Genomic DNA, 55,079 nt, shown 5'->3' with positions numbered 1-55,079 from the left:
GGAGTCCGGTGTCCCGGCGGAGACCCGGCCCGGGGACGTCGTCCTGCGAGCCGGCGGCCTGCCCGTCACCGATGCCGACGGAGCCGCCGAACTCGCGGCCCACGGGCTGCTGTTGGACGCGCGGGCGGCCGAGCGCTATCGGGGCGAAGTGGAGCCGGTGGACCCGCGGGCAGGACACATCCCGGGCGCGGTGTCCGCGCCCACCGGGGAGAACCTCGCACCCGACGGGACCTTCCTGCCCGCCGACGAACTCCGCAAGAGGTTCGAGGGCAAGGGCGCGACCGAGTCCACGCATATCGGCGTCTACTGCGGCTCGGGCGTCACCGCCGCCCACCAGATCGCGGCGCTGGAGATCGCCGGGTTCGAGGCGGTTCTCTTCCCCGGTTCCTGGTCCGCCTGGTCCGCCGACCCCGACCGGCCGGCCGGGACCGGTCCGTCGCCCTCCTGACTCCTGACTTCGTGAAGGAACCCGCCATGACGACGAAACCGCTCGCAGCGGGGGTGCTGTCGAAGCAGGACCTCCCCGAGGCGCCGGAGCAGTCCGCCCGTGTCACCATCCGCGGCACCGCGAGGACCGGCCGCCGCTTCACCGTGCCCCGTTCCGTCCGCCGGGCGGCAGGCCCGGTCGGCCTGGTCCTGCTGTGGTTCCTGACGTCGGCCACCGGGGTGCTCCCCGAGTCCGTGCTGGCCTCCCCGGTGGACGTCGTACGCCAGGCCGTCGACCTGACGAAGAACGGTGAACTGCCCAGCGCCATCGCCGCGTCAGGCCGCCGCGCCGCCATCGGCTTCGCGATCGGCGCGAGCATCGCCCTGAGCCTGTCCCTGCTGGCCGGTCTGTTCCGGCTCGGCGAGGACGTCATCGACTCCTCGATGGGCATGTTCCGGGCGATCCCCTGGGTGGGCCTCATCCCGCTGTTCATCGTCTGGTTCGGCATCGAGGAGACCCCGAAGATCGCGCTGGTCGCACTTGGTGTGACCTATCCGCTGTACTTCAACATCTACGGCGGCATCCGCTCCACCGACGCCCAACTCGTCGAGGCCGCACGGATGATGGGCCTCGGCCGGCTCGGGCTGATCAAGTACGTGATCCTGCCGAGCGCGCTGCCCGGTGCCCTCGTGGGGCTCCGGTACGCGCTGTCGACGGCCTGGCTCGCGCTGGTCTTCGCCGAGCAGATCAACGCCGACAAGGGCCTGGGCTATCTGATGAGCAACGCCCAGCAGTACTTCCGCACGGACGTCATCGTGCTCTGCCTCGTCGTGTACGCCCTGCTGGGCCTGGCCTGCGACTTCGCCGTACGGATCCTGTCGCGCCGCCTGCTGACCTGGCGGGCCAACTTCGAGGGCGAGGCCTAGAGATGCCCAACAGCGTGGAGATACGGGGGCTTTCGCGGGCCTTCGACGGCAACACGGTCCTGCACGACCTCGATCTCGACATCCGCGAGGGCGAGTTCGTGGCCCTCCTCGGACACAGCGGCTGCGGCAAGTCGACGCTGCTGCGGATCCTCGCCGGGCTCGACGACGAGATCGGCGGCGAGGTGACCGTACCCGCGCGGCGCAGTGCCGCCTTCCAGTCGCCGCGGCTGCTGCCCTGGCTGAAGGTGTGGCGCAATGTCGTCCTCGGTCTGCCCGGGCGGCCCGACAAGGCCCTCGCCGTCAGGGCGCTCGACGAGGTCGGCATCGCGGAGCGTGCCGGTGTCTGGCCCAAGACCCTCTCCGGCGGCCAGGCCCAGCGTGTCTCGCTCGCCCGCGCTCTCGTCCGCGAGCCCGAACTGCTGCTCCTGGACGAGCCGTTCGGGGCCCTGGACGCGCTGACCCGCGGCAAGGTGCAGCAACTCGTCGCCGAGCTCTGGCGGTTGCACGGCTGCGCGATCCTCCTGGTCACCCATGACGTGGAGGAGGCGCTGTTGCTCGCCGACCGCGTCCTGGTGATGGACGAGGGCCGTATCGCGCACGAGCTGACCGTCGAGCTGCCCCGCCCCCGTGATCTGACCGCCCCCGAGTTCGTGACCCTGCGCGCCCGCCTCCTGAACTGGCTCGGCGTGACCCACACCCTGGAAGGAACCCCCTCGTGATCCGCAGAATCGCCGTCGCCACGCTGAGCCTCTCCGCCCTGCTGGCGCTCACCGCCTGCGGCGCGGACTCCTCGGCGGACGCCTCCTCGTCGAAGCAGGTCACCCTGACGATCGGCGACCAGGCCAAGACCCTCCAGACGATCCTCGCCGCCTCCGACGCGCTCAAAGGTGCCAAGTACAAGGTGAAGTGGGCCGAGTTCGAGGGCGCGGCCCCGCTCTACCAGGCGGTGCAGGCGGGCGCCGCCGACACGGGCTTCTCGGCCGATCTGCCGGCGCTCCAGGCGCTCAGCGGCGGAGTGAAGATCAAGAACATCGCCGCGCTGAAGAACGACGGCACACATGTCGGCATCGTCGTCCGCAAGGACTCCGGAATCGACAGCGTCAAGGACCTCAAGGGCCAGAAGGTCGTCGTGTCCTCGGCCAAGGGCAGCGTCTCGGAGTATCTGCTGGCCAACGTGCTGAAGCAGAACGGGCTGAGTTACAAGGACGTCAAGGTCCAGTACCTGCTGCCGACGGACGCACAGGCCGCCTTCGCCTCCGGGAAGATCAAGATCTGGGCGACCTTCGGCGTCTACCAGGCCGTGGGCCTGGAGCAGGGTGGCAAGCTCCTCGTCGACGGCGCGGACGGCCGGGTCAGCGGCATCGGATACGTCAACGCCTCCGAGAAGGCCCTCGCCGACTCCTCGAAGAAGACGGCCCTCTCCGACTTCCTGCGGCGCCTCGGTACGGCCCTCAAGTGGACCAGCACCCACAAGGACGCCTACGCCAAGGCCATCGAGGAGCGCAACGGCGCCGACGCCACCGTCGCGCAGACCCTCGCCTCGGCCGCCTACGGCGAGGTCCTGCCGATCACCCCGGACGTGAACAGGACCGTGCAGGCCGTGGCCGACCTCATGAACGGCATCGGCGTGCTCGACCCGAACGTCGACGTGGCCAAGTCCTCCGACACGTCCCTTCTCAAGTAGTCACGTAGGAGCCCTCATGCCTGTCGAGTTCATCAGCGCCGTCCACACCGACGCCGGGGCCTCGGGCCCGGCCGCGTCCAGCCGGACCGGCCTCGACGTCCACCACCTGCGCAGGTACGCCCGCGCCCTGGACGACGGCGGCTTCGACCACACCCTGGTCGCCTATCACTCCGCCTCGCCGGACGCCTTCCAGATCGCCCAGTTCGTCGCCACCCACACCGAGCGGGTCCGCCCGATCCTCGCCCACCGTCCCGGCGTCATCTTCCCCACCCACGCGGCCCGCGCGCTGGCCACCCTCGACCAGATCAGCGACGGTCGGCTCACCCTGCACATCATCTCCGGCGGCAGCGACGAGGAGCAGCGTCGCGAGGGCGACTACCTCAACAAGGAGGAGCGGTACGAGCGTTCGGACGAATACATCCAGATCCTGAGGAAGGTGTGGCAGGCCGACGGACCCGTCTCGCACGAGGGCACGTACTTCAAGTTCGAGGGCTACTACTCCGATGTGAAGCCGGTGAACGGGCTGGTCCCGATCTCGGTGGGCGGCTCCTCCCAGGACGCCTACCGGGTCGGCGGGCAACAGGGCGACATCTTCGGGCTGTGGGGCGAGCCGCTGAAGGAGACGGCCGAGCAGATCGCCGCGGTGAACGCGGTCGCGGATGCCGCCGGACGCCCGCACCCCCGTATCTGGGTGTCGTTCCGCCCGATCATCGCGCCGACCGACGAACTGGCCTGGGAGAAGGCCCACCGCACGCTCGGCGTGCTCAAGGACCAGGCGAAGAACACCGAGTTGCTGCGCCACTACCGCACCACCGGCCGCCCGGCCAACGTCGGCTCCCAGCGCCTCCTCGACATCGCCGACCGCGGCGAGGTCCACGACCGCTGCCTGTGGACCGCGCCCGCGGTCGCCACCAACGCCGCCGGCGCCTCGACCGCCCTGGTCGGCTCCCCCGAGACGGTCGCCAAGGCACTGCTCGACTACGTCGGCATCGGCTGCGACCTGCTCTCCATCCGCGGCTACGACCCGCTCAACGACGCGATCGACTACGCCCGTCACGTCCTGCCGCTGGTCCGCCAGGAGCTGGCCCACCGCGCCGCGACCTCCCAGGCCGCCTGACCCTTCCCTTCCCCCGTCTGATTGCGAACACCCTTATGGAGACCCCGTGTTGTTCCGCCGTACCCTGCGCTCGTCCGCCGCCGCCCTGGCCCTGCTGCTGCCCTTCGCGGCCGCCTGCGGGGGCAACGCCAAGGCCGACGACTCGTCCGACTCCGTCACCCTCAGAGTCGGTGCGACCGGCTGGAAGGTCGAGGAGGCGGTGCTGAAGTTCGCCCACCTCGACGACACCCCGTACAAGGTGAAGTGGAGCCTGTTCCAGGGCGGTGACCAGCAGCTCCAGGCCATCCGCGCCGGAGCGCTCGACCTCGCCTCCTCCAGCGAGATCCCGCCGGTCTTCGCGGCGGCCGACGGCAGGCCGAACTTCAAGGTCGTCGCCGTCCAGCGCGGTTCGACGCTCAACCAGGAGGTCGTCGTCCCCAAGGGCTCCAAGGTGACGGACATCGCCGGCCTGAAGGGCAAGAAGGTCGGCTACGTCCAGAACACCACCGCCCATTACTTCCTCTACGAGCTGCTCAAGCAGGCGGGCCTGAAGTGGTCCGACGTGGACGTCAAGCCGCTCCTGCCCAACGACGGCCTCGCCGCCCTCAACGGCGGCAGCATCGACGCCTTCGCCTCCTACGGCACCTCGGTCATCACCGCCCACCAGCAGGGCGCCCGCACCGTCGGCTCGGGCGCGGACATCCTGTCGGGCAACTTCCTCTGGTCCGCGCGTGACAGCGTGCTGAAGAGCCCCGCGCAGAAGGCGGCGGTCGCCGACCTGGTCGCACGGATCACCAAGGCGTACGCGTACGTCCGTGACGGGCGTGCGGCCGCCTTCGCCAAGGTGATCTCGGCCAACACGCACCAGCCGGTCGCCCAGGCGCAGAGCGACCTGGTGACCCAGCAGAAGCAACGACCCACCCAGGCCCGCACGGTGGGCGACGACACGATCGCCTCGCAGCAGAAGGTCGCCGACGCCTTCACCGAACTCGGCGCGCTCAAGGAGCACTTGGACGTGAAGTCGTTCTGGACCACCGCCCTCAACGCCGACCTGAAGAAGGCCTTGTGACCGACCGGACCGTCATCGCCCGTATCGCCGAACTGGCCCCCGAACACGACCGATCCGGCACCTTCCCCGCCGAGTCCCTCCGGATCGCGCACGAGGCCGGACTCCTCACCGCCACCATCGGGAAGCAGTACGGCGGCTCGGGCGTCGGCGTCGAGGAGAGCGCCCGCATCCTGCACACGCTGGGGCAGGGCGATCCGTCGGTGGCGCTGATCGCGGCGATGACGCTCGCCACGCATGCCCGGCAGGCCGTGCAGCCGCACTGGCCCGATGAGCTGTACGCGCGGGTGGTGAAGGAGTCGCTGGAGCGGCCCGTTCTCGTCAACCATGCGCGCGTGGAGCCCGAGTTGGGCTCCCCCGCCCGGGGCGGGCTGCCCGCCACGCGCGCCCGGCGGACCGCCGACGGCTGGGCGATCAGCGGCACCAAGCGGTTCGTCACGGGGGCGGACGGGCTGGACTGGTTCCTGGTGTGGGCGACCACCGACGAGGCCGAGCCACGCGTGGGCACCTTCCTGGTGCCCGGCGGCTCGCCCGGCATCGAAGTCACCGGTCGCTGGGACCAGTTGGGACTGCGGGCGAGCGGCAGCCATGACGTGACGTTCCGTCACGTCGAGGTCCCGTACGAGCACGTCATCGGGATCGGGCCGTACGGACCGGCTGCCGAACAGGACAACCGGGCGGGCGCCGCTCTCCATCTCCCCCTGGCGGCACTCTACTTGGGCGTCGCCCGGGCCACGCAGGCCTTCTTCCACACCTTCGCCCATGAGCGGGTGCCCGCCAACCTCGGTCATCCGGTGGCCCGTACGGAACGCTTCCGGCGGGCCGCCGGGGAGATCGAGGTGCTGCTCGCCGCCGCCGAGCAGCTGGTGTTCGACGGGGCGGCCAAGCTGGACGCGGGCGACACCTCGTACACCCCCGAACAGGCCCTCGGCTCCCGTGTGTTGGCGGACCGGCACGGGGTGCGGGCGGTGGAACTGGCCGTGCGGCTGCTCGGCAATCCGGGGCTGGCCCGGGGCAACCCCCTGGAGCGGCACTTCCGGGACATCCAGTGCGCGCCCGTGCACGCGCCCCAGGAGGACATCTCCCTGCTCGCGATCGGAACGAGGGCCCTGAATCCGTGACGACAACCCCGGCAACGACCGTGTCCGCGCAGTTCCTGGGCCTGCTGGCCCGCGATCTGCCGCCCGACCGGCTGACCACCGCCCCGGCCGCGCTGGCCGCGCACGCCACCGACCGCTCGGGCACCCGGCCGGCCGGCGAGCCCCTCGCGCTCGTACGCGCCCGGCGCACCGAGGACGTGACCGTCACGCTCCGGCACGCGTACGCGTTGGGTGTGCCGGTGGTCCCGCGCGGCGCGGGCACCGGGCTGTCGGGCGGGGCGACGGCGGGCGAGGGCGCGCTCGTACTGGACCTTTCGAGGATGAACCGCGTCCTCGAACTCTCCGTGGAGGATCAGCTCGCCGTCGTCGAACCCGGCGTGATCACCGCCGAGTTGGACCGGGCGGCCGGTGCGCACGGCCTGCGATACGCCCCGGACCCGGCCAGTGCGGCCCTGTCGACGATCGGCGGGAACATCGCGACCAACGCGGGCGGGCTGCGGTGCGCGAAGTACGGGGTGACGCGGGACAGCGTGCTGGGTCTGGAGGCGGTCCTCGCCGACGGCACGGTGATCACCACCGGCCGTCGTACCGTCAAGGGTGTCACCGGTTACGACCTCACCGCGCTGCTCACCGGCTCGGAGGGCACCCTCGCCGTGATCACGTCGGCGACCCTGCGGCTGCGGCCGGTCCCGGTGGCGACAGCGACGCTCGCGGCCTGGTTCGACTCCTTCGAGACGGCGGCCGAGGCGTCGTACGCCATCGCGCGGGCCGGAGTCGTGCCCGCGCTGGCCGAGCTGGTCGACGGGCCCGTACTGCACGCGATCGATCCGGCGCTGCGGGAGCGGGGCGCCGCACTGCTGGTGGTGCAGTGCGACGGGGCGGGTGCGGCGGCCGAGGCGGCGACGGTCGCGCGGGTGCTGGCGCCGCTCGCCTCGGCGGTGGAGAGCACACAGGACCCCGTGGAGGCCGAGGCACTGCTGGCCGCGCGGCGGCTCGCGCTGCCCGCGCTGGAGCGGCTGGGCCGGCCGCTGATCGAGGACATCGCCGTGCCGCGCTCCCGGCTGGCGGAGGCGGTGCGGGAGATCCGGGCCATCTCCACCCGCCACGACGTTCCCGTCTTCACCATCGCGCACGCGGCGGACGGCAACCTGCACCCGATCATCGTGGTCGACCCGTCCCTGGACCGGCTGCCCGACGCGGCCTGGGAGGCGGCCGGCGAGATCTTCGCACTGGCACTGCGGCTCGGCGGGACGCTCACCGGCGAGCACGGGGTGGGGGTGCTGAAACGGCAGTGGGTGGCCGACGAACTCGGGCCCGCCGCACACACGTTGCAGCAACGACTCAAGGACGTCTTCGACCCCCGGGGCATCCTCAACCCCGGAAAGAGCCTCTGAGCGGGTGGCGAAGATCTCGCGAACTCGTAGGGAGACTGGGGGATGTTGGTTTCCGTACGGAGGATCGGGCCCTATCTGTCGTCAAACAGAAGCGGCCTGAGCGAAACACGTTCGGCGAGGGGCCGGCTCAGGGGCGGGATGCGCCCTGGTGGGCTTCGTCCGAGCTGGTTGCGGCCCAGGAGGCGAGCAGCATGAGGGCGTCGTGGCCCGGGGTGCCTGGTTCGGCGCTGTAGGCGGTCAGCGTGAGGCCGGGGTGGGCAGGCAGTTCCATGGCGTCGAAGTCGAACGCGATCTCGCCGATGGCCGGGTGGCGGAAGAGCTTGCGGCCGGTGCGGTGCAGGCGCACGTTGTGCTTGGCCCAGGCCGCACGGAACTCGTCGCTGCGGGTGACGAGCTCGCCGATCAGCCCGGTCAGTTCGGTATCGCCCGGGGCTCGGCCGGCTTCGGTGCGCAGCAGGGACACGGTGGTGTTGACCGAGGCGTTCCAGTCGGGGAAGAAGCCACGGCTGGTGGGGTCGAGGAACTGGAAGCGGGCGATGTTCACCGGGGTGGGGGCCGCGGCCGTGAACAGGGGTGCGTACAGGGCACGACCGAGGTCGTTGACGGCGAGGATGTCGAGGCGGCCGTTGCGGATGAAGGCCGGCGAGCCGGTCATGGACTCCAGGACCCGCTTGAGGCTGGCAGGAACGGCGTCCTTGGTCCGGCGAGCGGTGCGGCGGGCCGGGCGCCGGCGCTGAGCGGCGGCCAGGTCGTGCAGGTGGGAGCGTTCGGCGTCGTCGAGCTGGAGGGCGCGGCAGAGCGCGTCGAGGACTTCTTCCGAGGCGCCGGCGAGCTGTCCGCGCTCCAGGCGGACGTAGTAGTCGATGCTGACACCGGCGAGCAGGGCGACTTCCTCGCGGCGCAGTCCGGGGACCCTGCGCTTGCCGTTCCCGAAGGCGGGCAGGCCGGCCTGCTCGGGGGTGATCTTGGCGCGGCGGGTGGCGAGGAACTCTCGGATCTCGTGGGCGGTGTCCATGTTGTCCAGGTTAGGAGGAGCCGGGTGCGGCTGGGAGGTCCTGCCAGTACCTGGAACGGCAGAGCCTTCCGCACGTCTGTGAGCTGCGGTTTCCTCGATGGTGTCAGCGGATGCGGCCCCCGCTCGGAAGGCGGGCACCCCCTTGCGGGATGCCTGTCGGCCTGGGACGGCCGACAGTGGCAGTGCCTCATCCTCGTGTCCGCACCATCACAAGGAGTCACATCGTGGCGAAGCAGTCCGCACCCCAGGAGCTGGCCGGCATCGCGCCGAAGCTCGTCGAGGTCACCAACGAGGTCCTGTTCCAGGACGTGTGGGAGCGCCCCGGGCTCTCCCCTCGGGACCGGAGCCTGGTCACGGTCAGTGTGCTTGCCGCCCTCTACCGCAGCGAGCAGCTGCCGTACCACCTGGGTGTGGCGCTGGACAACGGGCTCACGGTCGAGGAGCTGTCCGAGGCGGTCACGCACCTGGCGTTCTACGCCGGATGGCCCAACGCCATGACCGCGATCACCCTGCTGAAGAAGATCGCGGACGAACGCTCCGCCTGATCCCCGGCGCGAGCAGCGAACCCGCCCCGCACGATCAGCGGGGCGCAGTGAACCAAAGCAAAGGAACAAGATGGCCGGCAACGGATTCGACCAGATCTTCCCACTCGGCGAGAAGAACGACGCCTACGCGCAGTACTTCATCGGCCAGAGCTACCTGGCTCCGCTCAGCTCGGGCAGCGTGCCCGTCAGCAACGTCTCCTTCGAGCCGAGCTGCCGCAACAACTGGCACATCCACCACGGCACGAACGGCGGCGGCGACCAGATCCTGCTGTGCACTGCCGGCAGCGGCTGGTACCAGGCCGAGGGCGAGGACCCCATCAGCATGGAGCCGGGCACGGTGATCCGCGTCCCCGCCGGCACGAAGCACTGGCACGGTGCGAAGGCCGACGCGTGGTTCTCCCACCTCGCCTTCATCACCCCGGGCGAAGGTGTCGGCAACGAATGGCTGGAGCCCGTCACCGACGAGGTGTACGGCAAGCTGCCGAAGAACGGAGCGAACGCATGACCGTCCTGAAGGAGACCTACACGCTGTCGAACGGCGTCGAGATCCCCAAGCTCGGGCTCGGCACCTGGTTCATCGACGACGACAAGGCGGCCGACGCGGTCCGCGCAGCCGTACAGATCGGCTACCGCAACATCGACACCGCCCAGGCATACGGCAACGAGCGCGGCGTCGGCGAGGGCGTGCGCACCTCCGGCGTGCCGCGCGAGGAGCTGTTCGTCTCGACCAAGCTCGCCGCGGAGATCAAGGACTACGACCAGGCGCTGGCCGCGATCGACGGCTCTCTGGAGCAACTGGGGCTGGACCACGTCGACCTGATGCTGATCCACAGCCCGCAGCCGTGGGACGACTTCCGCGGCGGCGACTACGCACAGGGCAACCGCGCCGCGTGGCGCGCGCTGGAGGAGGCCCACCAGGCCGGGAAGATCCGGGCCATCGGCGTCTCCAACTTCCAGCAGCACGACCTGGAGAACATCTTTGAGGGTGCGACCGTCGTCCCACACGTGAACCAGCTGCTCGTACACGCCGGCAACACCCCCGCCGAACTGCTGGCCTACTGCGCGAGCCGGCAGATCCTCGTCGAGGCGTACTCGCCGATCGCCCACGGCGCGATCCTGAAGAACGCCGAAGTCCAGGCGATGGCCGAGAAGTACGGCGTGTCCGTCCCCCAGCTCTGCATCCGCTACACCCTCCAGCTGGGCACGGTGTCACTGCCCAAGACGGCGAACCCCGACCACATGCGCTCCAACGCCGAGGTCGACTTCGAGATCTCCGACGCGGACATGGACGCTCTGCGGGCCCTGCGCGATGTGGACTACGGCGACCACAGCGCCTTCCCCGTCTACAGCGGCAAGTGACGCCAGACGAGGGCCACCCCGCGCTGGCACGGATCGGCCACGACGCACCGAGCCCGACGGCCCACCGGGCCAAGGCGAAACGGCCTAGTCCGGATCGCCCCCGGCGTCGTCCTCGTCCTCGTCCAGCTCCAGCGTGTCCGGGTCGCGCAGCGGGCGCAGGACGCCGACGGCCGGGACGCTGACGGTGAAGCTGTGGCGGCCGAGCAGGTTCAGGTTGCGGTGCTTGAGCGGGGACAGGCGTGCGATGTCCTCGTCGCGGATCTCATCGCCCTCTGCACGGAGCTGGGCGACGGCGATGTCGATGTACTTCGTGGTCCAGAGCACGATGGCGTTGAGGACCAGGCCGAGCGCGCCGAGCTGGTCTTCCATGCCGTCGCGGTACGCCTGATGGATGGTGCGGCGCTCGCCGTGGCACACGTCCCGGGCCGTCTTGCGGCGGGACTCCTGCACGGTGAGCTGCCGTTTCATCTGCCGACGGTGGGGGTCGTCCACCGGATCGACCACTCGTGACGGATGGCGGGCAGTCGGCGCGCCTAATCGCTCACTTGACGTCGACGAAGTCGCCGGGCGCTGTCGAGGCGGCGGTGGTGGCCGTGCCCGCGAAGGCGTAGCGGTAGTAACCGTCGACCGTGGCCTTGGTGGTGGTCTTCAGGGCGCCGGTGCCGTTGGTCTCGACCGTCTTGAGGGTGGTGTAGGTGCTGCTGCCCTTCTTGCGGAACTGGAGCTTCACGGGCTGGGACGCGTAGCCCGCGTACTTGCCCGTCGACCAGTTCGCGCGGGTGAGCTTGCCCGTGACGGTGATGGTCTTGCCCTTCTTCACCGGCTCGGGCGTGGCGTTGGCGGTCAACGTGGAGGCCTTCTTGATGGCGGTGGTGGCGACGTCGTCGTTGTAACTGGCGTTCGCGTACAGGTCCCACGCGCCGAGGAACAGCTTCCACTTCCCGGCGACGCCGTTGTCCTTCATGTCGGTGGCCGGGTGGATGTTGAAGACGGCCTTGCAGTTATAGACGCCCTGGGTGGCGGTCTCGGTGCAGGCGGGGTCGTCGTCCGTCCCGAGGCCGCCGGTGATGCCGTCCGTGGTCGAACTGTCGGTGCCCTGCCACAGGAAGGCCTCGGTGAGGGCCACGCCGTTCTGGTCGGTGGCGGTGTACGTGACGGTGACGGACTTCGTGCCGGTGACGCCGAGGACGATGTCCTTGCCGCCGTTGATGACCGCGTTCGAGAACTTGGTGTTGCCCAACGAGTCCTTCGGCCGTACGGCGTCGGAGGCGAAGGATCTGAGCTTCGTCGTCGCGTCCGTACGCTCCGACGCCTGAGCGGCGACCGGAAGAGCGAGCACGGACAGAACGGCCGCACCGGAGACGGCGACGGCCGCAACGCGTATACGCATGAATCCCCCCACGGGAACCTGAGAGGCCCGCCGAAGTCCCCCTCCGGACGGGCCTGTTGATCTCCGCATCCTATGAACTCAGTACGGAAACAGTGAAGATCCTTTGTGTAATAAGTGTGTAATGGACCAGGGGGCTTGCCCGTCGTGCGCCGCCAGCCAGCCGTGGCCGTGACGTCCGCGGCGTACACGAGGGCAACCCGGTGGTTGTACTGGATGGTGTACGTCGCCTTGGCGCCGGTGACGACCCTGCCGTTGGAGCGGAAGGAATTGACGATCACGCCAGCGCGAGACGTGCTGTTGGCCAGACCAGCGGTTCGCAGTGTCCGTAGGGGCAGTCGCACGAGCCGATCACAAGTAACTTCGCGGTGGAGTCGGCTCATTGGCGACTTGTCGTACGACGATTCCAGAGGCTCGGACAGGACCCACGACCGCCTCGGCTTCACGAGTTCTCCGGCGACGACGCCTGCCGGATCGTCGTGGACCAGGTCACCGGCCACCGCCATTGCCGCGGCCTGCGTGCGGTCGGCAGCAGCCAGCCGGCGTCGCCTGCGCTCCCCGCCCCGGAGTCAGCCGAACCCCTTCCGGCCATAGGCAACAAGTACAGGTCAGCCTTGCGCATCCTCGAAGTAGCCGGTGAACAGGGCCCGATGCAGGACGCTTCGTAGTCGCCGGCTGCGTTCCTTTCTCCGTGTGACGTCCTCGACGCTCGCGACGCTCTCCCCGAGGGATACGGCCAGCATCAGGTCCTGGAGGTCCGTCTCCGGTCGTACCGTGCCCTCGACCCACCCCTGGTCGAGCAAGGGTTCGAAGGCGGCCTCGACGCGCCTGCTGTGCGCGAGGAACCACCGCTCGTCCGCGCCGGACAGGAACCGGGCGAGACCCCGGTTCGCCAGCTGCAGGTCCAGGATGAACGCGAGCAGCCGGGCGGCGCCGTCCGGCTGCCCGACCAGTTCCGCGGCGCGGAGGTCGATCTGGGCGGCGTTGTCCTCAAAGACGGTGGTCGCCAGTTCCTCGCGGGTGGCCCAGTTGCGGTAGAGCGTGGTGCGGCTCACGCCGGCCGCGCGAGCCACCTCCTCCAGGGCCACGTCATGGCCGCGCTCCGCGAAGAGTCGCCGCGCCGCCTCGATCAGCCGCTCCCGGTTGCGGGCCGCGTCGCGCCGCAGAGGTGCCGGAGGTACGTCGCTCATGGTCGAGAACCTTAGCTGGCCCAGAAACGTACACTGATGTACGTTTCCTGCGCGGGGAAGGTCACACGGATCGGAGCATCACCATGCGTGGATTGGCAGGAAAGACGTTCATCATGGCCGGCGGCGCCACCGGCGTCGGCAAGGGCACCGCACTGCGCCTGGGTGAGGAGGGCGCCAACGTCGTCGTCGGCGACATCAACATCGACGGCGCGAAGCTGACCGTCGAGGAGATCACCAAGGCCGGCGGCTCCGCCCTCGCGGTCCACTTCGACCTCGCCGACGAGGCCTCCGTCAACGATCTCGTCAAGCAGACCATCGACGAGTTCGGGGGTGTGCACGGCCTGTTCAACGTCGGCGCCGACCTCTCGCCGAACAACCTCGGCCGCGACACGAACCTGCTGGAGACCGACCTCGACGTGTGGGTCAGGACCCTCGACGTCAACGTCATCGGCTACGTCCGCACCGCCCGCGCCGTCCTGCCGCACCTGCTGGAGAACGGCAGCGGCTCCATCGTGAACTGCTCATCCGGTACGGCGGTCAGCGGCGGCGACCGCAAGCGCCCCGCCTACTCCGCCTCCAAGTCCGCGATCAACGCGCTCACCCGCCACATCGCCGGCAACTGGGGCAACGCCGGTGTGCGCTGCAACGGCGTGATGCCGGGCCTCGTCATGGGCGAGACCCAGGAGAAGCAGAACGACACCGAACTGCAGCAGATGTTCCTGTCCCGGGTGCCCACCACCCGCCTCGGCCGCCCGGCGGACCTGGGCTCGGTCGTGGCCTACCTGCTGTCCGACGACTCCGAGTGGATCAACGGGCAGGTCTGGGCGATCGACGGCGGCGCCAACATGCGCGCCTGACCGCCCTCTCCTCCGCCCCGAGGTACGACCGAGCCTCGGCGACGCGGGGCGCGTCGGCTGGCTCTGACGTGTTCCCGCATGACGCGCCCGGCGCTGTCGCCGTCCTTCTCCAGGATCAGTTCCAGACCAGGTGGTGTTCGCGGTCGGACTGGATGGGGCGGTCCAGACGCGCGGCCGGATGCCCACCAGGCCGGCCTCCGCGGCCTCGCCCGGTGCAAGCGCAACCTCGTCACGGCGGGCGCGGAGCGCGACCCCGATCACGCTGCGGCTGATCCGGGACCGGAGCCTGATCTGCGAGGTGTCGGACGGCAGCAGCACCTCACCTCATGTGCGACGCGCCCAGGACACGGACGAGGGCGGCCGCGGCCTCTATCTGATCGCCCAGCTGGCCCAGAACCGGGGGACGCAGTACGGCGGGCGGGGCAAGACGATCTGGGCCGAGCAGGCTCTCCCCGGCTGACGGTCCGGCGCACACTTCTGATCCGGGCGCGCGTCTCGTCCCGACCGGATCCGCGGCATGATCGGTGGAGGACGGCGATGCCGTGGAGGACGGGACGGGTGGTGGGGCTGTGGGTGAGGGGCCGGAGATCTCGTCTCCGAAGGAGGCCGCGGACAATGAGCTCGTGCTCGCGTTCGGGCGGCTACAGGGGGCGGCGAGCCGGCTGGAGTACATCCTGGGCCGCTCGCTGGAGCGGGAGTGCGGCATCAGCCATCTCATGTACGAGGTGCTGCTCATCCTGGGCCGGGCGGGCGGGCCCGGACTGTCGATGCGGGCCATCGCCCAGGAGCAGGTGCTCACCACGGGCGGGGCGACGCGGCTGGTGGACCGGATGGAGGCGGCCGGGCTGGTCGAGCGGGTGGACGATCCCGGCGACCGGCGGGGCCGGCTGGTCCGGCTGACTCCCGGCGGCGAGGAGACCACCGTGCGCGCGACCCGCCTCCACGTGGAGAACATCCGCCGCTACTTCCTGGCGCCCCTGCCGCCGGAGGACCGCGAGCGCTTCGCCGAGGATCTGCGCATCCTCAGCCACTCTGCTCGGGACGTACTGCCCCGCCTTCCCTGACGTAGGCGCGGAGGTTGTGGTCGGCGTCACACGTGCAGCGAAATATCTGACGAGTCAGTTACTGTTCTCTCAGGTGAAGCGCTCGCAGTGGGTGGGCGCCGCAACCCTTGCCGAGGTACCGATGAAGCTGGTCTACGCCTTCGACGCCTACTGCGGCTGGTCGCACGGGTTCTCCCCGACCCTGCGCGAGGTCGTCTCCCGGCACCCTGATCTGCCGGTCGAGATGGTCTCCGGCGGGCTGTTCACCGGCTCCCGCCGGGTCCCGATCCGGGAGTTCGGCTACGTCCAGGGCGCGAACGCCGACATCGCCGAGCTGACCGGTGCCGAGTTCGGCGAGGGATACGAGCGGCTGATCGCCGACGGGTCGTTCGTGATGGACTCCGAGGCCGCCGCCCGTGGCGTGGCCGCCCTGCGCCAGGTCGCGCCCGACCGTGCGGCGGAGCTGGCCACGGCACTGCAGGACATCTTCTACGTCGACGGACTGAGCCTGTCCGACTCGGCCACCTACCGGAAGGTCGCCGAGGACGCCGGGCTGGACGCCGACGCCGTGGTCGCCGCCTTCGAGTCCCCGCAGGCGCAGCGGGCGGCCGAGGCCGACTTCCACCGCTCCGTCGTACTGGGCGTCCAGGGCTTCCCCACCCTGCTCGCCATCGACGGCGAGCACGTCACGCCCCTGGCCTACGGCCGCGCCACCGCCGACGAGGTCGACCGACAGCTCACCGCCCTCAGCACCCGCTGATCGTCACCCCCGTCCCCATGCCCAACTCCCCGTCAAGGAGCCATCGATGAGCACCCTCTCCTTCAAGGTCCTGGACCTGGACTTCCCGGCCGGCAGCAAGAACAAGACCGCCACTCTCGTCACGGGCGAGAACGAGGCGTTGCTGGTGGACGCGGCCTTCACGCGCGCCGACGGCCACCGGCTGGCTGCTGAGATCCTCGACTCCGGCAAGCAGCTCACCACCGTGTTCATCAGCCACGGCGACCCCGACTTCTACTTCGGCGCCGAGGTGATCGCCGACGCTTTCCCGGACGCCGACTTCGTCGCCACGCCGATCGTCATCGAGCACATCCAGCACTCGTACGAGGGGAAGCTCAAGGCCTGGGCCGCGCTCGGCGCCAATCTGCCCACCCGCCTCGTCGACATCGAGCCGCTGAGCGGTGACCTCACCCTGGAGGGCCACCGCTTCGAGCTCAAGGGCGGCCCGGCGGGCCTGCCCGACCGCCACTACCTCTGGCAGGCCGAGCACCGCGCTCTCCTCGGCGGCGTACTGCTCTTCCAGCAGGAGCACGTCTGGGTCGCCGACACCCCCACCCCGGGCGACCGTGCCGCCTGGATCGACCTCCTCGACGAAATGGCCGCGTTGCAGCCGGAGTTGGTCGTCCCGGGACACCGTCTGCCGTCCGCTCCTGCTGATACCTCCGCGATCGCGGCCACCCGCGAGTACCTCCTCGCCTTCGAGGAGGAGCTCACCAACGCAGCCGACGGCGCCGCTCTGACCAAGGCGCTGGTCAAGCGCTACCCGGGCAACGGCATGCAGATCGCCGCCCAGATCGGTGCGAAGGTCGCCAAGGGCGAGATGAAGTGGGGCTGACCGAAGTGCCGTACGAGAACAGCGACTTCGCGACCTCCGCCGCGCCCGCCGATGTGGTGCGCCGCCAGTACCTGGCCTCCGCGGCGGGCGACCTGGCGGCTCTGCGGGCGACGCTCGCTCCCGACGTGGAGTGGACGGAGATGGCCGGCTTTCCGCTGGCCGGCACCTACCGCACTCCCGAGGGCGTCACCTCCAACGTCATGGAAAGGCTCGGTCGGGACTGGGACGGCTGGACCGCGCACGACGACAGCTATGTCGTCGACGGCGAGAACGTCGTCGTGCTGGCCCGCTACACCGCGACCAACAGGGCGACCGGCAAGTCCATCGACGTACGCGTGGCCCACCACTTCGTCGTCCGCGGCGGTTTGATCGTCCGGTTCGAGCAGTTCGTCGACACCGCGCTCGTCCTTGAGGCCATGACGCACTGAGGCTGTCGGCTTCGACCGCCACAACTCGTCTAGCGGAAAAGGGAGTTGACGTAGTCAGCCCCTATGCCGTTCTTCTCGTAATGCGCACGGCACATCTCTATGTAGTCGTGTACGTCGAAGAAGCCGTCGGGCTCGCCGTTCTCGTCCAACCAGATCAGCGGGCCCTTCACGATGAAGAACGCCTTCATCGGCTCGTCGCTCTCGTAGGCCACGAGCGTGTGTCCCTCGCCCGGCGCCTCGTACACGAAGTCACCGGCGCGGGCGGTCCAAGGCCGCTCCAGGTAGCCCCACTTGCCGGAGATCGTGTACGCGAACACCTCGTGCGGGTGGTAGTGCCGGTTGACCAGGCCGGCTTCCTTGGCGCGCAGGATGTCGGCCCACGAGTTGTCCTTGACGTTGATCCACAGCGGGCGCGAGCCGACGGTGTCCGTGAACGGCACATAGAACTTGTCGTCGTCGGTGGCCACTTGGGAGAGGTAGACCTCGGGCAGGGCGTCGGGCTTGAAGGAGTTCGTGATCGGCTTGAGGTTCTTCCAGAACTCGTCGCCGGCGGCTTCGGGCATGATCGGCTCCCTGTCTGTCGCGCATGGGTGGCCGCAAGTGAACCCCGGTACTCGGCGGTAGGTCTTTTCCGTGGCGGACAACTGGCCTTGTCTATTCGGGACATGCGATGTGTTCCGTCAGGCGGTGAGGCGTGCGCCGCCGTCTGTTTCGATGATGGTGCCGGTGATGTTGAGGTTGGTGGCCAGCAGCACGATGGCCTCGGCGACATCCGGGGCGGTCGCTATGCGCTTGGTGGGCAGGGTGTCGGCGGCCTGCTTGAAGAACGCGGATCGGTCCTCCGCTGCGAGTCCGTCCCACCAGGGCGTGTCCACGTAACCCGGCGAGACCGCGTTCACCCGGATCGGCGCCAGCTCGGCGGCGAGCGGTTGAACGAGCCCTTCCACGGCGGCGTTGAGGGAGCCGATCCCGGCCGTGCCGGGCATGGCGGCCCTCGCCGTGATGGCTCCGACGAGAGTGATCGAGGCGTCCGTGTCGAGGTGGGCGAGCGAGGCCTGGACCGCGGTGACCGTGGGCCAGTACTTCTCCTCGAACGCCTGCCGCAGGCCGTCGAGCGGCAGGTCGCCGAGCGGGCCGACGCCGCCCTTCCCGGCGAGGGTGATGACGAGGTGGCGGATCGGGGCGATCCTCGCCGCGAGGGACGCGACCGCCTCCTTGTCGGCGGCATCGAGGACGTGCCCGTGGACGTCCCCGTCGATGGCCGCCGTTGCCCGACCGAGCCGCTCCGCGTTTCGTCCGGCGATGTGGACGGCGTGCCCTCGGCTGCCGAATTGCTGGGCGACCGCAAGGCCGATGCCCGACGTGCCACCGATCACGAGTGCAGTGGACATACCCACTCCTTATTTCGAGACGTTTCGTCTCGAATAAGAGTAGCACCATTTCTAGACGTGTCGTCTCGATAAAGCGTTAGACTTGTGCGCATGGACGGCGCTACAACACCTGCCCGCGGGCGCAAACGGAGCGAGCAGACGAGACTCGCGATCCTCACCGCGGCCTACGAGCTCACGACCGAAGTCGGCTTCCCGGAAGTCACCGTCGAGGGCATCGCCGCGCGCGCCGGGTCAGGCAAGCAGACCGTGTACCGCTGGTGGCCCACGAAGGCGGACGTCCTGCTCGAAGCCCTGGCGCTCAAGGCTGATCTGAAGATCTCCACCGCGGACCGGGGTTCGTTCGACGCGGAGCTGGACGCGTTCCTGCGGGACTCCGCCGCCCTGATGGCCTTCCCGGGGGTGGCCCCCGTCCTGCGCTCCCTGATGGCCGAGGCACAGCGCGACGCGGACTTCCGGCGCCGCTTCCAGGACGGCTTCCTGAGCAAGCGCAGGGCCGCGCTCGAGACCATCGTCGAGCGGGCCGCGGTCCGCGGCGACAAGCCCGCCGACCTGACGGCGGGCTTCACCGCCGACCTGGTGTTCGGCCTGATCTGGTACCGGGTCCTCGCCACGGATCGCCTGCTCGACCAGGCGGACATCACCGCGATGCGCCGGCTGTTGAACGAACACACCGGCGAGTAGCAGCGCCGCCCGACCGCACGGGCCGCGTCCGCCGTGATCCTCACTCGGCCAGCGTCGCGGCGAGTTCCTTGGTGGCGTGGACTACGTCGGCGTCGGGTTCGGTCAGGAGGCGTGGGATCGCGTCGCGCTCGGCGCGTACGGCGCGGCGGGCCGCGTGTTCCCACTCGACGTGGGCGCCGTGGTGGCGGTGGAGTTTGGGGTAGACGGCGGCGGTGGTCGCCCACTGCCGGGCCCCGGCGATGTCCCGCAGGAGCCGCAGTATCTGTGCCCGGCAGGTTGTCTGCGGGCGTTGTGCGAGGTCCCACAGGAAGGGGACGGTGACGGCTGTCGCCTGGCCGACGACGAAGCCGTACTGGCAGATCCGGTGCTGCAGGCGGTGCAGCGCGTCGCGGGCGGCGGGCTCGTCGCCGGAGGCGACGGCCGCGAGGAGGAACGGGATGGCCGCGGCGCATCCTGATACGTCCTCGATGTCGCGCCAGGAGACGAGGCCGACTTCATGGAGTGCTGCCGGGGGCTTTCTGGCCGTCGCGGGAGGATCAGCGCCGGCAGACCCCGGTCGTGGCGTCACGTCAGCCGCGCTCCGTGGGGAGCATGGCCCAGACGGTCTTGCCGGTGGCCGTGGTGCGCGTCCAGCCCCAGTGCTGGGCGAGGGCCTCGACCAGGAAGAGGCCCCGGCCGTGCTCCTGGAGCGGGTCGACGGTGTGCGGGCTCGTGGGGATGCTCTGGCTCTGGTCGGTGACGGCGCAGAGCAGGTGGGAGGGCCGCAGCGTGAGCCGCAGCCGGACCTCGGAGCCGGTTTCGCCGTCCGTGTCGGGTCGTACGGCATGCACCAGAGCGTTGGCGGTCAACTCGGAGACGATGGTGAGGGCGTCGTCCAGACAGTGGTCCAACTCCCAGTCGGTGAGGACGCGTTCGGTGAACGCACGGGCCTGGCCGCAACCGGAGCGCTCGCCGGGCACGCGCAGTTGGGCTGTCCTCGACGGGATTCGTCGCGCGGCACCAAGAGCTGCGGTCCGGCCCGGCTGTTGAACCGCGGGGTCGAACCAGGGTGCTGGGTGCGCGGGCAGCGACACGACTTCTCCTGAGGTGACGTCAGGGTGGGGCGTCGGCATGAGGTTGGCGTCTTGGTTATTATCCACGCCGAGAGCGAACTCGTGCAATTTCACGAGAAATTGCATGCGGTTCCGGCCAACCGGTGTCACGCGGGACGGGCCGTCCAGGAGCGGCGGGCTCACCGCGTGGCACGACATGCGCGAGGAGGCAGTGGTGTCCACGGTTCCGAACGGGGTGCGAGCGAGTTCACTGGACGTCCGCTGGGTCAAGAGCCGGCACAGCAACGCCGAGGGCAACTGTGTCGAGGTGGCCGCCCTGGCCGAGGGAGGTGTGGCGATACGCAACTCCCGTGATCCGCACGGGCCCGCACTGATCTACACGCCGGATGAGGTGGCGGCTTTTCTCGCCGGTGCCAGGGAGGGCGAGTTCGACCATCTGCTGTGAAAGGTCCGGCGACCTCTGTGGCTGAGGGGGCCAACTCCCGTACTCCGGAGGGGCCGACGCCTGCGACCGGAGACGTGTTGGTGCGATAATGCGGTCTGTCGTCCCCAGTCCACAGGGAGTCAGGATGCCCTCCGAGTCACCCCGAGTCTCCCGCCTCGAACCGTATCTGACCCGCACCGAGCCCGCGCCGACTTTGCTCAAGATGCTGGTCGGGGCGCAGCTGGTCGGCATCCGCGAAGACGCGGGCCTCGCCCAGGAACAGGCCGCCCGGGCCGTGGGGTTCAGCCCGGCCAAGCTGTCCCGCATCGAGGCCGGAAAGGGGCGCAGGCCGCCCACCGAGGGCGACATCCGGGCGCTGCTGGAGCTCTACCGGGCGGACGAGCACGAATCGTCGGTGCTGCTGCAACTGCTGCGGCGCGCCGGGGAGCCCGGCTGGTGGCAGCGCTTCGACAAGCGGCTGATGCCGGAGTGGTTCGACCGGCTGGTCGGGCTGCAGGAGGCGGCCGACGCCATCCGCACCTTCGAGATCCAGTACGTTCCCGGGCTGCTGCAGACTCCGGCGTACACCCGCGCGGTGGTGGAGCGCGGACTGCCCTCGGCCCCGGACCGCGAGGTGCAGCGGCGCGTCGAACTGCGCATGAAGCGGGCGGAGTTGCTGCTGCGGGCGGACGCGCCGCAGTTGTGGGCCATCGTCGACGAGTCCGTGCTGTTGCGTGTCATGGGCAGCCGTGAGGTCATGCGGGAGCAGCTCCAGCACCTGGCCGCGATGGCCCAACTGCCGCATGTGACCGTCCAGATCGTCCCACTGGACGTGACCGACGCCTCCGCGCCGGCGATCCCCGTCACCTACCTGCGCTTCGGTGGCCTCGACCTGCCCGACATCGTCTATCTGGAGCACATCAGGAGCGCGACGTTCCTGGAGGACCGCGACGAGACGGAGCAGTACCGGGTGTCCCTGGACCAACTGGCCGACGACGCCCTCGATCCCCGCGAGTCGTTGGCGCTGCTCCGCACCATCACAGAGCAGCGCTACGGCACCGTATGAGCCGTCGTCCGTGTCCGATCAGCGGATGCGGGCGACACCGCCGAACTCGATCCACTCCTGGGTGGCCTGACGGGGCGCCACCTCGTTGTCGGGACGCCAGGTGGACACCTCCACCAGGCCCGGTTCGAGGATCTCCATTCCCTCGAACCACTCCGCGACGTCCTTCTCCTGCCGCACCCGGCCCCAGTGTCCCTGCGTGGCCTGGTCCATGAAGCCGGTCACGAACTCCCGGACCTCGGGGTCCTCGCTCACCAGCTGACACATCACCAGGTAGCTGCCGGGTACGAGCCGTTCGGTGACCCGCCGCACCACCGCGAGGGGCCCGTCGGTCTCGCTGTCCGGAATGCAGTGGAACACCGAGTTGAACAGCACCGCCACCGGCTGCGAGAAGTCGATCAGCCGCTTGGTGTCCGGGTGGGAGAAGATCTCCTCCGTCTCGCGGAAGTCTGCCTGGATGACGGCCGTGCGCTCGTTCTGGTCGAGCAGCGCCCTGCCGTGCACCAGGACCATCGGGTCGTTGTCGACGTAGACCACGCGTGACGCGGGATCGATCCGCTGCGCCACCTGGTGCACGTTGTCCTGGGTCGGCAGCCCGGACCCGTGATCGAGGAACTGCCGGATGCCGTAGTCCTCGGCCAGCCTTCCGACCACCCGCTGCAGGAAGCGCCGGTTGTTCAGGGCCAGCGCGCGGGTGCTGGGCACGACCTTGTCCAGTTCCTCGCACGCGGCGCGGTCCACGGCGTAGTTGTCCTTGCCGCCCAGATAGTGGTCGTACATGCGCGCGGCCGTCGGCACGGTGGCATCGATCTTGGTGGACAACCGCTTCCCGGACTCCATCGTCTCCCCCTGTTCCACGTCGCGCCGAGTTGTCACGCGCGCCAGGCAACACATCCTAGAGACAAGACACTTGCCCCAGCCACCTCCTTGCCCTTGCGGGCGCCCGCTTCGAGGTGCGCTGATGGAACGAGAGGGGGCTGTCGCCTTGAGATCTCGGAGTGATGCCATGTGGTGGGGAACGGCGATCGAGGCACCGGACCCCAGCGGGTTGGCCAGGTTCTACGCCGAACTCCTCGGCTGGCACCTCGGGCACGAAGAGCCGGACACGGCCGTCGTCGCCGCTTCTCCGCAAGGACCGTTCTTCGTGTTCCAGCGGGCGGAGGGCTATCGGCCGCCGGTGTGGCCGCCGCCGCAGGAGAACGTCCGCGTGCTGTTCGACCCGGCCGGCCACCCCTTCTGCCTGTGCTTCGACGAGGGGTGAGCCAGGGTGGCCGGTGCTGACGAGAGCGGCGATGCTCGCGGCGGCGAGGGTGGCACGTAGTAATCTCCTTCGGCCGCACACCCCAACGCCCTTGGAAGAAAGGGCAGTTGGCTCAGAGAGTCAGCTCTGACGGAGGAGCCTTTCATGAACCGCGCTCGACTCATCGCCGCCTCGTGCACGGCGTTCGCACTGGCCGCCGCTTCAGTGATCGTCGCAGCTCCGGCCGAGGCCTCTTCCACGGTCTGCCGGCTCAAGTCCTACGACAATCCGCTCATTCCGGGGACTGAGAAGTTCCTGGTGCCTGACTACGACCTGTCGTACGGCAGCACGGACGCCTGTGTCCCGTCATGGCAGCGTCAGATCAACCACCGCTACGGCGCCGTACTCACCGTCGACGGCATCTTCGGCCAGAACACCAGAGCCTGGACCAGGCTCATCCAGGGCACCAGCGAGTACTCCTGGTGCGCGGGAGGTACCGACGGGATCGCAGGGCCCAAGACGATCAGCTGCTTCGAGTGCGAGAACGGGTACACCAGCTGGGGGTGACTGGAGGCGGCGCGTCCGCCGCAGTCGGTCTGTCCCGAACCTTGTCACTCGCGCATCTCGAATCTAGACTCAATCAAAATGAAGCTAGTTCAGTTCAGGAAGCGTTGGGGCGAGTACTCGGGAGCGGATTCGTGGTGGGTTCCTTGGACGGCAAGACCGGGCTCGTCACCGGTGCGGGGCAGGGCATCGGACAGTCGATCGCCGTGGAGATGGCCCGGCAGGGCGCGTCCGCGGTGGCCGTCGCCGACCGGAACGAGAAGACCGCCCACGAGACCGCGGAACTCATACGAGCCGCCGGGGCACAGGCCGAGGCCATCGTCTGCGATCTGCGCGACGGCGACAGCATCGTCGACATGGTCACCCGTACCGCGCGACGCTTCGACGGGCTCGACGTCCTCGTCAACAACGCCGGCGTGATCGAGACCGCGTTCACCGCCGAAGCCGACCGCGGAGTGGACTCCCTGTCCGAGGAGATCTGGGACGCGGTCTACGAGGTCAACCTCAAGGCCGTGTGGCTGACCACCAAGGCCGCCGCACCGTATCTGCGCCGCTCCACGCGCGGGCCCGCCATCGTCAACGCGGCCTCCGTCTCGGGCCTCACCGGCTTTCCCAACGCACCCGCGTACGGCGTGACCAAGGCCGGCGTCATCCACCTGACCAAGGTCACCGCCGTCGACCTGGCGCCCGTGCGCTGCAACTGCTTCTGCCCGGGCGTCATCGAGACACCGCTCGCCCGCGACTACATGGCCGCCGCCGAGGATCCCGCCGCCATGGAACACGAGCTGACCGCACCTCAGTTGATACCGCGGCTCGGCCGGCCGGAAGAGGTCGCCAAGCTGGCCTGCTTCCTGGCCTCCGACGACGCCGCGTTCATCACGGGAGCGTCGTACGTGATCGACGGGGGCGCCCTTACCTGGCTCGGCATGCGGGACTGAGGGCGGACCACGACGTACCGAGAGGTGAGGGAAGCGATGCATTCGAGGCTGACCGGGAAGACCGCGCTGGTGACCGGTGCCACGGGCGGCATCGGTGACGCCGTCGTACGGCGGCTCGCGGCCGAGGGTGCGACGGTCGTGGTGACCGATCTCGACGCCGATCGCTGCGAGAAGCTCGCCGAGGAGGTGGGGGGCCGTGCCCTGGGGCTGGCCCTTGATGTGTCCGACGAGTCGGCCTGGCAGGACGTCGTCGCCACGGCGACCGACGCGTTGGGCGAGCTGTCGGTGCTGGTCAACAACGCGGGGATCGCCTCGATGCGCAACGTGGAGACCGAGACCATGGAGTCCTGGGATCAGGTCCTCGCCGTGACGCAGACCGGGGTCTGGCTGGGCATGAAGCATGCCGGCCCGTCCATCGAGCGCGCCGGCGGTGGTTCGATCGTCAACGTCGCGTCCATCTTCGGTACGGTCGGCGGCTTCGGCGCCCAGTTCTCGTATCACGCGGCGAAGGGCGCCGTGCGCCTGATGACGAAGAACGCCGCGCTGCACTGGGCCGAGCGCGGCGTCCGGGTGAACTCGCTTCACCCCGGTTTCATCGAGACGCCCCGCTCCCGCGAACTGTGGCGCGACACGCCCCGGTTGACCGCGATGGTCGAGGGGACGCCGCTCGGCCGGCTCGGTACGCCGGAGGAGGTGGCGGCCGCCGTGGCCTTCCTCGCCTCCGACGACGCGAGCTTCATGACCGGATCCGAGCTCTATGTCGACGGAGGCTGGACGGCGCGTTGAGCCGTCCCCGGCCCCTCACCTCAAGCTGCCGTCGTCGCGTACAGCCCGCCGACCGCCTCAAACACCCGTAGCCGCATACGAGTTGACTCCGTCGGCCTCACTGCGCCGGACCCGGCCGCGGGCCGCCAGCACGTCCAGGTGGGCCGCCGTCTCGTTCACGGCGAGCATCTGGTCGAAGGCGCCCAGCTCCGCGAAGGACACCCGGCGCCGGGTCCAGCCCAGCTCCCCCGCCACCTCGTACGCGGTGCGGGTACGCTCGCCGAGCGCTGCCAACGTCTCGGCCAGGCGGTCGTCGTGGTGGGCCAACAGCTCTCCGACCCGGGCGTGCACGCTGTCGCCGACCGGGCCGTGGGCGGGCAGCAGCCGGGCGTCGGCGAGTGTGGTCATCAGGTTCAGGGAGTCGAGGTAGTCGCCCAACGGCAGTGCGGGGCCGCCCAGTTCGAAGCCGATGGACGGGGTGATGTGCGGCAGGACGTGGTCGCCGGAGAACAGCAGGCCACGCGCCTGGTCGAGGTAGACGACGTGGCCCCGGGTGTGGCCGGGGGTGGGGATGACCGTCAGTCGCGTGTCCCCGAAGTGGAGTTCCTCCGCGCCCAGCCAGCGGTCCGGCGCTTCCCACACGGTGGCGTCGAAGCCGTCGTCGTACATCGACGCGACCCGATCGGCGAGGTCTTGCGCACCGGCCCGGCGCAACGTGGAGAGCGAGCTGACCGGTTCGTCCGTGCGCAGCTCCCCCAGCAGCTCCAGGCCCCGCCGCTCGCCGGCGCCGAGGTAGACCTGTGAGCCGAGCAGTCTGCGCAGTTCGACGGCCTGGGTGTAGTGGTCGCGGTGGATGTGCGTCACGAGGACGTGGCTGATCTCGCCGATGTCATGGCCGAGTTCGGCCAGCGCGTCCTCAAGTGCCTTGCGCGACTCGGGGATCGACCAGCCGCCGTCGATCAGGACCAGTCCCTCGGTGAGCCCTTCGAGGGCGTAGACATTGACGGCCCGTAGCCCGTCGTCCGGCAGCGGGAGCGGAATGCGGTGGACACCGGGGCGTACGGTCTCGGGTCCGGCCTGCACCCAACGGCCGCGGTCGAAGCGGGGGGTTCGGGTCGTGGGGGTGGTCATGCATCTCCTTGGCGGTGCTGTTCGGGGTGTGCGGCAAGTCGCGCGTGCAGGTCGTGGGCGAGCCTGCGGGCTCCCGACCGGTCGAGCTTGCCGACGGTCGTCTGCGGCAACTCGCCGACGGTGAAGGCGAATTCGGGCCACTTGGCCTTGGACAGGCCGGTCCGGGCGAGGTGGGCGGTGATCTCTTCGAGGCTGAGCTCCGGGCTGCCGTCCTCGACCACGACGAGCACGGCGGCGCGCTCGCCGAGGAGCGGGTCGGGTACGGGGGTCACGCAGACGCGAGCCACGGTGGGGTGGGACGCGACGGCTCGCTCGATCTCGGTGATGTCGAGGTTGCGGCCGCCGCGGATGATGACGTCCTTCTCCCGGCCCATGATGGTGACCGTGCCGTCCTCGCCGGTCACCAGCAGGTCGCCGGTCGGGAAGAAGCCGTCCGGGGTGAGCGCCGGCGGCTCGACCTTGCCGTCACGGGCGTAACCGAGGAAGAGGGACGGGCCGCGGACCTGGGCCTGCCCGGTCGCCCCGGGGCCAAGGACGCCGCCGTCGGCGGCGACGGCCCTCAGGTCGGTGCCGGGGAAGGGCCTCCCGTCCCGGCCGAGGCGGATCTCCTCGGGGTCGTCAGGACTGGGCGAGGTGTGGCCGAGGCACTCGGACATGCCGAAGACGCGGAGGATTCTCGTGCCCAGGGAGCGTTCGGCGCGCGCGAGGGCACCGCGGTCCATCGGGCCGCCGCCGACGGTGATCGAGCGGACCCCGTCGAGGATCTTCGAGCCGGCCGCCGCCGACCCCATCTGGAGGGCCATGGTCGGCACGCACATCGTCCACCGCACGTTGTTCGCGGCCATGCGGGCCAGCGCCTCCTCGCGGTCCCAACGGCCGGACAGGACCAGCGGCCCGCCCAGCATGAGCGCGAGGCAGACGCCGAAGCAGTAGGCGGCGGTCGAGGAGAGCGGGACGACGGCGGCCACCGCGTCCCCCGCGTGCAGGCCGTTGACGTCGATCGTGCAGGAGCACGCGTATCGCAGGGCGCTCTCGGACTGTACGACGCCCTTGGGCCGGCCGGTGGAGCCGGACGTGAGGCCGATGACGCTGCCGCCGGACCAGCGGGAGGCATCGCGGGGACCGCGTCCGGCGAGGACCGTCCAGCCGTCGAGGGCCTCGGCCGACCGCGTGTCCGGGAGGGCCTGGTCGGCCCCCCACTCCTCGATCGCGGACGGCTCGGCGATCAGGACGTCCGGCCGGATGTCCTCGACGGCGGCGGCGAACTCGGCCCGGGTGGTGTGCCGGTTGACCAGCGCCAGGACACCGCCCGTCCGGCCGACGGCGAGAGTCGCCGCGACCGTGCGCCACGAGTTGTCGGCCTGGAGGAGGACGGTGCCGACCTGCGTGCCCTCAAGGGAGTCACGAGGCGTGCCGTCCGGGCTCATCGCGTCCGCCAACTCGGTTGCGCGCCGCAGCAGTTCGCGCGCGCCATGGCGCCCGTGATCGTCGACGACGGCCGTGAAGTCGCCGCGTTCTGAACGCTCGTAGAACTCCCGCACTGTCTGTCGCATCCACTTCCTCGCCTCGTTGCGAAGGGCCCATGTCGGGAAGGGGCGGACTCAGCCGCCGTACATCTCCATCTCGCCGCCCATGACGGCGATCCGGCGTCCGCGCATGTCGCCGACCTGGGCGACGGCCGCCGCCCACTCGGGGCTCTGCAGGGCCTTGCGCAGGTCCTCGGCGGTGTCGAAGCTCAGGACCGACACGCCGTCCCAGCCCTCGGAGCGCGGTTCGAGGGCCGCGTCGATGTCGGTGTGGCGCCAGGACCTCAGTCCGGGCAGGTGCCGGGTGAGCTCGGCGTGCTCGCCGCGCCACCAGGCGATGAACCGTTCGTGCGTCCACTCGGGCGGCCGGGCGGCCAGCAGGACGAGGTTGTACATCGTGCCCTCCTCAGGCATCGCGCCTTCCCTCGGCATCGCACCTTCCTCAGGCATTACGCCGCCTCCTCACGTGAACAGGACCGCGGGCGAGCGCCCGATCAGCAGCCGCCGTACCCGGCCCTCGTCGTCCAGCCGGGCCGAGGCCACGAAGGTCGCCTCGGGTGTGCCGGACCGGCGTACCTCGCCGAGGTACAGCTCGTCGCGGCCGACGGCGGACGCGGTGAGCAGGTGGTGGGTGCGGGTGCCGACCTCGCGCTGGGCGAGGTAGCCCTCCATCTCGGCCCGCCCGCCGTGGAAGTCGGTGCCGGCGTCGCCGCCGGTGGAGAACAGGATCGAGAAGGAGAAGTCGTCGCTGATCAGGTCGAGGATGCGGTCGGCGTCGTCGCTGTCCAGGATCCCGAACCAGGTCGTCAGGAACGGCGCGGCCGACGTGGCCGGGGCGCTCACGGCCGGTCCACGAGGTCGAAGTCGGGCGTGAAGAAGGACTGGTAGCTCGCCATCAGCCCGCCGGGCGACACCTGTACGGCGGACAGGAACGCGCCGGTCGTCACTCCCCCGTCGACGACGAAGCCGTACGCCGTCTCGACGTCCCCGTCGACCGCGTACCGCACGATCTCGTGCCTGCGGTCCACCGCGTTGCGCCCGGCGATGTAGCCGGCGAAGTCCTCGCGGGACGCTCCCGCGCGCTGTCCGCTCGGGAGGGAGATGAGGAACCGGAAGCCGGGTTCCAGGAGTTCGAGGGCCTTTTCCGGGTCCTGGCCGTCCATCCTGGCCATGTATTCGCGAAGCACCATTGCCTATCGCTCTCCCTCAGCGCCATGAGCCGACAAACGTCGAAGCCTTTAAACAACCTGAGTTCAGTTCAGTTTGACTGTAAGGCCGCTGCCCCGCCGCCGACAAGGGGCAGGACGTGACCTTGCGGAGTGGGGCTATTCCGCGACCATCCGCACCACGCATCCCTCGATCATCTCGCTGATCTCGGACAGCGGGATCGCGCCGGTGGGGCGGTACCACCGCCAGACGCTGACGATCATGCCGAGGACGGCGAGACCGAGGGTGTGCGCGTCACGGACCGGGAAGGCGCCCTTCGACATGCCGCGCATCAGCAGGCTCGTCCAGTCCCGTTCGACCATCTGGACCAGCTGGCGGGCCGCGACCCGCTCGGTCTCCTCGCGCTTGGACTTGCGCGGGGTGGCGAGCAGGGACATGTTGGCCTGCAGGATGCGCATCTGGCGGATCTCCTGCTCGGTCACCGCGAACGCGGTGCGGACGGCGGCGCGCAGTTCCTCGACCGGGTCCGCCTCCTCCCCCGTGGCCTCGACGAACTGGTCGTGGGAGCGCTGCAGTTCCAGGCGCATGATGGTGAGCAGGCAGTGGGCCTTGGACTCGAAGTAGTGGTACAGGGCCGTCTGCCCGATGCCGACCCGGTCCGCGACCTCCGACCACTTGGTGTTCTCGTAGCCGTCCTCCCCGAACCGCTCCACGGCGGCCACGAGGATCGCGCCGCGCTTCGACCTGGGCCCCTCCTCCGGATCCACGATCCGCGCCCTCGCCATCGTCTCTCCCTCTCCTCCGTGGACGGTACCGATCACCGTTCGGTCGTCCGAGAGTAGACCCAAGTTCAAGTCGGGTACGAATCGAGGATCGGGCGGGCCCATCAGGCACCGTCCCGAGGGGCGGGGCCGGGCCGCACCGGGCGCGGCGGCACGGAGCCCGGTGGTTCGGGGCGTGGCGGTTCGAGGTGCGGCGACTCGGGCGATGCCGACCCAGGCGGTCCGGTCTTGAGCGGTACGCTCGCGCGCCGCGTGAAATCGGCCCGGCGCCCGGCGAGAAACGCCGCCACGCCTTCCCGGCCCTCCCCCGACACCGCCGCGGCGCCCAGTTCGCGCGCCTCCGCGTCGAGGTGTTCGTCGAGCCCGGTCGCGAGTGCCTGCCGAACCAGCCGCCGTGTCGCCCCGTACGCCGCCGTGGCACCGCGCGCCAGCGCGCCCGCCGTCCGCACGGCTTCCGCCATCAGCCGCTCCGGCTCGACGACCCGGCTCACCAGACCCATCTGCAGCGCCTCGGCGGCCGTAACGCGACGATTGGTCAGCAGCAGGTCCGCGGCCCGTTGCGGGCCGACAAGCCGGGGCAGCGACCAGCTGAGCCCGGCGTCCGGCGTGTACCCGATCGCGGTGTACGCGGCCGTGAAGCCGGCGTCGGCCGCCGCGACACCGACGTCCGCCGCCGCCACGAGCCCCACTCCGGCCCCGGCGACGGCCCCCTGGACGGCGACCACCAGCGGAGCGTCCAGCCCGGCGAGGATCCGCAGCGCGCCGTGGAGCGCGTCGGTCACGTCCGTGAGGTGTCCCGTCAGGCGCTCCTCGGGCAGCACCGCGAACTCCTTCAGGTCACCGCCGACGCAGAAGGACCGCCCCCGCCCGGTGAGCAGCACCGCCCGCGCCCCCGCCTTCTCGCACTCCCGCGCGGCCTCCAGCAGTGCCCGGGCCATCGCCAGGTCGATCGCGTTGCCCGACCCCCGGCACATCTCGACCCGCGCCAGCCCGTCGCCGTCGACCTCGACGGAGACCCTCGTCGCAACGTCGTCGACCTTCATCGCGCCGTCCACCCGCCGTCCACGGTCAGGACATGCCCGGTGCAGTACGAGGACGCGTCCGACGCCAGATAGAGCAGGGCACCGTCCAGTTCGCCCGGCTCACCGCCGCGCCCCAGCATGGCTCCGCGCTCGACCCACCGCCGGGACCGCTCGTCGGCGAACAGTTCCTCCGTCATCTCCGAGCGGAACCAGCCGGGCGCCAGCGCATTGACCCGTACTCCCGACCCGCCCCACTGCCCCGCCAGCTCGCGGGTCAGCCCGACGAGTCCGGCCTTGGACGCGGCGTAGGCCGCCCCGCCCATCGGGGCACCGGAGACCAGACCCAGGACGGACGAGACGTTCACGACCGATCGCGTACGACCCCCACCGTGCCCCGGTGCCTCGGCGAGCAGCCGTGCCAGGTGGAAGGGCCCCACGAGGTTCACGGCCAGGACCTCCGCGAAGTCCTCGGCGCTCTCCTGCTCGGCGCGTACGGCGCCGGGCGCACCCGCGTTGTTGACGAGGACGTCGATGCGGCCGCTCTCGTCGAGCGCCGTCTCCATCAGCCGCACGCGGTCGGCCTCCCGCGAGACGTCGCAGACCACCGGGTGGATGCGCGGATCCTCATCGGCGAGTTCCTTCAGCCTCTCCAGCCGGCGGGCGGCGGCGAAGACGGTGGCGCCGGCCGACGCGAGCACGGTGGCGAACCGGGCCCCGAGCCCGGACGAGGCCCCGGTGACCACCGCGGTCCGTCCACGCAGCGAGAACAGCTCCGCCACGGGAGCCGGAGCGGGGGTCACGCGTCCACCCCGATCGGCAGCACGGTCGCCCCGCCGTCCAGGACCAGCGTCTGCCCCGTCATCCAGGACGACGCCTCGGACGCCAGGAAGAGTGCCGCATGGGCCACGTCCTCCACCGTCCCGAGTCGGCGCAACGGCAGCTTCTCCGTCAGGATCGGCTCCCTCGGCTCCCAGACCGCCCGCGCCAACTCCGTCTTGATCAGCCCCGGCGCGATCGCGTTCACCCGCGCCTTCGGCCCGAGTTCGTACGCCAGTTGCCGGGTCATGTGCAGCATGGCCGCCTTGGTGGCGTTGTACCAGCCGATGTGCGGGTCGACGATCAGCCCGCCGACGGAAGCGATGTTGACGACCGCTCCCCCGTGCTCGCGCATCCACGCCCGCCACGCGCACCGGGTCCAGGCGACCATGCCGTACTGGTTGACCCGTACGGTCTTCTCCGCGCGCGGCAGGTCGAGGTCGAGGAGATCGCCCATGTAGGGGTTGGTGGCCGCGTTGTTGACCAGCACGTCGAGTCGGCCGAAGCGGGCCACGGTCTCCTCGACACAGCGCTCGGCGTCCTCCGGTTCGCCGGCGTTGGCGACGACCTCGTGGACCTCGCCGTCCCCCTTGACCCGCAGCAGCTCCTCGCGTGCCGCGGCCAGGCCGTCCGGCTTCCGGGCGGCGATCACCACATGGGCGCCCGCCTCCCGGTAGGCCCGGGCGATGCCGAGGCCGATGCCCCGCGAGCCGCCGGTGATCAGGGCGACCCGTCCCTCCAGTTCCTGCCCGTTCACGCCGACTCCTCCGGATACTTGGCCAGTTCACGCCGGGCGACCGTCCGCAGATGCACCTCGTCCGGTCCGTCCGCGATCCGCAGGGCCCGCGTGATGGCGTACAGCCGGGCCAGTACGGTGTCGTCGCTGACCCCGGCAGCGCCGTGCGCCTGGACGGCCCGGTCGACCACCCGGTGCGCGACCTCCAGCGCGGCCACCTTGATCGCGGCGACCTCGGTACGGGCGGCCGCGTTGCCCGAGGTGTCCATCAGCCAGGCCGACTTGAGGACCAGTAGCCGCAGCTGCTCGATCTCGATGCGGCTGCGGGCGATCCACTCGCGTACGACACCTCGTTCGGCGAGGGGGCCGCCGAAGGCGGTGCGGGTCAGGGTGCGGCGGCACATCAACTCCAGTGCACGCTCGGCGAATCCGACGGCGCGCATGGCGTAGTGCATACGGCCCGGTCCCAACCGCCCCTGCGCCAGGGCGAATCCCTCGCCCTCTCCGCCCAGCAGGGCGGACGCCGGTACCCGTACGTCCTCGAAGAGCACGTCGCCGTGGCCGCAGCGGTCGGTGTAGCCGAACATCGGCAGGTCGCGCAGCACGGTGATGCCGGGGGTGTCGCGCGGGACGAGCAGCATGCTCTGTTGCCGGTACGTCGGTGCGTCCGGGTCGGTGACGCCCATGAGGATGATCAGCCGGCAGTCCGGGTCGAGGATCCCGGACGTGTACCACTTGTGCCCGTTGACCACGTACCCGTCGCCGTCACGGGTGATCCGGGTACGGATGTTGCGCGCGTCGGAGCTCGCCACCTCGGGTTCGGTCATGGCGAAGCAGGACCGGATCTCGGCGTCCAGCAGCGGCCGCAGCCAGCGGTCCTGCTGCTCGGGTGTGCCGAAGAGGGCGAGCAGCTCCATGTTGCCGGTGTCGGGGGCGGAGCAGTTGAACACCTCGGGGCCGATGATCGACCGGCCTGCCAGCTCGGCGAGCGGCGCGTATTCGAGGTTGGTGAGGCCGGCGCCCCAGTCGCCGTGCGCGAGGAAGAGGTTCCACAGGCCCTCGGCGCGTGCCTTCTCCTTCAACTCGTACATCACCGGCGGCAGTTGATGAGGGTCGTCCGCCTCGGCGAGCTGCCGGTCGTAGACGGGCTCGGCGGGCAGGACGTACTCCTCCATGAACGCGGCCATGCGCGAACGGAGTTCGTCGGCCCTCGGGGAGAGTCCGAAATCCATGATGGCGCTCCTTCAGGACCATCGGGCGAGGATGTCGCCGGCCGCGCGGATCATCGCCGCGATGGTCGGGGGCAGCCGCTCCTGGTCGGGGTCGTGGTGCTTGCCCTCGCGGTGCCGGCGCAGGTTGTGGCCCATGATCGCGGCCATCTTGGTGCGGGCCAGGGCACGGAACCAGTCGAAGGCGGGGGGTTCGGGCCGGCCGTCGAGATAGGCCTTGAGCAGTTCTTCCTCACCGGGCAGGCCGGGGACGGCACGGCCCACCCGGGGGAAGTTCCGGTGGTCGGCGAAGAGCAGGAACCAGGCGAGGTCGATGCGTGGGTCGCCGTATCCCCAGATCTCCCAGTCGACGACGGCGGTCGGCCGCTCGCCCCGGCACAGGACGTTGCCGAGGCGGAAGTCGCCGTGGATGAGAGTCGGCGGGATGCTGTCGGGGATGCGGGCGGCCAGGGCTTCCAGGACGTCCTCGGCTCCGGGGCGGAGTTCGGACGGCACCGCGCGCATGGTGCGGCTCCATCGCTCCAACTCCCCTGCGGGGTCGAGCGGTTCGGCGGTCTCGGTCTTAGTCCAGCCGTGCAGGTCCCGTAGTACGGCGGGCAGGGCCAGCATCCGGCTGCGGCACAGCTCGGGATCCAGTTGGTGCTCGTCGAGGACCGGCTCGATCGCCTCGCCGTCCACGAACTCCATGGCGAACCAGGCCGGTTCGGTCTCGTCGACCGCGATGACGCCCGGCACGGGCACCGGTGAGTCGGCGAGTGCGTGCAGGATGCGGGCCTGGCGCAGGACGTCGTTGCGGCCGACGGGGCGTTGGCCGGGTGGTACCGCTTTGACGACGTACGAGACCGGTCCCGCCGTGATGGAGTAGGTGAGCCCGGAGTGCCCGCCGGGCAGGGTGCGCAGCTCGCCGAGCGGTTGGTGCCGGTCGGACAGCCGCTCACGGACCCGTCGCGTGAGTTCGTTCGTCTCGGTCGTGGTGCTCAACGCCCCTCTCCCTTCGGCTCCTTGGGCAGTCCCAGTACGCGCTCGGCCAGGATGTTGCGCTGGATCTCGTCGCTGCCGCCCGCGATGCGGTAGCCGGGGGCGCCGAGGAGGTGCTCGGTCCAGGCGTAGGTGCCCCACTCCCCGGTGTCGGCGGCCAGCCGTGGTCCGAGGAGCTGCTGGACGAGGTCGGTGGTGGCGCGCATGGTGGCGGTCGCGTGGAGCTTTCCGACGGAGGCCTCGGCGCCCGGTTCGCGGCCGGCCGCGAGTGCCGATGTCACGCGCAGTCCGATGAGCCGCTGGACGAGGGTGCGGACGAACAGGTCGGCGGCCTGCTGCTGTTCGCCGCCGGTGAGCCGGCGGGGCAGGTGCCGGGCGAGTTCGAGGGCGCGGTCGGCGTTGTCCAGGCCGAGTCCGCCGGAGTCGAGGCGTTCGGCGGCCAGCACGGTGAGTGTGACCCGCCAGCCTTCACCGACGGGGCCGAGCCGGTCGGTGTCGGGGACGAACACGTCGTCCAGGTAGACCTCGTTGAAGCTGGAGCCGCCGGTCATCTGCCGGATGGGCCGTACGGTGACGCCCGGCGCGTCCATGCGGACCAGGAAGACCGTGATGCCCGCGTGTTTGGGCACGTCCGGGTCGGTGCGGCAGACGGCGACGCCCCAGGTGGCGACCCGGGCGCCGGACGTCCAGACCTTGTGGCCGCTCAGGACCCAGCCGTCGCCGTCCCGTACGGCCCGGGTGCGGACGGCGGCGAGGTCCGAGCCCGCTTCCGTCTCCGAGAACAGCTGGCAGGCGAGTTCGTCGGTGCGCAGCATGGGGCGCAGCCAGCGCCGCCGCTGCTCCTCGGTGCCCCAGATGCGGACGGCGGGGGCGACGAGCTGCTGGGTGACCGGGAAGACCTCGGTGCGCCGCGGCACGTCGAAGGCGGATTCCTCGGAGCGGTACAACTGCTCGTAGTGGGCGGGCAGTTCGCGACCGCCGTACTGCGGCGGCCAGGCGAGCGCGCCCCAGCCCTGGTCGTACCGGGTGCGCTCCCAGTCCCGTGTCCGGTCCGTGTGCTCGCGCTCCTCGGCCTCCGTCCAGTTCTCGAAGACGGCCACCGAGTCGTCGCCGCTGCCCCACTCCTGGCGGGCGGGGCGCGGTGGTGCCGCGCCCTTCAGCCAGCGGCGGGCCTCGGCGCGGAACTCGTCCGGGCCGGGTATGCCGTCCATGGTCCTCCTCTCAGCGGGTCAGCACGGTGCAGGCGCTGACGCCCGGGGCCCCGTACACGTGGGTGAAGCCGGTCGAGGGCTCGTCCGGGACCTGGCGTTCACCGGCCCGGCCGCGCAACTGCTGTACGACTTCGTGGACTTGGCGCAGGCCGGAGGCGCCGATGGGTTCGCCGTTGGCGATGCAGCCGCCGTCGGTGTTGACCGGCAGCGAGCCGTCGATGCGGGTCGCGCCGTACGGGATGAGCGACTCCTGTTCGCCGTGCTCGCAGAATCCGCACTCGGCCAGGTGCATCACCTCGGCGCCGCTCTCGGTGTCCTGCAGTTGGCACACGTCGATGTCGCCCGGCCCCAACCCGGCCTCCTCGAAGGCGGCTTGGGCGGCGTCCGCGCTCACGCTCGTCGGTGTCCCGGGCGGCGCCCAGGGGCTGAACACCTCGAAGGAGCCGAAGCGGCGGGTGCGTACGGTCGCCGCCCGCAGCGTGACCGGGGTTCCGGCCAGTTCGCGGGCCACGGCGCGGTTGCAGAGGATGAGGGCGACGGCGCCTTGGCCGGGCGAGCAGAACATGTAGCGGGTCAGGGGGTCGTTGACCATGCCGGACGCCAGGATCTCGTCCGCGTCGAGCGGCTTGCGGCGCCAGGCGTGCGGGTTGAGCACGCCGTTGGCGTACGCCTTCTCGGCGACCAGTGCGAGGGTGCGGGCGCTGATGCCGTGGTCGTGCATGTACCGCTGGATCTTCATGGCGAAGAACTGGGTGGTGACCATGAGTCCGTCGCGGCCGTAGGCCTCGTCGAGCCCCCAGTCGGCGGGCCGCGGGTCGAAGGCGCCGCGCGGGTGTTTGTCGAAGCCGACGGCGAGGGCCACGTCCGCCGCCCCGGAGCGGATCGCGTTCGTGGCCGCGACCAGCGCGCTGCCGCCGGTGGCGCAGCCGTTGCGCACATTGGTGAACGGCACTCCCGTCAGGCCGAGTTCGGCGACCAGGGTGTCCGCGTTGCCGGCGGCGTCGCTGCCGCCGTAGGCGGCCCGCACCCGGGACCACGGGAGACCGGCGTCGGCGAGAGCGGCCCGCACGGCCTGCACGGCCAGCTGCCGGCCGCTCGCCTCGGTGCGGGCGAAGGAGGTGATCCCGGCGCCGCAGACGAGCACGTCGTCGCCGCTCATACGACACTCCGGTGGCCCCGGGGCACGCCGGTGCCCGCGGTAAGCGTCATCGGCATGCCGATCTCGGCGTCCTCGGGCGGAATGTCGAGGGTGGCCAAGACGCGTACTCCTTCGGGCAGTTCGACGTATCCGACGGTGAACGGGGTGAAGCCGGCGGCGGGTGGGACGTACGGCGGTGACTTGGGTGCGTACCGCTGTACGGTCCAGGTCCACAGCGTGCCCGTGCCGGAGAGCACGACCGGCTCGGCCGGCCCCCCGCAGCGCGGACACGCCGCGCCTGCGGGGTAGGTGGCCACCGCGCAGTCGGCACACCGGGAGCCGTGCAGCCGGCCCCCGGTCTCCGGCTCCGCGGTCAGCGGCCCTTCCACTGCGGCTCCCGCTTCTCCAGGAAGGCCGACACACCCTCCGCCGCGTCCTCGGAGTTGAGCATCACGCCGACCGCGAGGTGCTCCATGACCATCAGCGACTGGATGTCGGCGTCGAGGCTGCGGTCGATGGTCATCTTCGTAATCCACATGGTGAACGGGCTCTTGTCGATGAGCTGGTCGGCGAACTCCTCGACCGTGGCGTCGAGTTTGTCCGCGGGTGCCGAGGCGTTGATGAGGTCGAACTCGGCGGCCTCGACGCCGGTGAGCAGCTTGCCGGTGAGCATCAGCTCCTTCGTCTTGCGTACGCCGATCATGCGCGGCACCCGGTAGATCGGTCCGGCGCCGCCGAACAGCGCACGGCGGATGTGGAAGTCACCGATCTGGGCGTCATCCGCGGCGATCGCGAAGTCGCAGGAGATCATCAACTCGAAACCGCCCGCGGTGACATGGCCTTCGAGTACGGCGATCGACGGGGTCTTCATCGAGTAGAGCCGGTCGCAGACCTTGGCCGACAGCACGGCGACGTCGATCGCGTTGGACCTGCCGACGAAGTCGGCCTTGAGGCTGTCCAGGTCGAACCCGGAGCAGAAGGTGTTGCCGCGGCCGCGCAGGATCAGCACGCGCAGCTCGGGGTCGGCATCGACCTCGCTGATGATCTCGTCCAGCCGATTGAGGATCGGCACGGTCACGCAGTTCTTCTTGTGCGGGCGGTTCAGCCAGACCCGCGCCACGTGACCGTCGCGCTCGAACTGGATCTCGTCCTCGACTGCCATGAGCTCCTCCAAACTGAACTGAATTGAGTTCGATTCTGTGGGCGATAGGTGCCCCTGTCAATGGATCGGGAGCAGCAACCGCTTCGGGGGGTGCGAATCGGGAGCGGCACCGCTCCGGGCGACGGCGAGCGGTCAGCCGGTTCGGCCGGTCAGGCCGAGCAGCCCGGCCAGGCGCCGCCGGTGGTCGTCAGCCGTGCCGAACAGCGCCTCGTCGGCGCGTGCCCGGCGGACGTAGAGGTGAGCCGGGTGCTCCCAGGTGAAGCCGATTCCGCCGTGCAGCTGGACGTATTCGGTCGTCGCCAGCCGGTAGGCGCCGGTGCAGGCCACCGCCGCCGCGCTCGCCGCCACGGGTAGCTCCGGCGCCGCTCCGGCGAGACAGGCGGTCGCGTACGCCGACGCCGACCGCGCTCCCTCGACCTCGACGAGCAGGTCGGCCAATCGGTGTTTGACCGCCTGGAAGGAGCCGATGACACGTCCGAACTGCGTGCGTTGCGAGAGGTAGGCGAGCAGCTCGTCCAGCGCGTGCGCGCTGCCACCCACGTGCTCGGCCGCCAGTGCCACCCGCCCGGCGTCGAGGACGGCGTCGACGACGTCCGCCGCCTGTCCGGGCTCGCCGACCGGTTGGGCGGGCTGCCCCCGGAGTCGTACAAGTGCTTGGCGTCGGGTGGGGTCGAGGACCCGGCGGGCGGTCCGTTCGCAGGTCGTGCCGTCCGGCTCGCAGGCGAACAGCCGCTCCCCGTCCGGTGCCCGCGCCGCGACCAGGAGCAGGCCGGCGTCCTCTCCGTCGGGCACGAAGTCGGCCTCACCGCGAAGTACCCAGCCGTCCGGGCCGCGCTCGGCCGTGACGTGCGCGGGTTGCAGGAACCCGGCGACCGTCGCCGTGAGCGCTCCGCCGGCGATGCCCGGCAGCCAGCGCGCGCAGGCCTGACTGTCGCCGCTGGTCAGCAGTGCGTGTCCGGCGAGTACGACCGTGCTCAGCAGCGGCGCGGGGCACAGTACGCGCCCGGTCTCCTCCAGCGCCACGGCGAGCTCGGCGAAGGTGTACCCGGCACCGCCGTACTCCTCGGGCACGGCGAGCCCGTGGACGCCTATCTCGACGGCGAGTCGATCCCACAGCGCCCGGTCATGTCCGCGGGGGCTCTCGATCTGCCGGCGGACCTCCTCATGCCCGCAGGCCTCGGCGAGGAAGTCCCGCAGAACAGCCCGTAGTTGGCGCTGCTCCTCGGTCTCCCCCAGCGTCGCGGGATCCGCAACGAGCTGGAACATCCATGCCTCCTTCGATTGCACCGCCCATGACCGGACGGGCCCTCACACCGTGAACCGCCCACCGTTCGCCAGCAGTACGGCCCCCACGAGGTTCGCCGCCTCGTCGCTCGCCAGAAACAGGGCGATGTCGGCGATCTCCTCGGGCGTCGCGTACGGACGGACCCGTGGATCGGCGAAGCCCTGCCTCAGCGCCGCGGGCGTCCGTGCGGCCATGCCCGTCTCGGTCGGCCCCGGCGCCACGGTGTTGACGCGGACGCCGAACGCGATGGCCTCCTTGGCGACGGACTGGCTCAGCGCGTGCGCGCCCGCCTTCGAGGCCGCGTAGTGCGGATAGCCGGCCTGGGCGTCGAAGGCCGAGGAGGAGCCGACCGTGACGACGGCTCCCGACCGGCGCGGCGCCATGACCCGCACGGCCGCGCGCAGGACATGGAACGTGCCGTCCAGGTTGACGCGCATGACACGCCGCCAGGCCTCGTCGCCGAGCCGGGCCGTCACGTCCGGCGGCCGGTCCGCGACCAGGGCCTCGGCGATCCACTCCTTGGCCGTGGGGTCGTCGACTCCGGCCGCGTGCACCAGGACATCGAGCCGCCCGCGCTGCCGTACGACTTCGTCGAAGACGTGGTCGACCTGCGCGGCTTCGGCCACATCCAGCGCCAGCGGGTGGGCTCTGCGCAGTTCCTTCGCGACGGTCTCCGCCGCCGGGCCGTCGATGTCCGCGGCGAAGACCTCCGCTCCCTGCGCGGCGAGCCGCCGGGCGACCGCCGCGCCGATGCCGGATCCCGCGCCCGTGACGAGCGCGATCCGCCCGTCGAAGCGTCCCGTGTGCTCGCCGCCCATGCACGGTCACCACCCTACATCCGCTTACTGAACTGACTTCATTTTTGTTACTGTTCCTCGTATGTCAACAGGCAGGACGAGAGCACTCCGACTCACCCGCTGGGGCGGCCCGCCGGCCCTCACCGAGGCGGCACGCCCCGTGCCCGCGGGCGAAGAGGTCCTGATCGAGGTGGAGGCGGCCGGCCTCTGCCGTTCGGACCTCCACGTGATCGACGCACGCGAAGGCGATCTGCCCTACCGGCTTCCCTTCACCCTGGGACACGAGGTCGCGGGCCGGGTGGTGGAGCGTGGCCCGACGGCCACCGGCCCGGCGGTCGGCGAGCGTGTGGTCGTCTACGGCCCCTGGGGCTGCGGCAGGTGTGCGCGCTGCGCGGCCGGGGCGGAGAACTACTGCGACCGGCGTACGGCCCTGGACGCGGACGGCGTCGGTACGGGGGCGGGCCTCGGGCGTGACGGCGGGATGGCCGATCTGATGCTCGTACCGTCCGGGCGGCTGCTCGTCCCGGTGGGCGACCTGGCCGCCGCCCAGGCGGCACCGCTGTCGGACGCCGGGCTCACCGCCTATCACGCCGTCTCGTCGGTCCGGCCGGCTCTGGGTGACGACCCGAGTGCGAGCGTGGTGGTCCTCGGCGTCGGCGGGCTGGGGCACCTGGCCGTCCAGATCCTGCGCGCCACGACGAGCGCGCAGGTGCTGGCCGTGGACGTGCGCGAGGAAGCCCTCGTACTCGCCGACGAGTGCGGTGCACACTTCGCGACGCTCCTGCGGCCCGACACCGCGGCGGTCCTGCGGGGCCGGACGGGCGGGGTCGGGGCGGCGGCCGTGCTCGACTTCGTCGGGAGCGACTCCAGCCTGGAACTGGCGGTGGGGGTGCTGCGGGCGAACGGTGAGCTGGCCGTGGTGGGCAGCGGCGGCGGTGAGCTGAGGGTGCGCAAGCCCGGTGTGCTGCCGCCGGGGACTCGGGTCTCACTGCCCTTCTGGGGGACCCTGCCCGAGCTGGAGGCGGTCGTCACCCTGGCCCGCAAGGGCTCCCTGCGGGTGCGCGTCGCGGAGTTCCCGCTGTCCGGCGCGGCTGAGGCGATCGCGAGGCTCCGCTCCGACGCCGTACGGGGGCGGGCGGTTCTGGTTCCCGACTGAGGCCTTGCCGGTCGGCATCTCAACGAAGCGGCCGAAACTCGTACCGCCCAACCCCGCGTCCACCGACCCCTCGACTCCAGAAGTGAGTTCAATTAGCGTCTTGTTCCATTCGACGACACACGAAGGCGGTGGGACCCGCTATGGGTGCGGAGACAGTGGATCTGCTGGTGATCGGCGGCGGCATGGCCGGTCTCTCGGCCGCCGCCCGGGTGGCGGCCGAGGGCGGCACGGTGGTTCTGGTGGAGAAGGCGGAGCGCACCGGCGGCTCCGCGCGCTTCGCCGGTTTCGTATGGACGACGCCGAGCGTCGAGGAGATGCGCCGGGTCAACCCGGACGGCGACCCGGAGCTGGCCACCGCCCTGGTGGACGGGTTCACCGACGGTGTGGACTGGATCCGGTCGCTCGGCGTGGAGTGCCGGCCGCCGGTGCCGGTGCTGGGCTTCGGCCGGGGCCACCAGGTCGACACGAACCACTACCTCGACACCTGCGAGCGGCTGGTCCGCGACCGGGGCCAGGAAGTGCTGACCGGCACCTGGACCAGCTCCCTCCTGATGGAGAACGGCGTGGTCAGGGGGGCTGAGCTCCTTCTGCCGGACGGGTCCGCGCGCCGGATCGAGGCCAAGTGGACCCTGCTGGCGAGCGGCGGTTTCCAGGGCGATCCGGGTCTGCGCGCCGAGCACGTGCACCCGCAGGCCGCGGACATCGGGCTGCGCGCCAACCCCCACAGCCGGGGCGACGGTCTCCGGCTCGCCAGTACGGCGGGGGCGGCGTTCGGCAAGAAGGACGCGGGCTTCTACGGCCATCTGATGCCGGCCGGGGTCTCCCTCGCCGATCCGGCGCGCTTCGTCGACCTGGCGCTCTACTACAGCGAGCACGCCCTGCTGTTCGACACGACGGGCGAGCGGTTCGTGGACGAGACGGTCGGCGACCATCTGACCACCATGGCGCTGCTCGAACGGCCCCAGGCCCGCGGCCTGTTGGTCGCCGACGCGCGCGTGCACCGCGACTGGATCAGCGCCTCGTACGTGGAGGGCATCCCCGGCGTGGACAAGTTCCAGCTGTGCCATCGCGCCGGTGCGCGTGCCGCGGTCGCGGAGAGCCTGGAGGACTTCGCGTCGATGCCGGAGGAGTGGGGCTATCCCGGCGCCACGATCCGGGACCGCATCGAGGAGTTCAACGCCGCCGTGAGCGGCGACGGGAGCATCGCACCGGCTCGCCTTCTCGACCGACTGCCCCTGGACGAGCCGCCGTTCTATGTCATCGAGGCGGCTCCGGCGATCACGTTCACCTTCGGCGGCCTGCTCATCGACGCGGGGGCGCATGTCCTGTCGGCGGAGTCGTCCGGTCAGGCTCCTGTTCCGGGCCTGCTCGCGGCGGGCGCCGACGCGGGCGGGCTGTACCGGCGCGCCTACGCGGGCGGCCTCGCCCCCGCCCTGGTCTTCGGCCTGGCGGCGGCCCGGACCGCGCTCGGCGAGACGCCGGCGCCCGCCGGGCGCTGACCTCTCCGGCCGCCCGTCGCGGCTCCCGGTGGCGGGCCGTCCGCACAAATCCCGTGCACGAGTCTTGCCCACTCGGCACCCGCGTGCCTAGCTTACTGAATTGAGTTCACTTTAACTCTGTGGTCCGTGAGGTGATCATGCTTCCCGCACGCATGGCGCGAACGCGCCCTTCTCGGAGGGAGCGACTGTGAGTCAGTTCCTGCTTGTCCTGGTCAGTGGAGTGGCCAGCGGAGCCGTGTACGGCCTCATGGGCCTCGGGCTGGTGATCATCTACCGGGCCACGGACGTCGTGAACTTCGCGATGGCCTCGCTGGCGACCCTGGGCCTGTACGTGGCGCTCTCGCTGCACGACCGAGGTGTGGCGACGCTGCTCGGCGTGCTCGCCGCCGTCGTCATCACCGTCACGGCGGGCCTGGTGGTACGGGAGGCGGTGATCCGGCCGCTGGGGCAGGGCCAGTTGTTCTCCGCCCTCGTGGTGACGATGGGCGTGTCCCTGATCGCCGAGAGCGTGGCCGGATCGATCTGGGGCAACCAGCCGAAGTCGTTCCCGAACCTGGTCGACGGGTCGGTGCGCTGGTCCGGTGCCGCGCTGCCGGTCCAGAGCCTGCTGACGATCGCCGTCGCCGCCGTGGCGATGGCCCTGGTCGGCTATCTCTTCACCCGCACCACGCTCGGCTCCGCCATGCGCGCCGCGGCCGAGTCCGCCGACACCGCCCGCGTGGTCGGGCTGAGTTCGCAGCGCCTGGCGAGGATCTCCTGGGCGCTGGGCCTCGGCCTCGCCGCACTCGCCGCCTGTCTGTACGCACCGCGCTCAGGCCTGGTGCCCACCGCGCTGGTCGCACCCCTCTTCCGGGCCTTCGCCGGCATCTTCCTCGGCGGTCTGACCAGCATGTACGGCGCCGTCGTGGGCGGTCTGACGATCGGGGTGCTGGACAACATGGCGGCGAACTACGTCTCCGCCAGCTTCCGGGACACGTTCGTGTTCTCGTTCACCGTGCTGGTCCTGCTGATCCGCCCGCAGGGCATGTTCGGCACCCGCACCTTCCAACGGGTCTGAGGGGTCGCATCCATGGTCTTCAACCGTTCCCTGCTGGCGAGGGCCGCCCTGGGCCCGGCGGCCGGCGCGGTGCTCATGGTGTTCATGGCCTCGGGCGCCATCCCCGCGTACCAGATGTACTCGGTGGGGCTCGCGGCCGTGTACGCGATCGTCGTGCTGTCGGTCGGCCTGCTCGCCGGCTGGTCCGGCATCTGGTCGGTGGGCCACCCCGCGTTCTTCGCCATCGGCGCCTACTTCGCGGCGTACGGCAGCGGCCACGACTGGCCCCTGGAAGTGGTGATCCTCGGCGCCGTCGCCACCGGCGCGGCGCTGGGTGCCTTCCTCGGATACGCGGGCGCCCGGTTCTCGGTGCTCTACATCGCCCTGCTGACCCTCGCCTTCACGATGGTGACCCTGGAACTGATCAACCGCTGGAGCAGCGTCACCGGTGGCGACCAGGGCGTGCCGGTCCTCCAGCTGCGCAGTGGACTGGGTCTGGGCACGGTCCTGGGTGGCAGTACCGAGGCGCAGTACCTCGCGGTCGGCGCCGCGGCCGTCGTCCTCGCGCTCGCCGTGCCCGCCGCGGCTTCGGGGCTGCGGATGCGGCTGGTGGCCGCCAAGTCGCATCCGCTGGCCGCTCGTACGATCGGGATCGCGCCGGAGGCCCAGTCCTCGCTGTCGTTCGCGGTGAGCGGGGCGTGCACGTGCTTCGCGGGTGTACTGCTCGGGCTGCTCACCGGGTTCGTCAGCCCGGACCCCTTCTCGCTGAACTTCGGCATCTCGCTGATCGCGGCCTGCGTGCTCGGCGGGGTCGGCACGATCGTCGGCGCGGTGGCCGGCGGGATCTACCTCACCTGGAACCCGTCGCTCTCTTCCGCGGTCGGACTGCCGCAGCCGGTCGTGCAGGGCATCGTCCTCATCGCCGTACTGCTGTTCCTGCCCGGTGGGGTCGTACCGTTCCTCGCCAAACCGGCGCGCGCACTCTTGCGGCGCGTGTTGCGACGGCCACCCGCCGACGTCCCGCCGCATGCCGAAGCGCCGGCGGATTTCCAGCCGAGCAGGTCCCTGGCACCGGTCGGCGGGCCTGTGCTGCTGAACCTGGAGCATGTGTCCGTCTCGTACGGCGGCCTCAAAGCCCTGGAGGACGCCTCCCTGACGCTTCGTCAGAACGAGATCCTTGCCGTCATCGGGCCCAACGGGGCTGGGAAGACAACCCTGTTGAACGCCCTGTCGGGGCTGACCGGCAACGGGCGGGTGAGCGGGACCGCCGACTTCGCCGGCCGGCCTCTGCTCAGGGCCAGGGCGACCGGGCGGCGGCGGATGGGCATCGGCCGCACGTTCCAGCACGCGGAGGTCTTCTCCGAACTCACCGTCGCGGAGAACGTGTTGTGCACCCGCCGCCGGATCACGCCCCGGCACCGGGCCGAGGTCGCGCGGCTGCTGCACTCGGTCGGCCTGGCGGACGTCGCCGATCGCCGCCCCGCGGAGCTTCCGTTCGGTCTGCAGAAGCGCCTCGACCTGGCCCGTGCGATGGCCGAGGAGCCCCAACTCCTGGTTCTGGACGAGCCGTTCGGCGGCCTCGACGCGGGCGAACGGGCCCTGCTGGCCGGGCACATCCGGCGGCTGCACGCCGACGGCACCGCCGTCGTCGTCATCGACCACGTCCTCGACGATCTGTTCTCCGTCGCCCACCGGGTGCTCGCGTTCGACTTCGGCCGCACGATCGGCGAGGGCACCCCGGATACCGTTCTGCAGGACCCCAAGGTGCGGTCGTCCTACCTGGGCAGCGTCGAGGGCCGGACCCGGCCGCCCGAGCACAAGGGCGAGCGGAGCATGGTCCGGCTGCACGGTGTCGGTCACACGTACGGCGGTGTGGTCGCCCTGCGCGACGTCGACCTCGACGTCCGCCAGGGGGTCGTGCTGGGCATCGCCGGCGCCAACGGAGCGGGCAAGAGCACCCTGGCCGGCATCCTGCACGGCTCCCTCGACCCGACCCACGGCAACCGCGAGACCGCCGGGGCCCTGCGCACCAGCCTCGCGCCGGAGGGGCGGGCCCTGTTCAAGACGCTGTCGCTGCGCGAGAACCTCGAAGTCGCCGCCTACGCGGCCGGCATCACCGGCGCCCCGCTGCGCGCGCGGATGGACGAGACCGTTCAGTGGCTGCCGTCCCGGCTGCGCGACCGCATGTCCGCACCGGCCGGCGGCCTGTCCGGCGGGGAACAGCAGATGCTCGCCATCGCCCGGGCCCTGATCGTGAGCCCGGACGTCCTGATCGTCGACGAACCGGCGCTGGGCCTGGCCCCCGCCCTGGTCGACGAGGTGTACGACCGGCTGTCCGGGCTGGCCCGCGACGGCCTCACGGTCGTCCTGCTCGAACAGCTCCTCAGCCGGGCCCTGTCCGTGTGCCACGAGGTGGCCGTGCTGCACGAGGGCGTCGTCGCGGTCCACGGGCGTCCGGGCGACCCGGCGTTCGAGGCGCTGGCGGAAGCGGCCTACTTCAACGGCGGCCCGGCCGTCGCCCCCGACACCGCGGCCACCGCCCAGACCTCCCAGGTGAACTGAAATCCCGTTGCGAACGAGGTAAACCATGTTCCGAACCATGAGAAGGTACCGCCGCGCCGCGGGATCGATGGCCGTCCTGGCCGCGGTGGCGCTCACCGCCAACGCGTGCGCCGGCCAGGACTCCGCAGGATCCGCCGGAGGCAGCTCGTCGGAGATCCACATCGGCGCCTGGCTCCCGCTCACCGGCGCCACCGCCACGTACGGTGTGGGCGAAAAGGCGGGCGCCGACGCCTACTTCAAGATGGTCAACGCGCAGGGCGGCATCAACGGCCGCAAGATCAAGTGGACGGTCAAGGACAACGCGGCCGACCCGCAGCAGACCGTGCAGATCGCCCGTGAACTGGTCGGCCAGGACAAGGTCGTCGCCATCGTCAACGCCAACGGCACCTCGCAGGCGGAGGCGTCCTTCCCGTTCGTCCTCAACCAGTCCAAGGTGCCGGTCCTCAACGAGGTCGGCGGCGCCGAGAACTGGTACAAGCCGCCGCGCCCCGGCCTGTTCGGCACGCAGACCCTGTACGAGGACCAGGCCGCGGCCGTCGCCTCCTGGGCGGTGCAGGACGGCGCGAAGAAGATCCTCGTCGTGCACAGCGACCCGGCCGCCTTCGTGAACGTGGCCAAGCAGGTGGAGCCCGTCGCGAAGAAGGTGAACCCGTCGGTCCAGGTGGACCGGCTGGCGGTCAAGTACCAGACCACCGACTACACGCCGGTGATCAGCAAGGTGAAGGCCGACAAGCCCGACGCCGTCATCGTGATCCTCACCTCCCCCGAGGCGGCGGCCTACCTGAAGGAGGCCAAGCTCCAGGGGCTTTCCCTGCCCACCTACGCGTACGCTCCCGTGGCCGCCGAGTCGACGATCGCGCTGGCCAAGGACGCGGCCGAGGGCCTCAAGGCCGTACAGCTGGTGAAGGCGCCTACGGACCCGGACCCCGCGGTGAAGGAGTTCCGGACCGCGATGGCCAAGTACGAGCCCGGTCAGGACGCCGGCTTCCTCGCCCTGTGGGGCTGGAGCAACGCGAAGGTGTTCGCCGAGATCGCCAAGACCATCAAGGGCCCCGTCACCTCCCAGTCCCTCATCGCCGCGTACCAGAAGGCGGGCTCCGTGGATCCCGGGGTCTCCCCCGTGATGAAGTTCAGCGCGAGCGACCATCTAGGTACCCGCAGTGTGCAGCGCGTGGTCGTGAAGAAGGGCGTGTGGACATCGGTCGGCGACTTCTACACTCCGCCGGTCCGCGACTGAACGCCCTCTCGTCTTCTGTCACTTCACTTCAAACCGCGCCCTCCCACCCCATTGTGTCGAGCCTTGCGCAGCTTTACTGTTCGACTTTGCCTGAGTCTGTTCGATCCTGATTGCTCAGGCGACAGGGAGGCCGCGGTGCGAAGTGATCGGATCGATTCACAGGCTGCGAGACCCGTCCGGCGTCGGTGGTGGAAGGCGGTTCTGTCGACGGCCGCGACCATCGCCCTCGCCGGGGGAATGGCCGCGCCCGCCGCGGCGCGGGACGTCGGCGGCCAGGCACCCGCCGCCGTGTCCGGCTCAACTGCCCAGGCACACACGGTGAGTTTCGACGGCTACTCGTTCCTCGTCGACGGCAAGCGCACCTACCTGTGGTCCGGCGAGTTCCACTACTTCCGGCTCCCGAGCCCGGACCTGTGGCGGGACATCTTCCAGAAGATGAAGGCCGCAGGCTTCAACTCCACGTCGCTGTACTTCGACTGGGGCTACCACTCGCCGAAGCCGGGGGTGTACGACTTCACCGGCGTGCGTGACGTCGACAAGCTGCTCGACATGGCCGAGGAGGCGGGGCTCTACGTCATCGCGCGCCCGGCTCCGTACATCAACGCGGAGGTCGACAGCGGCGGCCTGCCCGGCTGGCTGACGACCAAGGCCGGGAACAACCGCAGTGACGACCCGCAGTTCCTGAAGTACGCCGACGAGTGGCTGACGCAGATCGACCGGATCATCGCCCGCCACCAACTCACCAACGGCACCGGGTCGGTGATCGCCTACCAGGTCGAGAACGAGTACTACAACGGCTCGGTCGCGGGCCACTCGTACATGAAGCACCTGGAGGACAAGGCCCGCGCCGACGGCATCACCGTACCGCTGACCGGCAACAACAACGGCACCTTCAACTCCGGTACCGGCGCCCTGGACATCGACGGCCCGGACTCCTACCCGCAGGGCTTCGACTGCTCCAACCCCACGAAGTGGAACGGCGTCCCCGACATCAGCTACGACCACCCGGCCGGAAGGCCGCTGTACTCGCCGGAGTTCCAGGGCGGCGCCTTCGACCCGTGGGGCGGGCCGGGCTACGACAAGTGCGCCCAGCTGATCAACGACCAGTTCGCCAACGTGTTCTACAAGCAGAACATAGCCGTCGGTGCCACCGCGCAGAGCTTCTACATGACGTACGGCGGCACCAACTGGGGCTGGCTGGGCATGCCCCAGAACTACACGTCGTACGACTACGGGGCGGCGATCCGAGAGACCCGCCAGCTCGATCCGAAGTACTACGAGGACAAGCTGATCGGGTACTTCACGCAGGCGGTCGCCCCGCTGACCAAGACCGACGCGATCCGGTCCACGCCACCGGACGACTCCGCGGTCGTCGACACCGCCCGCATGAACCCGGACACCAAAACGCAGTTCCACGTCCTGCGGCACGGCAACTCCACGTCCACGGCGGTCGACAAGACACACATCGCGCTGGACTTCAACGCCCAGCCCGTCACGGACGCCAGCTACACCTGGGACGATCCCGACTCCGCGCTGCAGTACAGCGGTTCGTGGTCGCACGTGGCCAACACCAGCTATACGGGCGGGGATTACAAGCACACCGAGTCGTTCTCCAACAAGGCCGGCGACTCGCTCACCGTGCCCTTCGACGGCACGGCGATCCGCTGGATCGGCTCGAAGACGAACAACCATGGTTACGCCGACGTGTACCTGGACGGCGACAAGGTGGCCACGGTCGACGACTCCGGCTCCGAGAACCAGGCGGTGCTCTTCCAGAGGACCGGCCTGGCTGCCGGATCCCACACGCTGAAGATCGTCGTCACGGGGAGCCACGGCTCGGGGTCCACGGACAACTACGTGGCCATCGACGCGATCGACGTGCCGACGGGTACCGCGGCCGAGGAGCCGACCTACCCGGTCGTGCCGCAAGAGCCCGGCACCGCGATCACGCTCGACGGGCGCGACTCGCACGTGATCGTGGCCAACTATCCGCTCGGGGACTCGCAGTTGCAGTACTCGACGTCGGAGATCATGACCGACGCGACCATCGCCGACCGCGACGTCGCCGTCCTGTACGGCGATGCGGGCAGCGACGGCGAGACCGTCCTGCGGTACTCCTCCGAGCCCACCGTGACCACCAGCGGCGGCGCCGTCACGACCACCTGGGACGCGGCGACCGGCGACCTGCGCCTCAACTACACGCACAAGGGCCTGATCCGCGTCAGCGTCACCGGCGGCGGAAAGCGCCCGCTGCTCCTGCTCGTCGGGGACAGGGCGACGGCGGAGACCTTCTGGCGCCAGGACACGGCGAGCGGTCCGGTACTCGTGCGCGGCACCCACCTGCTGCGGACGGCGACCAGTCGGGACGACGGCGGCACCGTGGCGCTCACCGGCGACAACGCCGACGACAAGAACATCGAGATGTTCACCTCCGCCCGCCACGTCACCTGGAACGGACGGGCGGTGAAGACGCAGACCACCGACACGGGAAGCCTCACCGGAAACATCCCGGTGGCCGCCGCGGTGCATCTTCCGGCGCTGACGAACTGGAAGCACGCCGAGGAGTCCCCCGAGGCGGCCCCCGGCTTCGACGACACCAGCTGGCAGGTGGCCGACAAGACCACCACCAACAGCGTCTCCGGCATCAACAAACTCCCGGTCCTCTACGCGGACGACTACGGCTTCCACACCGGCAACACCTGGTACCGCGGCCGCTTCCGCGCCACCGGCAAGGAGACCGGCGTCCACCTGGTCTCGGACTCCGGCGGCGGCGCGCAGGCGTTCTCCGCCTGGCTCAACGGCACCTTCCTGGGCAGCTCCACCACGGGCAGCGCCGACTTCACCTTCCCGGACGGCGCGGTGAAGTCGAAGGGCGACAACGTCCTGTCCGTGCTCACCGTGAACATGGGGCATGAGGAGGACTACAACTCCACCAACGGCAACAAGGCCGCACGCGGTCTGACCAGTGCCTCCCTCGTCGGGGCCCCGCTGACCTCCGTCACCTGGCGGGTGCAGGGCGTGCGAGGCGGCGAGGACCTCCTGGACACCGTGCGCGGCCCGCTCTCGACGGGCGGCCTGTACGGCGAGCGGGCCGGCTGGTCTCTGCCGGGCTACCCGGACGACACCTGGAAGAAGGTGTCCCTGCCGGCGACCGACTCCCGCCCCGGTTTCTCCTGGTACCGCACCGACGCCGAGCTGGACCTGCCGCGCGGCCAGGACACCTCGCTCGGTCTGACCTTCACCGACGACCCGTCACGCAAGTACCGGGCCACGATCTTCGTCAACGGCTGGCAGGTCGGCAACTACGTCAACTACCTCGGCCCGCAGCACACGTTCCCCGTCCCCAACGGCGTCCTCGATCCGAACGGCCACAACAGCATCGCCATCGCCGTGTGGAACCTGGACGGCAGCACCGGCGGCCTCGGCAAGGTCTCGTTCACCGACTACGGCAGCTACGCCTCCTCCCTGCGCGTCGCACAGAACGACAGTCCGCGCTACGACGCCCGCACGTACGCGATGCCGAAGCGCCCGGGAGCGGAGGTCACCCTGGACGTGCCGGACACCGCCCAGCCCGAACAGGCCTTCACGGCACGGGCGACGGTGCAGGTGCCCGAGGACCGGCCGGCAGCCTCCCAGCTCAAGGCCGCCCTCTCGGCGCCCGACGGCTGGAGCGTGAGCGCCACGAGCCCCACCTCCGTCGACCGGCTGCGGCCGGGGCAGTCGGCCACCTTCAGCTGGAAGGTCCAGCCACCGGCCGGGACGCTGCCCTCCGCCTCGGCACTCACCGCCACGGTCGACTACCGGCAGAGCGGACGGCAGGCCACCGGCTCCGACGAGCGGATCGTCGGCGGCATCCCACCGGCCCCGCCGAGCGGGAAGAGCGCGGTGAGCGACCTGCCGTTCCTGTCCTCCACCAACGGGTGGGGCCCGGTGGAACGCGACACCAGCGTCGGCGAACAGGCGGCCGGCGACGGTCGCCCCATCACGATCGCCGGTGTCGGCTACGCCAAGGGCCTGGGCACCAACTCGGTCAGCGACGTCGAGCTCTACCTCGCCGGAAGCTGCACGCGGTTGACGGCGGACGTCGGTGTCGACGACGAGACCGGCGGCGCGGGAACGGTCACGTTCTCCGTGATCGCCGACGGCAAGACCCTGGTGACCACCCCGACGATCCGCGGAAAGCAGGCCGCCGTGCCGATCGACGTCGACGTCAGCGGCGCCCAGGTCGTCGACCTGAAGGTCGGTGACGCCGGGGACGGCAACGGCAACGATCACGGCGACTGGGGGACGCCGACGCTCACGTGCGGCTAGCCGTGCATCCATAACTGGCCTGCGGCGGAAGGGCTTTGCTCTTCCCCCGCAGGCGTTCACGACGGCCGAGCGTCAACCGGTCTGACGGGCCGTGAAGTCGTGCGTACCCGGGGACAGTTCGGAGATCGTCACGCGGCCGTCGACGATCCCGACGGTCTCGTCCCTGCCACGGCGTCCGTCCCACACCTGGCGGCTCCCGGCCCGCACGGTCAGGTGGCGGCCGTCCCCCGGCACGGCGATCGTCCCCCGTGTGCCGTGGGGGACGACGACGGTGAGGTGGAAGGTCCGCTCGGAGTTCTCCCAGGCGACACACAACGGGCCGTGCGGGGTGGGGAGTTGGCCCTGCGCCCAGGACACGTCGCCGGGCTGCGGGCGTACCTCCCAGGTGGCGTAGCCGGGCGAGGTCGGGCGGGCACCCAGCAGGTGGTGCGTGAGTGCGGGCAGGACGCCCGTGGACCAGCCGTGCGCCATGCTCGTATAGGCGTCCTCGTACAGGGATCCGTTCGGGCCGATCCCCTCCCAGTTCGTGATGCCGGGGTCGTGGGTGTCCATCCAGCCGTAGGTGCGCCGGATCTGGTCCAGCGCCGAGTCGGCGCGCCCGGCCTCGAAACGGGCCACGATCTCCGGGTACGAGGTGAAGGCGTACACGCGCTGCGAGGCACCGTCGAAGAGCGTGTCGTTGTCCATGAACGCGTTGCCGTACGGGCGGCGGGTCGTGGCGTCGAGGTGGGCCAGGGCCGATGCCGCGCGGTCGGCGTCGGCGATGCCCGCGGTGACGGCGAGGGCGTTGCCGTCCTGGGCGTGGCGGGCCGGGCCGGTGCCGGAGTCGAGGTAGGCGCCGGCGGCGTCATCCCACAGGTGTGCGTTGACGGCGTCCTTCACGGTGGCGGCCCGTGCCGTCCAGCGGTCGGCGTCGGCCTCGTGTCCCAGCAGGCGGGCCAGCCGGGCGGCGTCCTTGAGGGCCTGGACGTACAGGACGTTGTAGTAGGTGATGCGTCCGGTGCGCGGCAGGAAGGCGTAGTCGCCGTACCCACCGGTGTTGTTGAGGCCCTTGCTCAGCAGGCCCGCGTCGTCGGTGACGCTCGGGTACCAGACGTCGAGGACCTTCAGCAACTGGGGATAGTAGCGGGCGGCGTAGGTGCGGTCGCCGGTGTAGAGCACGTAGTCCCAGCTACAGGTGACCCACCACAGCGGATAGTCGAACAGGGCGAGGGTGTACGAGGCGATCGACGCCGGTGGGATCCAGCCGTCGGTGCGCTGGTGTTCGGCGAGGTCGGCCAGGACGTTGCGGGCGGCGGCCGCGGCGTCGTCGTGGGTGAGGTACAGGGTGGGTGCCGAGACGGCCAGATCGCCGACGTAGGGATCGCGGTCGCGTTTCGCTCCGTCGTGCAGGACGAGCTTGCCCTCCAGCGATGCGCTCCAGGCATTGCGCGGGTCGACGTCGTCCTGGCGGAAGGTGTCGGTGACCAGTTCGTTGGTGTAGGCGGCTCCGTACCAGTAGCGGTTGAGGTCGTCGTCCGAGCACAGGAACCAGCCGCGGTAGGTGGCGGGCGTGCCCAGGTAGGCGGTGAAGTCCAGGCTGACGGCGTCGATTTCGACCGTCCCCCAGGGCTGGGCGGCGGGTGCGTCGGAGGCCAGGGCGTCAAGGGTGATGCGCAGATAGCGGAAGCCGTGCAGGCCGTCGGCGAAGACCTTGTCGCCGCTCTGGAAGCCCTTGCGGTCGCTCCAGTCGGCGCCCTGGGCCGGGACGGCGAACTGGTCGCAGCCCTGGCCGGCGCCGCCGGCCTGGTCGGAGCGGGTGAAGTCGGAGCGGTCGGTGAGGAACTGGCGGGTCTCGGAGAAGGCCAGGCGTACGCCCGGTGAGTTGTCCGAGGCGGAGGTGAAGCGGATGCGCGGGTATCCCACGACGACCTTGCCGAAGTCGATCGTGACGCTGGGAGCCACGACCGGTTCGACCGGCTCGGGCCACACCTCGTTGATCCGGGTGAAGGCGCCGCGCGGGGTGTCCTGGACCGCGGTCACGGTGATGCGGACCTGGTTCGTCGACACGGGTGCGGCGAAGGGGACCGCGCGCTGGATGACATCGTTGTCGGAGACCGTCGCGGCGGTCTGCCAGCCGCCGTTCGACCAGACGTCGACCGTGAAGTCGGTCGGTACGCCGTCGCTGTTGGAGATCACCGTGATCCCGGAGAGCTCCTGCGCCTCGGGCAGGGTGATGGTCAGGGTGTCGGGGAAGGCGCCTAGCGTGTCGTCGTTCCAGAAGGTGTCCGGATCGCCGTCGACGGCGTTGGCGGCGTCGTAGGTGCGCGGCTGCCCGTCGTTGCCGTTGTTGCCTGCGTGCGTCGAGGAGGCCTGGGCGGTGGTGCCCTGCGGCCAGCGGGGCGCGGGGGTCGGCTGCGGGCGGCGCAGGACGGTTCTGGCACCGCCGGGTTTCAGCAGGGCGTCGGGGTTGCTGACGTCGCCGGCCGAGGCGAGGACGCGCTGGGGTCGCACCGTGCGGGACGCGGGTCCCTGCACGTAGCGCTGCCAGCCCGTGCCGAGGCGTGGCGCGCCGCCGTTTGCCGTCGCGTCCGCACCCGTGGTTGCTACGGCCGGCGTGGCTGCCAAGGTGCCTGCGGTCAGGGCGGCGGCTCCCGCTCCGACTCCGGCCGCGAGGACCGTGCGGCGGCCGGGGCCGGGTTGGCCGGTGCTTGGCGTCGTGCTGCTGGAAGTCATGGCACCTCGTCCCTCGAAGGCGATTTGAAACGATTCAATACGCTGGGGCAGGGAGACGGTATCCCAAGACCTTGACTGCGTACAGACACCGCGCAGCGCCTCCACAGGGGCCCGCGGGGCGGACGGGACCTCCGCGCCGACCACCGCTGGAAATCCGCGCCCATCCCTCTTTACGTACATCCGGGATGGATGTTTTCTGGAACTCAGCCCCTGAATCCAGCCCCCTAACCGGTCCTCAAGGGGAGGTCGACATGGCGCACAGCGAAGACCTGGGAGTCGTCCGCACGGTGCAGTTGCCGCAGGGGGTGATCGCCTACCGGGAACGCGGCGACGGA

General features: G+C 70.5%; 56 protein-coding genes and 2 pseudogenes (2 of these 58 running past the window's edge). 31 read left to right on the top strand and 27 right to left on the bottom strand.

Features of this window, described 5'->3' with window-relative positions:
• The 8 genes in view from ABZ848_RS38595 to ABZ848_RS38560 are tightly spaced (at most 46 nt apart) and all read left to right on the top strand, a layout consistent with a single transcriptional unit that may run on beyond the window.
• Positions 1–448, top strand: the 3' portion of a protein-coding gene (locus tag ABZ848_RS38595) for a sulfurtransferase (RefSeq protein ID WP_360839577.1). It extends 395 nt beyond the left edge of the window; the window shows 448 of its 843 coding nt (coding positions 396–843); its start codon lies off the left edge, out of view; its stop codon occupies positions 446–448.
• A gap of 26 nt (positions 449–474) precedes the next feature.
• Positions 475–1,353 carry an ABC transporter permease gene (locus ABZ848_RS38590; RefSeq protein WP_360839575.1) on the top strand — a complete coding sequence of 293 codons (879 nt, stop codon included), beginning with the start codon at positions 475–477 and terminating at the stop codon, positions 1,351–1,353.
• A 2-nt stretch (positions 1,354–1,355) separates the two neighbouring features.
• Complete coding sequence (locus tag ABZ848_RS38585; RefSeq protein ID WP_360839573.1) at positions 1,356–2,072, top strand: ABC transporter ATP-binding protein; 717 nt, start codon at positions 1,356–1,358, stop codon at positions 2,070–2,072.
• On the top strand, positions 2,069–3,037 hold the full coding sequence (locus ABZ848_RS38580) for an ABC transporter substrate-binding protein (RefSeq protein WP_360839572.1): 969 nt from the start codon (positions 2,069–2,071) through the stop codon (positions 3,035–3,037). Before ABZ848_RS38585 ends, ABZ848_RS38580 begins: the two co-directional genes overlap by 4 nt.
• Positions 3,038–3,053: 16 nt before the next feature.
• Positions 3,054–4,154 carry an LLM class flavin-dependent oxidoreductase gene (locus ABZ848_RS38575; protein WP_360839570.1) on the top strand — a complete coding sequence of 367 codons (1,101 nt, stop codon included), beginning with the start codon at positions 3,054–3,056 and terminating at the stop codon, positions 4,152–4,154.
• 46 nt (positions 4,155–4,200) lie between these two features.
• A complete protein-coding gene (locus ABZ848_RS38570) occupies positions 4,201–5,202 on the top strand; it encodes an ABC transporter substrate-binding protein (protein ID WP_360839568.1) in 1,002 nt (333 codons plus the stop codon).
• Positions 5,199–6,320: an acyl-CoA dehydrogenase family protein gene (locus tag ABZ848_RS38565; RefSeq protein ID WP_360839566.1), complete on the top strand. Its 1,122-nt coding sequence runs from the start codon at positions 5,199–5,201 to the stop codon at positions 6,318–6,320. The genes ABZ848_RS38570 and ABZ848_RS38565 overlap by 4 nt, the downstream gene beginning before the upstream one ends.
• Positions 6,317–7,693, top strand: a complete 1,377-nt coding sequence (locus ABZ848_RS38560) for an FAD-linked oxidase C-terminal domain-containing protein (protein ID WP_360839563.1) — start codon at positions 6,317–6,319, stop codon at positions 7,691–7,693. Before ABZ848_RS38565 ends, ABZ848_RS38560 begins: the two co-directional genes overlap by 4 nt.
• Before the next feature lie 127 nt (positions 7,694–7,820).
• On the opposite strand, the gene ABZ848_RS38555 is transcribed toward ABZ848_RS38560, so the two are convergent.
• Complete coding sequence (locus tag ABZ848_RS38555) at positions 7,821–8,708, bottom strand: helix-turn-helix transcriptional regulator (protein WP_360839561.1); 888 nt, start codon at positions 8,706–8,708, stop codon at positions 7,821–7,823.
• Positions 8,709–8,932: 224 nt separating this feature from the next.
• On the opposite strand from ABZ848_RS38555, the gene ABZ848_RS38550 reads away from it, so the two are divergent.
• From ABZ848_RS38550 to ABZ848_RS38540, 3 genes are all read left to right on the top strand, one after another.
• A complete protein-coding gene (locus ABZ848_RS38550) occupies positions 8,933–9,253 on the top strand; it encodes a carboxymuconolactone decarboxylase family protein (RefSeq protein ID WP_360839560.1) in 321 nt (106 codons plus the stop codon).
• Between the two features lie 70 nt (positions 9,254–9,323).
• The gene (locus tag ABZ848_RS38545; protein ID WP_360839558.1) at positions 9,324–9,758 is read left to right on the top strand and encodes a cupin domain-containing protein; all 435 of its coding nucleotides are present in this window, start codon (positions 9,324–9,326) and stop codon (positions 9,756–9,758) included.
• Positions 9,755–10,612 (top strand): aldo/keto reductase, encoded by an 858-nt coding sequence (locus tag ABZ848_RS38540; protein ID WP_360839557.1) that lies wholly within the window; start codon positions 9,755–9,757, stop codon positions 10,610–10,612. Before ABZ848_RS38545 ends, ABZ848_RS38540 begins: the two co-directional genes overlap by 4 nt.
• An 84-nt stretch (positions 10,613–10,696) precedes the next feature.
• Here ABZ848_RS38540 and ABZ848_RS38535 read toward each other — a convergent pair.
• The 3 genes and pseudogenes from ABZ848_RS38535 to ABZ848_RS38525 form a co-directional block, all read right to left on the bottom strand.
• A pseudogene (locus tag ABZ848_RS38535) lies at positions 10,697–11,119 on the bottom strand (Tn3 family transposase); the annotation flags it as partial.
• Between the two features lie 34 nt (positions 11,120–11,153).
• Positions 11,154–12,002 (bottom strand): hypothetical protein, encoded by an 849-nt coding sequence (locus tag ABZ848_RS38530; protein ID WP_360839556.1) that lies wholly within the window; start codon positions 12,000–12,002, stop codon positions 11,154–11,156.
• A 605-nt stretch (positions 12,003–12,607) separates the two neighbouring features.
• The gene (locus tag ABZ848_RS38525; protein WP_360839554.1) at positions 12,608–13,189 is read right to left on the bottom strand and encodes a helix-turn-helix domain-containing protein; all 582 of its coding nucleotides are present in this window, start codon (positions 13,187–13,189) and stop codon (positions 12,608–12,610) included.
• Between the two features lie 83 nt (positions 13,190–13,272).
• Here ABZ848_RS38525 and ABZ848_RS38520 point away from each other — a divergent pair, with 83 nt between their 5' ends.
• From ABZ848_RS38520 to ABZ848_RS38495, 6 genes and pseudogenes are all read left to right on the top strand, one after another.
• Complete coding sequence (locus ABZ848_RS38520) at positions 13,273–14,046, top strand: SDR family oxidoreductase (RefSeq protein ID WP_360839553.1); 774 nt, start codon at positions 13,273–13,275, stop codon at positions 14,044–14,046.
• 253 nt (positions 14,047–14,299) lie between these two features.
• Positions 14,300–14,506 (top strand): annotated as a pseudogene (locus ABZ848_RS38515) (ATP-binding protein); the annotation flags it as partial.
• A gap of 109 nt (positions 14,507–14,615) precedes the next feature.
• Positions 14,616–15,110, top strand: coding sequence for a MarR family transcriptional regulator (locus ABZ848_RS38510; protein WP_360839552.1), 495 nt, complete (start codon positions 14,616–14,618; stop codon positions 15,108–15,110).
• Between the two features lie 121 nt (positions 15,111–15,231).
• Entirely contained in the window at positions 15,232–15,849 is a 618-nt protein-coding gene (locus ABZ848_RS38505) for a DsbA family protein (protein WP_360839668.1), read from the top strand.
• A 46-nt stretch (positions 15,850–15,895) separates the two neighbouring features.
• Positions 15,896–16,702 (top strand): MBL fold metallo-hydrolase, encoded by an 807-nt coding sequence (locus ABZ848_RS38500; protein WP_360839551.1) that lies wholly within the window; start codon positions 15,896–15,898, stop codon positions 16,700–16,702.
• Positions 16,693–17,130, top strand: coding sequence for a nuclear transport factor 2 family protein (locus ABZ848_RS38495; protein WP_360839550.1), 438 nt, complete (start codon positions 16,693–16,695; stop codon positions 17,128–17,130). The genes ABZ848_RS38500 and ABZ848_RS38495 overlap by 10 nt, the downstream gene beginning before the upstream one ends.
• Positions 17,131–17,159: 29 nt before the next feature.
• On the opposite strand, the gene ABZ848_RS38490 is transcribed toward ABZ848_RS38495, so the two are convergent.
• Positions 17,160–17,693 (bottom strand): 2,4'-dihydroxyacetophenone dioxygenase family protein, encoded by a 534-nt coding sequence (locus ABZ848_RS38490; protein ID WP_360839548.1) that lies wholly within the window; start codon positions 17,691–17,693, stop codon positions 17,160–17,162.
• Between the two features lie 117 nt (positions 17,694–17,810).
• Positions 17,811–18,521 carry an SDR family oxidoreductase gene (locus ABZ848_RS38485; RefSeq protein ID WP_360839546.1) on the bottom strand — a complete coding sequence of 237 codons (711 nt, stop codon included), beginning with the start codon at positions 18,519–18,521 and terminating at the stop codon, positions 17,811–17,813.
• A gap of 90 nt (positions 18,522–18,611) precedes the next feature.
• Between ABZ848_RS38485 and ABZ848_RS38480 the strand changes: the two genes are divergently transcribed.
• Positions 18,612–19,202: a TetR/AcrR family transcriptional regulator gene (locus ABZ848_RS38480; RefSeq protein ID WP_360839544.1), complete on the top strand. Its 591-nt coding sequence runs from the start codon at positions 18,612–18,614 to the stop codon at positions 19,200–19,202.
• A gap of 40 nt (positions 19,203–19,242) precedes the next feature.
• Here ABZ848_RS38480 and ABZ848_RS38475 read toward each other — a convergent pair whose 3' ends face one another.
• Positions 19,243–19,770 (bottom strand): hypothetical protein, encoded by a 528-nt coding sequence (locus tag ABZ848_RS38475; protein WP_360839542.1) that lies wholly within the window; start codon positions 19,768–19,770, stop codon positions 19,243–19,245.
• Between the two features lies 1 nt (position 19,771).
• The gene (locus tag ABZ848_RS38470) at positions 19,772–20,275 is read right to left on the bottom strand and encodes an ATP-binding protein (RefSeq protein WP_360839540.1); all 504 of its coding nucleotides are present in this window, start codon (positions 20,273–20,275) and stop codon (positions 19,772–19,774) included.
• A gap of 193 nt (positions 20,276–20,468) precedes the next feature.
• Between ABZ848_RS38470 and ABZ848_RS38465 the strand changes: the two genes are divergently transcribed.
• Positions 20,469–20,699 carry a DUF397 domain-containing protein gene (locus ABZ848_RS38465; RefSeq protein WP_242766849.1) on the top strand — a complete coding sequence of 77 codons (231 nt, stop codon included), beginning with the start codon at positions 20,469–20,471 and terminating at the stop codon, positions 20,697–20,699.
• Between the two features lie 124 nt (positions 20,700–20,823).
• The gene (locus ABZ848_RS38460) at positions 20,824–21,744 is read left to right on the top strand and encodes a helix-turn-helix transcriptional regulator (RefSeq protein ID WP_360839538.1); all 921 of its coding nucleotides are present in this window, start codon (positions 20,824–20,826) and stop codon (positions 21,742–21,744) included.
• An 18-nt stretch (positions 21,745–21,762) separates the two neighbouring features.
• Here ABZ848_RS38460 and ABZ848_RS38455 read toward each other — a convergent pair whose 3' ends face one another.
• Positions 21,763–22,581 (bottom strand): SAM-dependent methyltransferase, encoded by an 819-nt coding sequence (locus ABZ848_RS38455; RefSeq protein WP_360839666.1) that lies wholly within the window; start codon positions 22,579–22,581, stop codon positions 21,763–21,765.
• A 166-nt stretch (positions 22,582–22,747) separates the two neighbouring features.
• On the opposite strand from ABZ848_RS38455, the gene ABZ848_RS38450 reads away from it, so the two are divergent.
• From ABZ848_RS38450 to ABZ848_RS38435, 4 genes are all read left to right on the top strand, one after another.
• Positions 22,748–23,002: a VOC family protein gene (locus ABZ848_RS38450; RefSeq protein ID WP_360839536.1), complete on the top strand. Its 255-nt coding sequence runs from the start codon at positions 22,748–22,750 to the stop codon at positions 23,000–23,002.
• Positions 23,003–23,146: 144 nt separating this feature from the next.
• Positions 23,147–23,548, top strand: coding sequence for a hypothetical protein (locus tag ABZ848_RS38445; protein ID WP_360839534.1), 402 nt, complete (start codon positions 23,147–23,149; stop codon positions 23,546–23,548).
• 131 nt (positions 23,549–23,679) lie between these two features.
• A complete protein-coding gene (locus ABZ848_RS38440) occupies positions 23,680–24,483 on the top strand; it encodes an SDR family NAD(P)-dependent oxidoreductase (protein ID WP_360839532.1) in 804 nt (267 codons plus the stop codon).
• Between the two features lie 36 nt (positions 24,484–24,519).
• Positions 24,520–25,269, top strand: a complete 750-nt coding sequence (locus ABZ848_RS38435) for a glucose 1-dehydrogenase (RefSeq protein ID WP_360839530.1) — start codon at positions 24,520–24,522, stop codon at positions 25,267–25,269.
• A gap of 57 nt (positions 25,270–25,326) precedes the next feature.
• Here ABZ848_RS38435 and ABZ848_RS38430 read toward each other — a convergent pair whose 3' ends face one another.
• From ABZ848_RS38430 to ABZ848_RS38350, 17 genes are all read right to left on the bottom strand, one after another.
• Positions 25,327–26,379, bottom strand: a complete 1,053-nt coding sequence (locus tag ABZ848_RS38430) for an MBL fold metallo-hydrolase (protein ID WP_360839528.1) — start codon at positions 26,377–26,379, stop codon at positions 25,327–25,329.
• Entirely contained in the window at positions 26,376–27,932 is a 1,557-nt protein-coding gene (locus tag ABZ848_RS38425) for a class I adenylate-forming enzyme family protein (RefSeq protein ID WP_360839526.1), read from the bottom strand. The genes ABZ848_RS38430 and ABZ848_RS38425 overlap by 4 nt, the downstream gene beginning before the upstream one ends.
• A 48-nt stretch (positions 27,933–27,980) precedes the next feature.
• Complete coding sequence (locus ABZ848_RS38420) at positions 27,981–28,301, bottom strand: EthD family reductase (RefSeq protein WP_360839664.1); 321 nt, start codon at positions 28,299–28,301, stop codon at positions 27,981–27,983.
• Between the two features lie 66 nt (positions 28,302–28,367).
• Positions 28,368–28,748, bottom strand: coding sequence for a nuclear transport factor 2 family protein (locus ABZ848_RS38415; RefSeq protein WP_360839524.1), 381 nt, complete (start codon positions 28,746–28,748; stop codon positions 28,368–28,370).
• Positions 28,745–29,095: a nuclear transport factor 2 family protein gene (locus ABZ848_RS38410; RefSeq protein ID WP_360839522.1), complete on the bottom strand. Its 351-nt coding sequence runs from the start codon at positions 29,093–29,095 to the stop codon at positions 28,745–28,747. Before ABZ848_RS38410 ends, ABZ848_RS38415 begins: the two co-directional genes overlap by 4 nt.
• Before the next feature lie 135 nt (positions 29,096–29,230).
• Positions 29,231–29,857 (bottom strand): TetR/AcrR family transcriptional regulator, encoded by a 627-nt coding sequence (locus ABZ848_RS38405; protein WP_360839520.1) that lies wholly within the window; start codon positions 29,855–29,857, stop codon positions 29,231–29,233.
• Between the two features lie 101 nt (positions 29,858–29,958).
• The gene (locus ABZ848_RS38400) at positions 29,959–30,897 is read right to left on the bottom strand and encodes an enoyl-CoA hydratase-related protein (RefSeq protein WP_360839518.1); all 939 of its coding nucleotides are present in this window, start codon (positions 30,895–30,897) and stop codon (positions 29,959–29,961) included.
• Positions 30,894–31,676, bottom strand: a complete 783-nt coding sequence (locus tag ABZ848_RS38395; protein WP_360839516.1) for an SDR family oxidoreductase — start codon at positions 31,674–31,676, stop codon at positions 30,894–30,896. The genes ABZ848_RS38400 and ABZ848_RS38395 overlap by 4 nt, the downstream gene beginning before the upstream one ends.
• Positions 31,673–32,449 carry an SDR family oxidoreductase gene (locus tag ABZ848_RS38390; RefSeq protein WP_360839515.1) on the bottom strand — a complete coding sequence of 259 codons (777 nt, stop codon included), beginning with the start codon at positions 32,447–32,449 and terminating at the stop codon, positions 31,673–31,675. The genes ABZ848_RS38395 and ABZ848_RS38390 overlap by 4 nt, the downstream gene beginning before the upstream one ends.
• Positions 32,446–33,660, bottom strand: a complete 1,215-nt coding sequence (locus tag ABZ848_RS38385) for an acyl-CoA dehydrogenase family protein (protein ID WP_360839513.1) — start codon at positions 33,658–33,660, stop codon at positions 32,446–32,448. Before ABZ848_RS38385 ends, ABZ848_RS38390 begins: the two co-directional genes overlap by 4 nt.
• Positions 33,661–33,672: 12 nt before the next feature.
• A complete protein-coding gene (locus tag ABZ848_RS38380; RefSeq protein ID WP_360839512.1) occupies positions 33,673–34,638 on the bottom strand; it encodes a phosphotransferase family protein in 966 nt (321 codons plus the stop codon).
• Positions 34,635–35,846 carry an acyl-CoA dehydrogenase family protein gene (locus ABZ848_RS38375; RefSeq protein WP_360839511.1) on the bottom strand — a complete coding sequence of 404 codons (1,212 nt, stop codon included), beginning with the start codon at positions 35,844–35,846 and terminating at the stop codon, positions 34,635–34,637. The genes ABZ848_RS38380 and ABZ848_RS38375 overlap by 4 nt, the downstream gene beginning before the upstream one ends.
• Before the next feature lie 10 nt (positions 35,847–35,856).
• Positions 35,857–37,005 carry a thiolase family protein gene (locus ABZ848_RS38370; RefSeq protein ID WP_360839510.1) on the bottom strand — a complete coding sequence of 383 codons (1,149 nt, stop codon included), beginning with the start codon at positions 37,003–37,005 and terminating at the stop codon, positions 35,857–35,859.
• Positions 37,002–37,373, bottom strand: coding sequence for an OB-fold domain-containing protein (locus ABZ848_RS38365; protein WP_360839508.1), 372 nt, complete (start codon positions 37,371–37,373; stop codon positions 37,002–37,004). The genes ABZ848_RS38370 and ABZ848_RS38365 overlap by 4 nt, the downstream gene beginning before the upstream one ends.
• Positions 37,358–38,146, bottom strand: coding sequence for an enoyl-CoA hydratase/isomerase family protein (locus ABZ848_RS38360; RefSeq protein WP_360839506.1), 789 nt, complete (start codon positions 38,144–38,146; stop codon positions 37,358–37,360). The genes ABZ848_RS38365 and ABZ848_RS38360 overlap by 16 nt, the downstream gene beginning before the upstream one ends.
• A 132-nt stretch (positions 38,147–38,278) precedes the next feature.
• Positions 38,279–39,412, bottom strand: coding sequence for an acyl-CoA dehydrogenase family protein (locus tag ABZ848_RS38355; RefSeq protein ID WP_360839505.1), 1,134 nt, complete (start codon positions 39,410–39,412; stop codon positions 38,279–38,281).
• A gap of 42 nt (positions 39,413–39,454) precedes the next feature.
• Positions 39,455–40,249: an SDR family NAD(P)-dependent oxidoreductase gene (locus ABZ848_RS38350; protein ID WP_360839504.1), complete on the bottom strand. Its 795-nt coding sequence runs from the start codon at positions 40,247–40,249 to the stop codon at positions 39,455–39,457.
• A 61-nt stretch (positions 40,250–40,310) separates the two neighbouring features.
• On the opposite strand from ABZ848_RS38350, the gene ABZ848_RS38345 reads away from it, so the two are divergent.
• From ABZ848_RS38345 to ABZ848_RS38320, 6 genes are all read left to right on the top strand, one after another.
• Complete coding sequence (locus ABZ848_RS38345; protein WP_360839502.1) at positions 40,311–41,384, top strand: alcohol dehydrogenase catalytic domain-containing protein; 1,074 nt, start codon at positions 40,311–40,313, stop codon at positions 41,382–41,384.
• Between the two features lie 140 nt (positions 41,385–41,524).
• Positions 41,525–42,883, top strand: a complete 1,359-nt coding sequence (locus ABZ848_RS38340) for an FAD-dependent oxidoreductase (RefSeq protein ID WP_360839500.1) — start codon at positions 41,525–41,527, stop codon at positions 42,881–42,883.
• A gap of 187 nt (positions 42,884–43,070) precedes the next feature.
• Positions 43,071–43,940, top strand: coding sequence for a branched-chain amino acid ABC transporter permease (locus tag ABZ848_RS38335; RefSeq protein WP_360839499.1), 870 nt, complete (start codon positions 43,071–43,073; stop codon positions 43,938–43,940).
• Between the two features lie 12 nt (positions 43,941–43,952).
• Positions 43,953–46,481, top strand: coding sequence for an ATP-binding cassette domain-containing protein (locus ABZ848_RS38330; protein ID WP_360839497.1), 2,529 nt, complete (start codon positions 43,953–43,955; stop codon positions 46,479–46,481).
• 37 nt (positions 46,482–46,518) lie between these two features.
• Positions 46,519–47,718 (top strand): ABC transporter substrate-binding protein, encoded by a 1,200-nt coding sequence (locus ABZ848_RS38325; RefSeq protein WP_360839495.1) that lies wholly within the window; start codon positions 46,519–46,521, stop codon positions 47,716–47,718.
• A 135-nt stretch (positions 47,719–47,853) separates the two neighbouring features.
• On the top strand, positions 47,854–52,029 hold the full coding sequence (locus tag ABZ848_RS38320; protein ID WP_360839493.1) for a beta-galactosidase: 4,176 nt from the start codon (positions 47,854–47,856) through the stop codon (positions 52,027–52,029).
• A gap of 72 nt (positions 52,030–52,101) precedes the next feature.
• Here the strand turns inward: ABZ848_RS38320 and ABZ848_RS38315 are convergent, their stop codons facing one another.
• Positions 52,102–54,744 (bottom strand): alpha-L-rhamnosidase C-terminal domain-containing protein, encoded by a 2,643-nt coding sequence (locus ABZ848_RS38315; RefSeq protein WP_360839491.1) that lies wholly within the window; start codon positions 54,742–54,744, stop codon positions 52,102–52,104.
• A 251-nt stretch (positions 54,745–54,995) separates the two neighbouring features.
• Between ABZ848_RS38315 and ABZ848_RS38310 the strand changes: the two genes are divergently transcribed.
• Positions 54,996–55,079 carry the beginning of an alpha/beta hydrolase gene (locus ABZ848_RS38310; protein WP_360839489.1) on the top strand. 792 nt of this gene lie beyond the right edge of the window, so the window shows 84 of its 876 coding nt (coding positions 1–84); the start codon lies at positions 54,996–54,998; the stop codon falls past the right edge of the window.

The organism is Streptomyces sp. NPDC047081, from assembly GCF_040643775.1.
In the GTDB taxonomy this organism is placed as follows: Bacteria; Actinomycetota; Actinomycetes; order Streptomycetales; family Streptomycetaceae; genus Streptomyces.
The sequence above is the reverse complement of the archived record's forward strand: the minus strand, read 5'-3'. Positions and strand labels throughout refer to the sequence as shown.

Excerpts from the sequence above, each read along its gene's own strand:
- ABZ848_RS38315 (WP_360839491.1), bottom strand. The coding sequence starts at position 54,744 with ATGACTTCCAGCAGCACGACGCCAAGCACCGGCCAACCCGGCCCCGGC.
- ABZ848_RS38325 (WP_360839495.1), top strand. The coding sequence starts at position 46,519 with ATGAGAAGGTACCGCCGCGCCGCGGGATCGATGGCCGTCCTGGCCGCG.
- ABZ848_RS38480 (WP_360839544.1), top strand. The coding sequence starts at position 18,612 with ATGGACGGCGCTACAACACCTGCCCGCGGGCGCAAACGGAGCGAGCAG.
- ABZ848_RS38385 (WP_360839513.1), bottom strand. The coding sequence starts at position 33,660 with ATGGATTTCGGACTCTCCCCGAGGGCCGACGAACTCCGTTCGCGCATG.
- ABZ848_RS38540 (WP_360839557.1), top strand. The coding sequence starts at position 9,755 with ATGACCGTCCTGAAGGAGACCTACACGCTGTCGAACGGCGTCGAGATC.
- ABZ848_RS38590 (WP_360839575.1), top strand. The coding sequence starts at position 475 with ATGACGACGAAACCGCTCGCAGCGGGGGTGCTGTCGAAGCAGGACCTC.
- ABZ848_RS38575 (WP_360839570.1), top strand. The coding sequence starts at position 3,054 with ATGCCTGTCGAGTTCATCAGCGCCGTCCACACCGACGCCGGGGCCTCG.
- ABZ848_RS38490 (WP_360839548.1), bottom strand. The coding sequence starts at position 17,693 with ATGCCCGAAGCCGCCGGCGACGAGTTCTGGAAGAACCTCAAGCCGATC.
- ABZ848_RS38485 (WP_360839546.1), bottom strand. The coding sequence starts at position 18,521 with ATGTCCACTGCACTCGTGATCGGTGGCACGTCGGGCATCGGCCTTGCG.
- ABZ848_RS38355 (WP_360839505.1), bottom strand. The coding sequence starts at position 39,412 with ATGTTCCAGCTCGTTGCGGATCCCGCGACGCTGGGGGAGACCGAGGAG.
- ABZ848_RS38350 (WP_360839504.1), bottom strand. The coding sequence starts at position 40,249 with ATGGGCGGCGAGCACACGGGACGCTTCGACGGGCGGATCGCGCTCGTC.
- ABZ848_RS38420 (WP_360839664.1), bottom strand. The coding sequence starts at position 28,301 with ATGTACAACCTCGTCCTGCTGGCCGCCCGGCCGCCCGAGTGGACGCAC.
- ABZ848_RS38425 (WP_360839526.1), bottom strand. The coding sequence starts at position 27,932 with ATGCGACAGACAGTGCGGGAGTTCTACGAGCGTTCAGAACGCGGCGAC.
- ABZ848_RS38555 (WP_360839561.1), bottom strand. The coding sequence starts at position 8,708 with ATGGACACCGCCCACGAGATCCGAGAGTTCCTCGCCACCCGCCGCGCC.
- ABZ848_RS38430 (WP_360839528.1), bottom strand. The coding sequence starts at position 26,379 with ATGACCACCCCCACGACCCGAACCCCCCGCTTCGACCGCGGCCGTTGG.
- ABZ848_RS38520 (WP_360839553.1), top strand. The coding sequence starts at position 13,273 with ATGCGTGGATTGGCAGGAAAGACGTTCATCATGGCCGGCGGCGCCACC.
- ABZ848_RS38370 (WP_360839510.1), bottom strand. The coding sequence starts at position 37,005 with ATGAGCGGCGACGACGTGCTCGTCTGCGGCGCCGGGATCACCTCCTTC.
- ABZ848_RS38330 (WP_360839497.1), top strand. The coding sequence starts at position 43,953 with ATGGTCTTCAACCGTTCCCTGCTGGCGAGGGCCGCCCTGGGCCCGGCG.
- ABZ848_RS38345 (WP_360839502.1), top strand. The coding sequence starts at position 40,311 with ATGTCAACAGGCAGGACGAGAGCACTCCGACTCACCCGCTGGGGCGGC.
- ABZ848_RS38375 (WP_360839511.1), bottom strand. The coding sequence starts at position 35,846 with ATGGACGGCATACCCGGCCCGGACGAGTTCCGCGCCGAGGCCCGCCGC.
- ABZ848_RS38545 (WP_360839558.1), top strand. The coding sequence starts at position 9,324 with ATGGCCGGCAACGGATTCGACCAGATCTTCCCACTCGGCGAGAAGAAC.
- ABZ848_RS38410 (WP_360839522.1), bottom strand. The coding sequence starts at position 29,095 with ATGGTGCTTCGCGAATACATGGCCAGGATGGACGGCCAGGACCCGGAA.
- ABZ848_RS38455 (WP_360839666.1), bottom strand. The coding sequence starts at position 22,581 with ATGGAGTCCGGGAAGCGGTTGTCCACCAAGATCGATGCCACCGTGCCG.
- ABZ848_RS38360 (WP_360839506.1), bottom strand. The coding sequence starts at position 38,146 with ATGGCAGTCGAGGACGAGATCCAGTTCGAGCGCGACGGTCACGTGGCG.
- ABZ848_RS38435 (WP_360839530.1), top strand. The coding sequence starts at position 24,520 with ATGCATTCGAGGCTGACCGGGAAGACCGCGCTGGTGACCGGTGCCACG.
- ABZ848_RS38405 (WP_360839520.1), bottom strand. The coding sequence starts at position 29,857 with ATGGCGAGGGCGCGGATCGTGGATCCGGAGGAGGGGCCCAGGTCGAAG.
- ABZ848_RS38460 (WP_360839538.1), top strand. The coding sequence starts at position 20,824 with ATGCCCTCCGAGTCACCCCGAGTCTCCCGCCTCGAACCGTATCTGACC.
- ABZ848_RS38505 (WP_360839668.1), top strand. The coding sequence starts at position 15,232 with ATGAAGCTGGTCTACGCCTTCGACGCCTACTGCGGCTGGTCGCACGGG.
- ABZ848_RS38500 (WP_360839551.1), top strand. The coding sequence starts at position 15,896 with ATGAGCACCCTCTCCTTCAAGGTCCTGGACCTGGACTTCCCGGCCGGC.
- ABZ848_RS38450 (WP_360839536.1), top strand. The coding sequence starts at position 22,748 with ATGTGGTGGGGAACGGCGATCGAGGCACCGGACCCCAGCGGGTTGGCC.
- ABZ848_RS38445 (WP_360839534.1), top strand. The coding sequence starts at position 23,147 with ATGAACCGCGCTCGACTCATCGCCGCCTCGTGCACGGCGTTCGCACTG.
- ABZ848_RS38525 (WP_360839554.1), bottom strand. The coding sequence starts at position 13,189 with ATGAGCGACGTACCTCCGGCACCTCTGCGGCGCGACGCGGCCCGCAAC.
- ABZ848_RS38400 (WP_360839518.1), bottom strand. The coding sequence starts at position 30,897 with ATGAAGGTCGACGACGTTGCGACGAGGGTCTCCGTCGAGGTCGACGGC.
- ABZ848_RS38340 (WP_360839500.1), top strand. The coding sequence starts at position 41,525 with ATGGGTGCGGAGACAGTGGATCTGCTGGTGATCGGCGGCGGCATGGCC.
- ABZ848_RS38585 (WP_360839573.1), top strand. The coding sequence starts at position 1,356 with ATGCCCAACAGCGTGGAGATACGGGGGCTTTCGCGGGCCTTCGACGGC.
- ABZ848_RS38530 (WP_360839556.1), bottom strand. The coding sequence starts at position 12,002 with ATGCGTATACGCGTTGCGGCCGTCGCCGTCTCCGGTGCGGCCGTTCTG.